Source organism: Pandoraea sp. NPDC090278, assembly GCF_044772185.1.
GTDB lineage: Bacteria > Pseudomonadota > Gammaproteobacteria > Burkholderiales > Burkholderiaceae > Pandoraea.
Genome location: NZ_JBIVYJ010000003.1, coordinates 342,838 through 400,508, shown reverse-complemented (window position 1 = coordinate 400,508; position 57,671 = coordinate 342,838). Strand labels below are relative to the sequence as shown.

At 61.9% G+C, this 57,671-nt stretch carries 39 protein-coding genes and 1 pseudogene (2 of these 40 only partly in view); 9 read left to right on the top strand and 31 right to left on the bottom strand.

Features of this window, described 5'->3' with window-relative positions; all coding sequences use genetic code 11:
* The 4 genes in view from ACIQWO_RS14080 to ACIQWO_RS14065 are tightly spaced (at most 11 nt apart) and all read right to left on the bottom strand, a layout consistent with a single transcriptional unit that may run on beyond the window.
* Positions 1 to 245: the 5' end (the start) of an iron chelate uptake ABC transporter family permease subunit gene (locus ACIQWO_RS14080; protein ID WP_402824779.1), read on the bottom strand. Its footprint begins 724 nt before the window's first position; only the first 245 of its 969 coding nucleotides appear in the window; the start codon lies at positions 243 to 245; its stop codon lies beyond the left edge, outside the window.
* Complete coding sequence (locus ACIQWO_RS14075; protein WP_402824776.1) at positions 242 to 1,183, bottom strand: ABC transporter permease; 942 nt, start codon at positions 1,181 to 1,183, stop codon at positions 242 to 244. The genes ACIQWO_RS14080 and ACIQWO_RS14075 overlap by 4 nt, the downstream gene beginning before the upstream one ends.
* An 11-nt stretch (positions 1,184 to 1,194) precedes the next feature.
* Positions 1,195 to 2,979: an ABC transporter ATP-binding protein gene (locus ACIQWO_RS14070; protein ID WP_402825384.1), complete on the bottom strand. Its 1,785-nt coding sequence runs from the start codon at positions 2,977 to 2,979 to the stop codon at positions 1,195 to 1,197.
* 2 nt (positions 2,980 to 2,981) lie between these two features.
* Positions 2,982 to 4,805, bottom strand: coding sequence for an ABC transporter ATP-binding protein (locus tag ACIQWO_RS14065; protein ID WP_402824773.1), 1,824 nt, complete (start codon positions 4,803 to 4,805; stop codon positions 2,982 to 2,984).
* Positions 4,806 to 5,033: 228 nt separating this feature from the next.
* Here ACIQWO_RS14065 and ACIQWO_RS14060 point away from each other — a divergent pair, with 228 nt between their 5' ends.
* The gene (locus tag ACIQWO_RS14060; RefSeq protein ID WP_402824770.1) at positions 5,034 to 5,675 is read left to right on the top strand and encodes a TetR/AcrR family transcriptional regulator; all 642 of its coding nucleotides are present in this window, start codon (positions 5,034 to 5,036) and stop codon (positions 5,673 to 5,675) included.
* Positions 5,676 to 5,679: 4 nt separating this feature from the next.
* Here ACIQWO_RS14060 and ppx read toward each other — a convergent pair whose 3' ends face one another.
* Positions 5,680 to 7,221, bottom strand: coding sequence for an exopolyphosphatase (gene ppx / locus ACIQWO_RS14055; RefSeq protein ID WP_402824767.1), 1,542 nt, complete (start codon positions 7,219 to 7,221; stop codon positions 5,680 to 5,682).
* A gap of 152 nt (positions 7,222 to 7,373) precedes the next feature.
* On the opposite strand from ppx, the gene ppk1 reads away from it, so the two are divergent.
* Positions 7,374 to 9,488, top strand: coding sequence for a polyphosphate kinase 1 (ppk1, locus tag ACIQWO_RS14050; RefSeq protein WP_402824764.1), 2,115 nt, complete (start codon positions 7,374 to 7,376; stop codon positions 9,486 to 9,488).
* A 75-nt stretch (positions 9,489 to 9,563) separates the two neighbouring features.
* On the opposite strand, the gene phoR is transcribed toward ppk1, so the two are convergent.
* From phoR to ACIQWO_RS13995, 11 genes are all read right to left on the bottom strand, one after another.
* On the bottom strand, positions 9,564 to 10,904 hold the full coding sequence (gene phoR / locus ACIQWO_RS14045) for a phosphate regulon sensor histidine kinase PhoR (RefSeq protein WP_402824761.1): 1,341 nt from the start codon (positions 10,902 to 10,904) through the stop codon (positions 9,564 to 9,566).
* 99 nt (positions 10,905 to 11,003) lie between these two features.
* Positions 11,004 to 11,705 (bottom strand): phosphate regulon transcriptional regulator PhoB, encoded by a 702-nt coding sequence (gene phoB, locus ACIQWO_RS14040; protein ID WP_010805263.1) that lies wholly within the window; start codon positions 11,703 to 11,705, stop codon positions 11,004 to 11,006.
* A gap of 54 nt (positions 11,706 to 11,759) precedes the next feature.
* On the bottom strand, positions 11,760 to 12,467 hold the full coding sequence (gene phoU, locus ACIQWO_RS14035; protein WP_039397160.1) for a phosphate signaling complex protein PhoU: 708 nt from the start codon (positions 12,465 to 12,467) through the stop codon (positions 11,760 to 11,762).
* A gap of 21 nt (positions 12,468 to 12,488) precedes the next feature.
* Positions 12,489 to 13,271 (bottom strand): phosphate ABC transporter ATP-binding protein PstB, encoded by a 783-nt coding sequence (gene pstB, locus ACIQWO_RS14030; protein ID WP_039397158.1) that lies wholly within the window; start codon positions 13,269 to 13,271, stop codon positions 12,489 to 12,491.
* Between the two features lie 71 nt (positions 13,272 to 13,342).
* Positions 13,343 to 14,239, bottom strand: a complete 897-nt coding sequence (gene pstA, locus ACIQWO_RS14025) for a phosphate ABC transporter permease PstA (RefSeq protein WP_039402682.1) — start codon at positions 14,237 to 14,239, stop codon at positions 13,343 to 13,345.
* 2 nt (positions 14,240 to 14,241) lie between these two features.
* Positions 14,242 to 15,216, bottom strand: coding sequence for a phosphate ABC transporter permease PstC (pstC, locus tag ACIQWO_RS14020; protein WP_150578125.1), 975 nt, complete (start codon positions 15,214 to 15,216; stop codon positions 14,242 to 14,244).
* Between the two features lie 139 nt (positions 15,217 to 15,355).
* Entirely contained in the window at positions 15,356 to 16,390 is a 1,035-nt protein-coding gene (gene pstS, locus ACIQWO_RS14015) for a phosphate ABC transporter substrate-binding protein PstS (protein ID WP_402824754.1), read from the bottom strand.
* A 460-nt stretch (positions 16,391 to 16,850) separates the two neighbouring features.
* Positions 16,851 to 18,194 carry a phosphoglucosamine mutase gene (gene glmM, locus ACIQWO_RS14010; protein ID WP_402824751.1) on the bottom strand — a complete coding sequence of 448 codons (1,344 nt, stop codon included), beginning with the start codon at positions 18,192 to 18,194 and terminating at the stop codon, positions 16,851 to 16,853.
* A gap of 104 nt (positions 18,195 to 18,298) precedes the next feature.
* Positions 18,299 to 19,078, bottom strand: a complete 780-nt coding sequence (gene folP / locus ACIQWO_RS14005; protein WP_402825380.1) for a dihydropteroate synthase — start codon at positions 19,076 to 19,078, stop codon at positions 18,299 to 18,301.
* 482 nt (positions 19,079 to 19,560) lie between these two features.
* Entirely contained in the window at positions 19,561 to 21,435 is a 1,875-nt protein-coding gene (ftsH, locus tag ACIQWO_RS14000) for an ATP-dependent zinc metalloprotease FtsH (RefSeq protein WP_039397150.1), read from the bottom strand.
* 119 nt (positions 21,436 to 21,554) lie between these two features.
* A complete protein-coding gene (locus ACIQWO_RS13995) occupies positions 21,555 to 22,205 on the bottom strand; it encodes an RlmE family RNA methyltransferase (RefSeq protein ID WP_402824747.1) in 651 nt (216 codons plus the stop codon).
* Positions 22,206 to 22,360: 155 nt separating this feature from the next.
* On the opposite strand from ACIQWO_RS13995, the gene yhbY reads away from it, so the two are divergent.
* A complete protein-coding gene (gene yhbY, locus ACIQWO_RS13990) occupies positions 22,361 to 22,867 on the top strand; it encodes a ribosome assembly RNA-binding protein YhbY (RefSeq protein ID WP_402824744.1) in 507 nt (168 codons plus the stop codon).
* A gap of 145 nt (positions 22,868 to 23,012) precedes the next feature.
* Here yhbY and ACIQWO_RS13985 read toward each other — a convergent pair whose 3' ends face one another.
* The 8 genes from ACIQWO_RS13985 to ACIQWO_RS13950 form a co-directional block, all read right to left on the bottom strand.
* Positions 23,013 to 23,528 carry a DUF4149 domain-containing protein gene (locus tag ACIQWO_RS13985; RefSeq protein WP_402824741.1) on the bottom strand — a complete coding sequence of 172 codons (516 nt, stop codon included), beginning with the start codon at positions 23,526 to 23,528 and terminating at the stop codon, positions 23,013 to 23,015.
* Positions 23,512 to 23,988 carry a transcription elongation factor GreA gene (gene greA / locus ACIQWO_RS13980; RefSeq protein WP_402824738.1) on the bottom strand — a complete coding sequence of 159 codons (477 nt, stop codon included), beginning with the start codon at positions 23,986 to 23,988 and terminating at the stop codon, positions 23,512 to 23,514. The genes ACIQWO_RS13985 and greA overlap by 17 nt, the downstream gene beginning before the upstream one ends.
* Before the next feature lie 305 nt (positions 23,989 to 24,293).
* Positions 24,294 to 27,536 carry a carbamoyl-phosphate synthase large subunit gene (gene carB / locus ACIQWO_RS13975; protein ID WP_402824735.1) on the bottom strand — a complete coding sequence of 1,081 codons (3,243 nt, stop codon included), beginning with the start codon at positions 27,534 to 27,536 and terminating at the stop codon, positions 24,294 to 24,296.
* 18 nt (positions 27,537 to 27,554) lie between these two features.
* The gene (leuE, locus tag ACIQWO_RS13970) at positions 27,555 to 28,235 is read right to left on the bottom strand and encodes a leucine efflux protein LeuE (RefSeq protein ID WP_402824732.1); all 681 of its coding nucleotides are present in this window, start codon (positions 28,233 to 28,235) and stop codon (positions 27,555 to 27,557) included.
* Positions 28,236 to 28,266: 31 nt separating this feature from the next.
* Positions 28,267 to 29,412 (bottom strand): glutamine-hydrolyzing carbamoyl-phosphate synthase small subunit, encoded by a 1,146-nt coding sequence (carA, locus tag ACIQWO_RS13965; protein WP_402824729.1) that lies wholly within the window; start codon positions 29,410 to 29,412, stop codon positions 28,267 to 28,269.
* A 195-nt stretch (positions 29,413 to 29,607) separates the two neighbouring features.
* Positions 29,608 to 30,369, bottom strand: a complete 762-nt coding sequence (locus ACIQWO_RS13960; protein WP_402824726.1) for a FadR/GntR family transcriptional regulator — start codon at positions 30,367 to 30,369, stop codon at positions 29,608 to 29,610.
* A gap of 160 nt (positions 30,370 to 30,529) precedes the next feature.
* Positions 30,530 to 32,140 (bottom strand): alpha,alpha-trehalase TreF, encoded by a 1,611-nt coding sequence (gene treF / locus ACIQWO_RS13955; protein ID WP_402824724.1) that lies wholly within the window; start codon positions 32,138 to 32,140, stop codon positions 30,530 to 30,532.
* A gap of 2 nt (positions 32,141 to 32,142) precedes the next feature.
* Positions 32,143 to 32,910, bottom strand: coding sequence for an SDR family NAD(P)-dependent oxidoreductase (locus ACIQWO_RS13950; RefSeq protein ID WP_402824722.1), 768 nt, complete (start codon positions 32,908 to 32,910; stop codon positions 32,143 to 32,145).
* 483 nt (positions 32,911 to 33,393) lie between these two features.
* Between ACIQWO_RS13950 and ACIQWO_RS13945 the strand changes: the two genes are divergently transcribed.
* From ACIQWO_RS13945 to ACIQWO_RS13935, 3 genes are all read left to right on the top strand, one after another.
* Positions 33,394 to 34,719, top strand: a complete 1,326-nt coding sequence (locus tag ACIQWO_RS13945) for a C4-dicarboxylate transporter DctA (RefSeq protein ID WP_402824719.1) — start codon at positions 33,394 to 33,396, stop codon at positions 34,717 to 34,719.
* Positions 34,720 to 34,838: 119 nt separating this feature from the next.
* Positions 34,839 to 35,864 (top strand): allantoicase, encoded by a 1,026-nt coding sequence (gene alc / locus ACIQWO_RS13940; protein WP_150663413.1) that lies wholly within the window; start codon positions 34,839 to 34,841, stop codon positions 35,862 to 35,864.
* A gap of 1 nt (position 35,865) precedes the next feature.
* Complete coding sequence (locus ACIQWO_RS13935; protein WP_402824714.1) at positions 35,866 to 36,399, top strand: ureidoglycolate lyase; 534 nt, start codon at positions 35,866 to 35,868, stop codon at positions 36,397 to 36,399.
* A 390-nt stretch (positions 36,400 to 36,789) separates the two neighbouring features.
* Here ACIQWO_RS13935 and ACIQWO_RS13930 read toward each other — a convergent pair whose 3' ends face one another.
* From ACIQWO_RS13930 to ACIQWO_RS13900, 7 genes are all read right to left on the bottom strand, one after another.
* Complete coding sequence (locus ACIQWO_RS13930) at positions 36,790 to 37,197, bottom strand: RidA family protein (RefSeq protein ID WP_150577275.1); 408 nt, start codon at positions 37,195 to 37,197, stop codon at positions 36,790 to 36,792.
* A gap of 2 nt (positions 37,198 to 37,199) precedes the next feature.
* Entirely contained in the window at positions 37,200 to 37,673 is a 474-nt protein-coding gene (locus ACIQWO_RS13925) for an acyl-CoA thioesterase (RefSeq protein WP_402824711.1), read from the bottom strand.
* A 65-nt stretch (positions 37,674 to 37,738) separates the two neighbouring features.
* Positions 37,739 to 39,382, bottom strand: coding sequence for an AMP-binding protein (locus tag ACIQWO_RS13920; RefSeq protein WP_402824708.1), 1,644 nt, complete (start codon positions 39,380 to 39,382; stop codon positions 37,739 to 37,741).
* A 202-nt stretch (positions 39,383 to 39,584) separates the two neighbouring features.
* Complete coding sequence (locus tag ACIQWO_RS13915) at positions 39,585 to 40,769, bottom strand: acyl-CoA dehydrogenase family protein (protein ID WP_402824705.1); 1,185 nt, start codon at positions 40,767 to 40,769, stop codon at positions 39,585 to 39,587.
* 3 nt (positions 40,770 to 40,772) lie between these two features.
* On the bottom strand, positions 40,773 to 41,636 hold the full coding sequence (locus ACIQWO_RS13910; RefSeq protein ID WP_150661506.1) for an enoyl-CoA hydratase family protein: 864 nt from the start codon (positions 41,634 to 41,636) through the stop codon (positions 40,773 to 40,775).
* A 141-nt stretch (positions 41,637 to 41,777) separates the two neighbouring features.
* A complete protein-coding gene (locus ACIQWO_RS13905; protein ID WP_402825375.1) occupies positions 41,778 to 42,569 on the bottom strand; it encodes an SDR family NAD(P)-dependent oxidoreductase in 792 nt (263 codons plus the stop codon).
* Positions 42,570 to 42,608: 39 nt separating this feature from the next.
* A complete protein-coding gene (locus tag ACIQWO_RS13900; RefSeq protein ID WP_402824701.1) occupies positions 42,609 to 44,951 on the bottom strand; it encodes a bifunctional salicylyl-CoA 5-hydroxylase/oxidoreductase in 2,343 nt (780 codons plus the stop codon).
* Between the two features lie 454 nt (positions 44,952 to 45,405).
* Here ACIQWO_RS13900 and ACIQWO_RS13895 point away from each other — a divergent pair, with 454 nt between their 5' ends.
* From ACIQWO_RS13895 to ACIQWO_RS13885, 3 genes and pseudogenes are all read left to right on the top strand, one after another.
* Complete coding sequence (locus ACIQWO_RS13895) at positions 45,406 to 47,238, top strand: ShlB/FhaC/HecB family hemolysin secretion/activation protein (RefSeq protein WP_402824698.1); 1,833 nt, start codon at positions 45,406 to 45,408, stop codon at positions 47,236 to 47,238.
* 9 nt (positions 47,239 to 47,247) lie between these two features.
* Positions 47,248 to 47,364, top strand: a pseudogene (locus ACIQWO_RS13890) (ESPR domain-containing protein); the annotation flags it as partial.
* Positions 47,365 to 47,448: 84 nt separating this feature from the next.
* Positions 47,449 to 57,671 carry the 5' portion of a hemagglutinin repeat-containing protein gene (locus ACIQWO_RS13885; protein ID WP_402825373.1) on the top strand. 64 nt of this gene lie beyond the right edge of the window, so 10,223 of the gene's 10,287 nt are visible here — the first part of the coding sequence; it begins with the start codon at positions 47,449 to 47,451; its stop codon lies off the right edge, out of view.

The window sequence follows — 57,671 nt, the reverse complement described above, 5'->3', positions numbered from 1 at the left end:
TGCAGGAGCAGATAGACGGCCTCGTATCCCATGATCGCGGGCGTCAGAATCCGGTTGCCGGTGAGCGTCTGAAAGACGATGGACGACCACGCGACGCAGACACCGCCGATCAGCATCGCCACCAGACGGCCGAAGCGTTTAGGCACCACGTAATCGAAGTCGAAGCCGGAGCGATAGAACAGGAACGTCAGCGCCAACGCCGTCACCCCGATCCAGACTGCATGCCGGATTGCCATGCGCTTCATCGCTGCCTCCTGACGATCAGCATCAGGAACAGCACGCCACCCACGCAGCCCGCGCTCAGTCCTACCGGGACTTCGAACGGGTAGATCAGCACACGTCCGAGAATGTCGCAGGCAAGCAGCAACGTCGCGCCACCCAGCGCGACCACCGGCAGCGTGCGGCCAAGGTGATCGCCGTAATACAGCGCGACGAGATTGGGAACGACCAGCCCCACGAAAGGAATCGCGCCCACGGTAATCGTCGTGGCCGACACCGTCACTGCGACGAGAACTAGCCCGAGCGTCACCGTAGCGCGGTAGTTCAGCCCGAGGCTCATCGCCATCCCCTCGCCCATGCCCAGCACGGTGAAGCGATGGGCGTACAGATAGGTCAGCACGACGATCGGCAGGATCAGATAGACGATCTCGTAGTGCCCCTGAACGATCTTGGAGAAGTCACCGAGCAGCCAGCCCTGCATGCTTTGCAGGATGTTGTGGCGATAGGCGTAGAACTCGGCGACAGCGCTCAGCACGCCGCCGTACATCAGACCGATCACCGGCACCAGCATCGCGCTCTTGAACGGAATGCGTCGCACGATGGCGACGAAGACGAGACTCGACGCCAGACAGAACACCATCGCGAACAGCATGCGACTGAGCGTGCCCGCAGCAGGCACGGCCGTCATCGCGACGAGAATGCCCAGCTTGGCGGCGTCAAGCCCGCCCGTGGTGGCTGGCTCGACGAACCGGTTGCGCACGATGTGCTGAAGAATCACGCCACACACCGCCAGCCCGGCCCCGGTAAGCACCAGCGCCGCCAGTCTCGGCAGACGGCTCGCCGTCAGCGTCAGCCAGGCGTCGCCGGATAGCCCGAGCACGTCCGACCACGCCACTTGCTGCGCGCCGACGAACAGCGAAGCAACACACAGCGCGGCGAACACGCCGAAAAGTCCCGCATGCATCCCACGCATCGTCAGTGCACTCCACCCGATGCGCCGGACGCCTTCTGCCCCATTCTCCAGCCCTTGGCCACACGGCGCTGATTCAGGAATGCGGCGTAGCGGCCGTCACGCGCGAGCAACTGCGCCGGGGTGCCCGCCTCGACAATCTCGCCTGCCTCCAGCACGACGATCTTGTCAGCCATCGCAACCGTCGACAGCTGATGCGCAATCACCACCAGCGTGCAGCGTCCGCGCAGACGCGCCAGCGCCTCGGCGATCACGGTCTGGTTTTCCGCGTCGAGTGCGGCTGTGGCTTCGTCCACCAGCAGGATCGGCGCATCCTTGATCAGCGCACGCGCGATGGCGATACGCTGACGCTCGCCGCCCGACAGCCGCGCCCCGCCCTCGCCAACCGGCGCGTTCAGCCCTTGCGGCAGGCGTTCGACGATCTCCATGACACCGGCCTCACGCGCGGCGTCCATCACCTCGGCATCGCTGGCCTCCGGCTTACCAATGCGGATGTTCTCGGCGATGCTGCCTGCAAAGAGATAGGTCTCCTGGAAGATCTGACTGATCTGTCCCGCCAGTTGTGCGCCGGACATCTGCCGCACGTCCACGCCACCGATCTGCACGCTGCCGTGCGACACGTCGAAGAAGCGCGCAACCAGCCGCGTCAACGTGCTTTTGCCGGAGCCGGACTCACCGATCAGTGCCGTCATGCTGCCCGGTTCGATGCGCAATGTGACGCCGCGCAGCACATCGGACTCGTCCGGCGCGTAGCGGAAACGCACCTCGTGCAGATCGATGGCGCTATCGCGCGGCGCTTGCAATGCCTGTGACGCTGCGGGAACGGGCAACGGTTCGACGGCGAAGAGCTTACGGATGGCGTCGAGCTGACCGCGAGCGCTGCTCAGCACTTCGCTGTAACCCGCCACTTCCAGCAGTGAATCAATGAAGCGGCTGACCAGCAGCAACGAGACGATGAGCGCGATGACTGCAACCGTCTGCACGCCGCCTTGCAGCGCGTCGTTCGCCCAAAGCGCCGCCGCGATCAGCATGGCAGCAAACACCGCGTGGACGGCCCACGCGTTAAGCACCGCCGCGCTCGTCGACAACCAGATCAACTTCGACGCCGATTGACGTTGCTGCTCCAGCGATTGCTCCAGCAGACGCATCGCGCCACCCCTGCCGTTGAAGGCGCGCAGCACCGACTGTGCCTGTGCGAACTCGACCACGCGCTGACTTGCGTCGGCAAAGCGCTGTTGGAAAGCCTCGTCCGCAGCACGCGAGAGTTTGGCGGAAAGGGCAAGCACTCCGGCCAGCAACGGCAGCGAAACCAGTGCAATCAGCCCGAGTGGCCAGTGCAGCGCGAACAGCGCCACGATGAGCACCAGCGGCGTGACCACGCCCGCGATGACCGGGGTGAACACATGCGCTGGCAACTGCGCGACGGACATCATGCCCTGCGTGACGATGTGACTCAGACGCGCCGTATGCGCCGCCGTAAACCATCCGACGGGCAAGCCCGCCACGTGGTCGCCAAGCCGGTGACGCGCGCCCTGCAAGATCGCAACGCCCACGCGAACGCCCGCGCGCTCCACGTACCTGCGCAAGATCCAGCAGACGACGAGTCCGATCAGCAGTGCCGCGAGCCACGGGGCGACTAATTGCACTTCACCGAGCAACAAGTGAGTGAGGACGGGGACGAGTGTGGTGATCGTCAGGCCGCATAGCACGCCATAGACGACGGTCATCCGCACATAGCGACGCAAGAGGCCGACATCATCCCCCAGCAACTGGACAAAGGTCTTCAGCATGTTCAGCACGATGCGACCTCCGAAACATCCGCCCCGGGAAGCGCTTCGTAACCGCCCTTCTCCCACAATCGCGCGTAACTGCCGCGACGCGCCAGCAGTTGCGCATGCGTGCCCTGCTCCGTGATCACGCCGCCTTCGAGCACGACGATGCGATCGGCGTGCATCACCGTATCGAGCCGGTGAGCGATGACCATCACCGTGCGTCCCTTCACCATGCGCGACAGTGCGCTCTGGATCCCGATTTCGTGCCCCGCGTCGACCGCCGCCGTGGCTTCGTCGAGCACCAGTACGGGAGCGTCGAGCAGCACGGCGCGCGCGATGCTCACCCGCTGCGCTTCGCCGCCCGAGAGTTGCGCATCGACGCCTACGACCGAATCGTAGCCACGTGGCAGCGTCAGAATGCGCTCGTGGATGCTGGCGGCCCGCGCGGCATCCTCGATCTCCTGACGGCTCGCGGACGGTCGGCCCAGCGCGATGTTCTCGCTCACGCTCGCCCGAATCAGGCGGACGTCCTGCAACACGAAACCGATGCTGCGATAGAGATGAGACGTCGGGATCTGGCGCAGATCGACACCGCCGAGCGTCACGCGTCCCTGAGACGGATCGAAGAAGCGCAGCAACGTGCGGGCGAGCGTCGATTTGCCCGATCCGGAGGGGCCGACGACTGCCGTGACCGTACCGGGAGCCAGCGTCAGATCGATGTTCGACAGCGCTTCATATCCATCGCCATAGGCATAGCCGACGTTCTCGAAGCGCACTTCGTGATGTCCGGGAAATTGCGGTTGTCCGGCGTACGGTTCCAGCACAGGCGTTTTCAGCAACGCCGATACGCGCTGCGCCGCGCCCGTGGCACTGCCCAGATCGTGCAACAGCGTGTGCAACAGCAGCAGCGGCGCGCAGATGCCCGGCGCAACCAGCGCGAACGGCAACACCTCCACCGGCGTCATCCAGCCGACGCTCACGAACAACGCACCGAAGGCCAGCACCACGCCAAGCACCGTTACCGGCGCAATCATCGCGTGCGCGTGGGACATGGCTGAAACGAGCGGGCGGGTGAAGCGCACGAACGCCTCGGCGAAACCGTCGACGGCGTCGCGATAACTGTCGTGCGCCCGACCCGACGTCCCGAACGCCTTGAGGATGGGAATGCCGTTCACGAACTCGACGGTGGCGCTATTGATGCGTCCAAGCCGCGTCACGAAATCCTGCATGTTCGCGCCGCCCGCCTTCATGGCGTGGCGCAGGAACACGAAAAACCCGGGGAATGGCAGCAGCGCGACGATGGCCATGCGCCAGTCCATCGCGAACAGGTAGACAACCGAAATCAGAATCGCGCCCGCAGCGCGGCCGACCGACGGGTAGAAGTGCGCGCTCAGGCTGTGCAGTGTGGCGACGTCGTCTTGCATCGCCTGCTTGACCTCGCCCGCCGCACGGTCAGTGAACCAGCCCAGCGGCACCTGAGACAGCCGCTGTGCGGCCGACATGCGCAGGTCCAGCGTGAGACGGTTGTCAGCCAGATGCGCGGTCAGCTCACCCGCCGAGATCAATGCCATACCGACGAACACGCTCGCGAGGCTGACGACTACCGTCCACGCGATGTCAGTGCGCATCGTCGCGGTCGAGGACATCGAACCGCCTGCTCGCCCCACGGCGTCGAGCACGATCCCGGCAATATGCGCAATCCCGGCCAGCGGCACCAGCGTCAGCATGCTGCCAAGCGCCGCCAGCATGGCAGCGGCGATCAGGCGACCGCGAATCGGGGCCAACACCTGACGAAGCGGACCTGGCGCTTTCGCTTCCTCTACCGCCTTGTTAGTAGTACTCATCAAAGAAGACATCCGAATACGCAAAAGGGCCGATGCATCGGGTCGTCGACCCTCGCTTGCCCGTCCTGCCATGCCACACGCCACCCCGCTCGTCGCACTTTTCTAAATGCAGACGAGAATTAATTGCATCACTATAAACTAAATCGGGAATTAGTTGCACCCCCTAAACTAAAACATGGGAACGGGGTAAAGTGACGGCTAGCCGCCGCCATATCCCCTGGAGCAGACATGAAATCGCCAGCGCAGCCCGCCACGCGGGGACGTCCCCGCACCATCACCCGAGAGCGGATTGCCGACGCCGGTATTGAAATCGGATTGCCGAACATTACGTTCGTCGGGGTGGCGACGGCGCTCGGCGTCAGCCATATGGCGCTTTACAAGCACGTGCCGAGTCTGAGCGAGCTCAAGCGGATGGTCGCGGCGGAAATCTTCAGCCGGTGGCAGATTCCGCAGTCTTCCGGTGGACCACGGGAAGGACTGAAGGAATACCTCGTCGTGTTTGCGACGTCGGTGCGCGACTTCGTGAAAGCGCATCCCGGCGTGACGCCCTACGTCATTCGCCGACTGGCTGCGACGGAGCCGATGATCGCGAAGATCGTCGGGCACCAGCGACACATCGCCGAGGCTTACGGCATTTCAACGGAACAGGCGAGATGGTTGCTGGCGACCGTGGCGTTTCACTGCATGGCGGTCGCCGATACGGTGTACTCGGTCGCCGGGCAAGAGCCGGTGGTCGGTGCCGAGCGAGCGGCAGAAGAGGCGGAAATGGAGATAGAACTGGACCAGGGCATCCAGGCGCTGATCGTCGGCGTGCTGGCCATGATGGACGACGGGACGCACCTTTGCGCGGCAGCGCCCCCGTCCGCTTGACCGCTCAGGCGTAGACCACCTTGTAACGCATCCCGATCTTCTCCCACTCCTGCGCTTCGCGTTGCAGGCTGTAATCGGTCAGCGGATTGGACTCGATCCACGCGCGCGGCACAGAAACCTGGAAACCGTCGTCGAGACGCTCGACATCGATACTCTCCGGCAGCGCATCGGTACGGCGGCGACAGAACAGCACCGCGAGACGCAGGCAGAACAGCAACTGCCAGTCGACCTGCTGCGCCTGCGAGGCCAGCTTGCCCAGCTTGCCGACGTGCCCCAGCAGCAGCTCGGCGAGCCGCGCCTGATCCGGGCGGGAGAAGCCGGGCATGTCGGCGTTGCTGCCGATGTAGGCCGAATGCTTGTGATAGGCGCTGTGCGAGATCGACAGCCCCATCTCGTGCAGCGACGACGCCCAGTTGAGCAGCGCTTCGCCTTCCTCCCGGCCTTCGTCCTGCGCATCATCGGACGCGTCGTCATCGACGACATCGAAATCGACCGGCAACTGACGATACAGCGACACGGCCAGACGCCCCACCCGCTCCGCCTGCGCACGGTCCACGCCGTAACGGCGCACGAACTGCTCGACGGTCACGGCGCGCATGTCCTGATGCTGCGTACGGCCCAGCAAGTCGTACATCACGCCCAGACGCAGCGCGGCGTCCGTCGTCTCCATATGGTCGACTTCGAGTTCGTTGAAAACGGACAGCATGATGGACAGGCCGCCCGGCAGCACCGGAATGCGATCCTGCTTGAGGCCCGCCAGCTTGAGACGGTTGGCGTTCTCGGCCTTGATCAGCGCGCGTTTGAGCCGTTCGAGACCGCCCCGCGTGAGGCCATGCACACCGCCGTCGTTAAAGCCATTGGCTTCGAGCAACTCGGCCAGCGCCCGCGCCGTGCCCGACGATCCGATGGCCTGCGACCAGCCAGCTTCGCGGAAAGCCGACGAAATGATCTGGATTTCGCGACGAGCGGCCAGTTCGGCCTGCTTCATCGCATACTCGTCGACGTTGCCGCTGGGGAAGAACTGACGGCTGTGGCTCACACAACCGATATAGAGACTCTCCATAATCAGCGGCTCGTAATCCTGGCCGATGATGAATTCGGTCGAGCCACCGCCAATATCCACCACGAGACGATTGCCCGGGCACGTCGGCACCGAGTGCGCCGCGCCCGCGTAGATCAGACGCGCTTCTTCGCGTCCGGCAATCACTTCGATGGGGAATCCGAGCGCGCGCTGCGCTTCGCCCAGAAAGTCCTGCGCGTTCTTGGCGACGCGCAACGTGTTGGTGGCAACCGCACGCACCTGATCGGGATGAAAACCCCGCAGGCGCTCGCCAAAGCGCTTGAGCACGTCCCAGCCGCGTTGCTGCGACGGGTGATCGAGATACTTTTCAGCGTTCAGGCCAGCGGCGAGTCGCACCGGCTCGCGCAGCGCATCGACCTGATAGATCTGGGTGCCGGCGGAAGTCTCCTCCACGCGGCCGATGATCAGGCGAAAACTGTTCGAGCCGAGATCGACGGCCGCTAACAAGGGCGATGGGGTACTCATGTGGGGGTGCGCCTGAGCGAAGGATGTCGTAATGTTCGATGCTTAACTTTAAAAGCATGACGAGCACTCGACAAAAAAATGACGAATAAGTTACAAATCGAATATGACACGTCGTTGACAAATGTGAATGTCATATAACTGTAACAATACGGATGAAGAATTCACGCCAATCCCATGTCTTTCGCACGTTCAATATGAATTACCCGCTGCTCAACCGAGAGCTGGGCATTCTCGCGTTCAACGAACGCGTGCTTGCCCAGGCGGCCGATCCGGCCACGCCACTGCTCGAGCGCCTGCGCTTTGTCTGTATCGTGAGTAGCAATCTGGATGAATTCTTCGAAATCCGCGTCGCCGGACTGAAGGAGCAGATGCGCGAGAATCCGGGCATGCTCACGCCGGACGGCATGACGTTTCAGCAAGTTTACACGCAAGTCTGCGCCCGGGCACAGGCACTCGTCGAAAAGCAGTACGCCATGTTCGACAGCATCCTGCCCCTGCTCGAAGCCGAAGGCGTCGCGTTCCACCCGTCCGGCCAGTGGAACGATGCGCAGGTCGAATGGGCCCGCGACTACTTCATGCGTGAACTCGTGCCGGTGCTCACGCCCATCGGACTGGACCCGGCCCACCCGTTCCCGCGTGTACTGAATAAGAGCCTGAACTTCGCCGTCGAACTCGAAGGCAAGGACGCCTTCGGTCGCGACGCCGAGCTCGCCATCGTCCAGGCCCCGCGCGCCTTGCCGCGTCTCGTGCCGATGCCGCCCGCGCTCGCTCCGCTGCCCAACAGCTTCGTGCTGCTCAGCTCGCTCATGCTGCGCTTCGCCAGCGAACTGTTCCCGGGCCTTACCGCCAAAGGCTGCCACCAGTTCCGGGTCACGCGTAACAGCGACCTGTTCGTCGACGAAGACGAAATTACCAACCTGCGCACCGCGCTTCAGGGCGAACTCCCGGCCCGTCACCTCGGCGACGCCGTTCGCCTTGAAGTCGACGCTGGCGCCCCTGCCCGCCTCGTGCGCCGTCTTCAGACGGAATGCGGGCTGGCCGATTCGGATTGCTACCGCGTGAAGGGCCCCGTCAATCTCGTGCGGCTGATGCCGCTACCCGAGATGGTCGACCGCCCGGATCTGAAGTTCGTGCCGTTCGTGCCTGCCCTGCCCAAGCGCATGAGCAGCTCGCCCGCCATGTTCGATCTCATCGATCAGGGCGATCTGCTGCTGCATCATCCGTACGACAGCTTCCAGCCCGTGCTCGAACTGCTGCTGCAAGCCGCACGCGATCCCGACGTGGTCGCCATCAAGCAGACGATCTATCGCACCGGCAACGAATCGTCGCTGATGGACGCGCTCATGGAAGCGGCCCGCAACGGCAAGGAAGTGACGGTCGTCGTGGAACTGCTGGCGCGCTTCGACGAAGAGACGAACATCAACTGGGCCGCACGGCTCGAAGCGGTGGGCGCGCACGTCGTCTACGGCGTGGTCGGCCACAAGTGCCACGCGAAGATGCTGCTCGTGGTGCGTCGCACGCGTCAGGGCAAGAAGACGTTCCTCAAGCGCTACGTCCACCTCGGGACCGGCAACTATCACCCGCGTACCGCGCGTCTGTACACGGACTTCGGTCTGATGACGGCTGACGAAGCGCTGTGCGCCGACGTGCACGTCGTCTTCCAGCAACTGACCGGCATCGGCCGTCAAACGCAGCTGAACGGACTCTGGCAATCACCGTTCACCATGCACACGCATTTGCTCGAAGCGATCCGTCGCGAGACGGAAGCAGCCGCTGCAGGCAAGAAGGCACGCATCATCGCGAAGATGAACGCGTTGCTGGAACCGACCATCATCGCCGAGCTTTACAAGGCGTCTCGTGCAGGCGTGAAGATCGATCTGATCGTGCGTGGTGTGTGTTCGCTGCGCGCCGGTGTGAAGGGGTTGTCCGAGAACATCACCGTACGCTCGATTGTCGGACGCTTCCTCGAACACCATCGCATCTATTACTTCTATGCGAACGGCGACGAACACGTCATGCTGTCCAGCGCCGACTGGATGGAGCGCAACTTCTTCCGTCGCGTGGAAGTAGCGTTCCCGGTGCGCGACAAGCGCCTGAAGGCCCGCGTAATTCGCGAGGGGCTGATGGTGCATCTTCGCGACAACGTACTGTCGTGGCTGATGCGTCCGGACGGCAGCTACCTGCGCCGCCGTGCGGGCAAGACGCCGTACAACAGCCAGATGGTGCTGATGCAGGAGATCGCACAGCACGTGCAGACGGGTAACTAAGCCGACGGGCTTTGCGCTCGCCATTGAAAAAGGGGCTGACAAAGCCCCTTTTTCATTTCAGCGACAGGTCACACGTCAACCATTCACCGACACATCCGACGGCGTATCGACTGGCGCGCGATGCACCACACGCGTCGGCGGGAAATGGATGGCGAACGTACTGCCGCGCCCTTCCTCGCTCGTCACGCGCAGATCGGCCTGATGGCGTGTGAGCACGTGCTTGACGATGGCCAGCCCGAGACCGGTGCCGCCGGTATCGCGCGAACGGCTGCGGTCGATACGATAGAAACGCTCGGTCAGACGCGGAATGTGCTCGGCCGGAATGCCCAGCCCGGAGTCGATCACCGTGAAGCGAGCGCCGCCGTCGTCCGTCGCCCCCCATTCGATGCGGATCTTGCCGCCCTGCGGCGTATATCGCACAGCATTGCTCACGAGGTTACTGAACGCGCTGTGCAACTCGCCTTCCGCACCGCGCAGATCGAGGCCTTCGGCCCCCGTCACTTCGATCACGTGCTGACCTTGCGACAGTCCTTCGGCGTCGCCACGCAGCGACCGCATCTGCATGCCCATGTCGATGCGGTCGTCCGACGGCGGCTTGCCGCTGCCTTCGAGCTTCGCCAGCGTGAGCAGATCGTTCACGATGTTCTGCATGCGACCGGCCTGCTGACGCATGATTTCCACGTACCGCTGGATCTCGTCCGGGGACAGCGGCAGTTCGCCCACCGTCTCGAGAAAGCCGGAGAGCACCGTGAGCGGCGTCTTCAGTTCGTGTGAGACGTTGGCCACGAAGTCGCGGCGCATCGCGTCGGTACGCTCAAGGTCGGTGACGTCGAGCGAGATGATCAGCTTGCGGTTGTCGCCGTACGGAAACACCTGCATCGAGAGCACGTTGCTGCGCTTCTCGCCCATGTGATGCATGAGCAGCGCTTCGTCGTAGCGTTCGGACGACAGGTAATGCACAAAGGCCGGGGTGCGCAGGAGATGGGTGATCTGTTGACGCAGATCGCGCTTGGCGTCGATGCCGAAGTGCATCTCGGCAATCGCATTGCACCACTCGATCTGATTGTGCTCGTCGAGCATGATCACGCCGTTGGGCGATGCCTGGATCGCCTGAATGAAGCGTGCGTGCTGTTGTTCCACCTGCTTGACCTGGTTATGCCAGCGCTTGGCCAGCTTGTGCAGCCGGTAATAGATTTCGCCCCACAACCCGAGAGCGCTCGGCACTTCCCCGTAGACCGGGGCATCGAGCAGACGCCAGAGGCGCTGGGCGTGATAGACGTTGAAGAAGAGCTGAATCACCAGCAGGGCGATTGCGGTGACGTAGCCCGCGCTTGCGCCAAAGAGCCAGCCGACGGCCACCGAAATGGCCGCTTGCAGGATCAGGAACGCCAGCGCACGGGCCCAGATGATATTCATAGACGATGCACAGGAATTTTGCCGCCCTCACCCTGAGGAGTGGCATGGGCACGGCAGCTTTCGACAAGGTCGACCGGGAGGCCCGGTCCACCCATCGCGTCAGACCGACTTCGTAAGTCGGTAGCCGCTGCCGCGTACGGTCTCGATCATAGCATCGTGGCCGGCCGGCTTGAGTGCAGCGCGAAGGCGCTTGATATGCACGTCCACCGTACGTTCTTCGACGAACACGTGATCGCCCCACACCTGGTCGAGCAACTGCGAGCGGCTGTGCACGCGCTCCGGATGCGTCATGAAGAAGTGCAGCAGACGGAATTCCGTCGGGCCGAGGTCCAGCTTGATGTCGCCGCTCGACTGGTGGCTCGTCACGCGATGCGTGGCCGGGTCCAGCTTCAGGCCGTTCACGCTCACCACGTCTTCGGTCAGCTGCGGCGCACGGCGACGCAGCACCGCCTTGATACGGGCCATCAGTTCCTTCGGCGAGAACGGCTTGGTGACGTAGTCGTCCGCACCGATCTCAAGCCCCATCACCTTGTCCTGCTCTTCGCTGCGCGCGGTGAGCATGATGATCGGCACGTGCTTGGTGCGCTCGTTCGCACGCAGCTCACGCGCGAACGTCACGCCCGACTTGCCAGGCAGCATCCAGTCGAGCAGAACGAGATCCGGCAGGACGTCACTGATCAACGTGAGCGCCTGCTCAGCGTTGTACGCCCGAATCGGATAGTGACCCGCGTGTTGCAAGTTAACGGAGATCAGCTCGGAAATTGCCGGCTCGTCTTCCACGATCAGAATGCTGCTAGGCATCGGTTCCTCTCAAACCTTCAGTAATGTCGGGCGGTCTTATTCGCCTCAATCGCCTTATTCGCCTTGCACTTTGCGCTGCAAATCTTCGCGCGAAATGTGGCGGACGTCGGTGCCCTTGACAATGTAAATGATGAATTCGGCGATATTCTTCGCGTGATCGCCGATACGCTCGATTGCCTTGGCGATGAACAGGAAGTCCAGACCGGCGGAGATGGTCCGCGGATCTTCCATCATGTACGTCACCAATTTTCGCACGAAGCCACGGAATTCATTGTCGATGGCTTTGTCGTCGCGCACGATCTCGGCGGCCGCCACGATGTCCAGACGAGCGAACGCGTCCAGCGTGCGACGCAGCAGTTGCGCGGCCATCTCGCCCGAGAGCTTGATTTCGGCGAAATTCACGCTTTGCGCCGCGCCGTCTTCCAGGAGATGACGGGTGCGCTTGGCGATCTTCTCGGCCTCGTCGCCTGCGCGCTCGAGGTTGGTGATCGTCTTCGAAATCGACAGCAGCAGACGCAGGTCACGCGCGGTCGGCTGACGACGGGCGATGATCTTGCTGCACTCTTCGTCGATCTCGACTTCCAGAGTGTTCAGACGATGCTCGTTCGAGATCACTTCGTCGACCAGCGTGCGGTCGAACGTGTTCAGGCCCTGCATCGCCGTGACGATCTGGGATTCGACCAGGCCGCCCATTTCGAGGACGCGCGAGCAAACCTGATTCAGGTCGGTATCGAACTGGCTGGAAAGGTGTTTATCGTTCATGTCGCGGGTTTCCTCGTGGCATCAACCGAAACGGCCGGTGATGTAGTCTTCGGTCTCTTTGCGGTCCGGCTTGATGAAGATCTTCTCGGTCTCGCCGAATTCGATCAGCTCGCCCAGGTACATATACGCCGTGAAGTCCGAGCAACGTGCAGCCTGCTGCATGTTGTGGGTCACGATCACGACCGTGTAGTCGTCCTTGAGCTCAGCGATCAGTTCTTCGATGCGGCCCGTGGAAATCGGGTCGAGTGCCGAGCACGGTTCGTCGAGCAGCAGCACTTCCGGACGAATCGCGATACCGCGTGCGATACACAGACGCTGTTGCTGACCACCCGACAGGCCGTAGCCCGACTGCTGCAGCTTGTCCTTCACTTCGCTCCACAGCGCGGCCTTCGTCAGCGCCCACTCCACGCGGTCGTCCATTTCCGAGCGCGAGAGCTTTTCGAACAGACGCACACCGAACGCGATGTTGTCGTAGATCGACATCGGGAACGGCGTCGGCTTCTGGAACACCATGCCGACCTTGGCGCGCAGCAGCGCGATGTCTTGCTTGGCGGTCAGCAGGTTCTCGCCGTCCATGTTGATTTCGCCCTCGGCGCGTTGCTCCGGGTACAGGGCGTACATCTTGTTGAACGTGCGCAGCAGCGTCGACTTGCCGCAACCCGACGGGCCGATGAAGGCCGTCACCTTACGGTCGGGAATGCGCAGGTTGATGTTCTTGAGCGCGTGGTACTTGTCGTAGAAGAAGTTCAGGTTCTTGACTTCGATCTTCGAGGGCAGCTTGATTTCTTGGGTCGGGTTCGTCATGGTCTGTCTCAACCGTCAGGTATGCGTTGGTCGTCGCGTTATGGTCGCGTGATGTCGTTCGAAGTTGCCGATTACTTCTTGGCGAACAACGTACGCGCCAGAATGTTCAGGAACAGCACCCCAAGGGTGATGATGAATACGCCCGCCCAGGCAAGCGATTGCCACTCGGCAAACGGGCTCATGGCAAATTTGAAGATGGTGACCGGCAGGTTCGCCATCGGCTGGTTCAGGTTCAGCGACCAGAACTGGTTCGACAGGGCCGTGAACAGCAGCGGTGCCGTCTCGCCAGCGATACGCGCCACGGCCAGTAACACGCCCGTCACGATACCGGCGATGGACGCCTTCAGCGTGATCTTCACGATGATTCGCCACTTCGGCGTGCCCAGTGCGAAGGCCGCTTCACGCAGGTTGTTCGGCACCAGCTTGAGCATGTTCTCCGTGGTACGGATCACGATCGGAATCTGCAACAGCGCGAGCGAGATGATGCCTGCCCAGGCCGAGAAGTGGCCCATCTGCGCGACCACCAGTGCGTAGACGAACAGACCGATCACGATCGACGGGGCCGACAGCAGAATGTCGTTGATGAAGCGCGTGATGCTCGCGAGCCACGACTTCTGACCGTACTCCGCCAGATACACACCGGCGAGAATGCCCAGCGGCGTGCCGACCAGCGTTGCAACCCCGACCATCACCAGACTACCGGCGATGGCGTTGGCGAGACCGCCACCGGCCGTGTTCGGCGGGGGCGTCATTTCGGTGAACAACGACAGCGACAGGCCGCCGATGCCGAGCGAGAGCGTGGTGTAGAGGATCCACAGCAGCCAGATCAGACCGAAGGCCATGGCCGCGAGCGACATGGCGATCGCGAACATGTTCTTGCGGCGGCGATAGGCTTGCAGACGCACGCGGGTAAAGGCGTCGGTGGGCTTCACGGCTGGCGTTTCCAATTCGAGCGCTTGTTGGGTCATCATTATTTACCTTCGCCTTTCTCGAGGCGCAGCAGCATCAGCTTGGACAGCGCCAGCACCACAAAGGTGATGAAGAACAGGATCAGACCGAGTTCCATCAGCGCGGACGTGTGCAGGCCCGGGCCAGCTTCGGCGAACTCGTTGGCGAGCGCCGAAGTAATACTGTTACCCGGCGAGAACAGCGAAATGTTGTCGAGCAGGTTCGTGTTACCGATCACGAACGTGACCGCCATCGTCTCGCCGAGCGCGCGGCCGAGACCCAGCATCACGCCACCGATCACACCCGTCTTCGTGAAGGGCAGCACGACGCGCCACATCACTTCCCAGGTCGTGCAACCGATACCGTAAGCCGATTCCTTGAGCAGCACGGGCGTGACTTCGAACACGTCGCGCATGACCGAGGCGATGTACGGAATGATCATGATCGCGAGAATCACGCCGGCGGGCAGAATACCGATACCGAGCGGCGGGCCCTGGAACAGTGCGCCGATGATCGGCACACCGCCGAGCAGCGCGCCCAGCGGCTTCTGGAAGTACTGGCTGAAGATCGGGGCGAAGACCAGCAGGCCCCACATCCCGTAGACGATACTCGGGATCGCAGCCAGCAGCTCGATGGCGGTGCCCAGCGGGCGACGCAGCCACACGGGCGAGAGTTCAGTCAAAAACAGGGCAATGCCGAAGCTGACCGGCACCGCAATAATCAGGGCGATGACCGACGTGATGATCGTGCCGTAGATGGGCACGAGCGCGCCGAATTGTTCTGCGGGAGGATCCCATTCCTTCGTCCACAGAAAGGCGAAGCCAAATTTCTCGATCGACGGCAGTGCGCTGACGATCAGCGACACGATGATGCCACCGAGCAGGAGCAGCGTAATGAGGGCGGCGGCGCGGGTGAGCAGCGCGAAGAGAAAGTCGCCCAGGGAAGACGGAGCGCGCTGCGCGCCCGATGATGCGAGGGGGCTGGTGGCTTCTGCCATGATGTCGTCTCAGCGTGAGCGCGCCGCCAGCCGTTGCCAGATATCGATTCGGGCTTCGGAACAGGCGGCGCGGATATTGCCGGTTTCGAGGTGCCGGGCAACGCTACAGTGCATCGCCCGGTGCCTCATGCAAAGCGTTTTAGACGCCAGCCTTGGAGGCCGACTCGGCAACCTTCGCCTTCCAGCCAGCACGGATTTGCTTCAGGACGTCTTCCGGCAGCGAGATGTAGTCGAGTTCCTGAGCCGTCTGGGCGCCGTTCTTGAATGCCCAGTCGAAGAACTTCAGCACGTCGGCGCTTTGCACTTCCTTGCCAGCGTCAGCCTTCTGGTGAACCAGCACGAACGTAGCAGCCACGATCGGCCACGAATCCGCACCCTTTTCGTTCGTCAGGATCTGGTAGAACGTCTTCGACCATTCGGCCTTGCCAGCGGCAGCGGCGAACGTCTTGGCGGTCGGCTCGACCGTCTTGCCGTCGGCGTTCGTCAGCGCCGTGTACGTCAGCTTGTTCTGCTTGGCGTAGGCCGATTCCACGTAGCCGATAGCGCCCGGCAGACGTTGCACGAAGGCAGCGACGCCGTCGTTACCCTTGCCGCCCGTACCCGTCGGCCAGTTGACCGTGGTGCCTTCGCCGACCTTGCTCTTCCACTCGGCGTTGACCTTCGACAGGTAGTTCGTGAACACGAAGCTGGTGCCCGAACCGTCGGCGCGGCGAACCACGGCGATGTCGGTATCCGGCAGCTTGGCCTTCGGGTTCAGCTTGGCGATGGCCGGATCGTTCCACTTCTTGATCTTGCCCAGGTAGATGTCGCCCAGCACTTCGCCCGACAGGACGAGTTCGCCCGGCTTCACGCCCGGAACGTTGATCACCGGCACGATGCCGCCGACAACCGTCGGGAACTGGAACAGGCCTTGCTTGGCGAGATCTTCATCGGACAGCGGGGCGTCCGAACCGGCGAAATCGACGGTCTTGGCCTGGATCTGCTTGATGCCGCCCGACGAACCGATGCCCTGGTAGTTGACCTTGTTCTGGGTCGACTTCTGATAGGCGTCAGCCCACTTGGTGTAGATCGGTGCGGCAAACGTGCTGCCTGCGCCCGTAATCTCGCCCGCAATCGCGCCTGCGGCGAACAGAACGCCAGCGAGGCCGGCAATCGCAGTCTTCATCAGCTTCATGGATCTCTCCGAGTTGGTGTGGTACAGCGTGTGGATGGCTCGAAGAATAGATTCCGAATGTGACAGTAATGTGTCATTTTCGAAAGCTCACAATACCAATGTCACGGAGTCGCCTCGGAACCGTCATATTGCATGCGGATTCCGGCGTTCGTGACATTTTTACGAAGATCGTGGATTGGCGCGGGTTTCGGAGGATTCCCAATGAAAATCAAGGGATCGGCATCCCTCATTTTCAGCCTGTGTCAGCACCGTGACAGTGACGGATCAGTGTCGGAAATGGTCTGACGAATCTCAGGCAGTTGTCACAAATGTGAACGTCAACCGCTCAGATTGCCATGATGGGAAGGGGCTGCGGAGGGAGTCTGGGGGAGGTGCGCAGTACGTTCACGCGGGGGGACTTCGGAAGGTTGGCGACGCCGCAGGGGGCGTCGCCTGAGGGCAATTACGGCACTTAAATCAATTACGCGGCCGCTTTGACCACGTTCGCCAGTTGCTGAGCGAAGCCGGACGCCTGCGACTCGTCGCGTGCTTCGACCATCACCCGCAGCACCGGTTCGGTACCCGAGGCGCGGATAAGCACACGCCCCGCATCGCCCAGCGTTGCCTCGATGGCCTCACGCTCGGCGGTTAGACGGGCATCGGCCTGCCAGTCGTAACCGGCCGACGTACGCACGTTGATCATGTGCTGCGGGAATAGACGCACGCCTTCGAGCAACTTGGCCAGCGGCTTGTTGTCCGCGCGGCGAATCGCAGCGAGCACCTGAAGCGCCGAGACGATGCCGTCGCCCGTGGTGTGCTTATCCAGACACAGAATGTGTCCCGAGCCCTCTGCGCCGATCTGCCAGCCGTGCTTGTACAACTGCTCCAGCACGTAGCGGTCACCCACCTTCGCGCGCACGAACGGCACACCCAGCCCCTTGAGCGCCACTTCGACCGCCATATTGGTCATGAGCGTGCCGACCGCACCGGCGACGCCGCCGTTCTCCAGCCGGTCCTTGACGAGCAGATACAGCAGTTCGTCGCCGTTGAAAAGACGCCCTGCACTGTCGACGATCTGAAGACGGTCCGCGTCACCGTCGAGCGCCACACCAAGATCGGCGTGATTGGCCCGCACGGCGCGCATGAGCGCATCCGGCGCGGTCGCACCGCAGTCTTCGTTGATGTTGAAGCCGTTCGGCTGATTGCCGATGGCAATGACCTCCGCGCCCAGTTCGTGGAACACGTGCGGGGCGATGTGATACGCCGCGCCATTGGCGCAGTCGACCACGATCTTCATGCCACGCAGGTCGAAGTCGTTCGGGAACGTGCTCTTGCAGAACTCGATGTAGCGGCCTGCAGCGTCATCCAGACGGCGCGCCTTGCCGAGCTGTTCGGAGCGCACGCAGGTCATCGGATTATCGAGTTCGGCTTCGATGGACAGTTCGGTCTGATCCGGCAGCTTGTTGCCGTCTGCGGAGAAGAACTTGATGCCGTTGTCGTGATACGGATTGTGCGACGCGCTGATCACCACGCCCGCGGCCAGACGCAGCGCGCGCGTGAGATAAGCGACGGCAGGCGTGGGCATCGGCCCGGCCAGCATGGTGTCGACGCCTGCAGCGGCAAAACCGGCTTCAAGCGCCGCTTCGAGCATGTAACCCGAGACACGCGTGTCCTTGCCGATCAATACCGTGGGGCGGCCTGTGGACTGATTTCCGGCGAGCACGCGTCCGGCGGCATAGCCCAGGCGCAGCACGAACTCCGGCGTAATCGGGCTCTCACCTACCGTGCCGCGAATCCCATCGGTCCCAAAATAGCGTCGTTTCATCGTTGCATCGTTCCCAGTTGACGCGTCGCGCCGGTTGACTGTTCCGGCGTGCGCGTCATTCGTTATTTGTAGCGGCCTTTTTGCTGCTTATACGGTTTGCAGACTTACTCGGCGTCGCGTACGGCCTGCCAGACCTTGAGGGCATCGACCGTCTCGGCGACGTCGTGCACGCGCACGATCGCTGCCCCCCGCTGCGCCGCGCAGATCGCCGCCGCAACGCTCGCTATGCGGCGTTCCTGCGGTGTCTGACGTCCCGTGATTTCACCCAGCATCCGCTTGCGCGACATCCCGACGAGCAAGGGCAAACCGTCGCGCGACAGTACGCGCAAGTGTTTGAGCAAGGCGAGATTATGGGCGAGATTCTTGCCAAAACCGAATCCCGGATCCAGATACAGACGCGTCGGCGCAACACCGGCCGCGAGCATCGCATCGACACGCCCGTCCAGGAAGGCCGCAACCTCGGTCACCACGTCCGTATAGATCGGGGCGTCCTGCATGGTCTTCGGGTCGTGCAGCATGTGCATGATGCACAGGGCGGCGTCGCTGTCGCGCACGGCCTCGACCGCGCCCGGCTGCTGGAAACCCCAGATATCGTTGATCATGTCCGCCCCGGCAGCCAGGACCGCGCGCATCACGCCGGGCTTGTAGGTGTCGATGGACAGCGGCACACCACAGTCGCGCAACGCTTCGACGATCGGCACCACGCGCTCAAGCTCTGCGTCTTCCGGCAACGCTTCTGCGCCCGGACGGGTGGATTCGCCACCGATATCGATAATGTCGACGCCGTCGGCAATCAGTTGCTCAGCGTGGCGCAGTGCGGCGTCGCGCGCCACGAACTTGCCCCCATCGGAGAACGAGTCGGGCGTGACGTTCAGGATGCCCATGACGTGAACGCGGCGCGCGTCGAGCCGGAAGCGCGGCCCCAACGCCAGCGTGTCGGGCTTGACGGGCGCGTCGGACGCGCTCGCCGGAAGGACGATGTCGTCGGTGACGCCTTGGGTCTCAGGAGCGCCCGTGTGCGCTGCCTGCGCGGACGAAGAAAGGGATTGCGACTGCTCGGTGGACATTCGGAAGCTCGTAGCTCAATAAAACCCATATCGCGGCCCGTACTACTGAGGTGCGGGTCGGGCCGAAGCGCCCGGTGTACCGGACGCTCCTTATGGCCGTAATGTTACCGGATTCAACTGTCACATCGACGACGGAAACACTCGGTAACAACGAAATCCATCTTCGTGAAAATCTTGAGAAATGCCGCCCGAGACGTTGCTCGTCGCCCAACGCCTGCGGTTTTCGCGCCACAAATGCAAAAAGGCCGGCGAAGTGCCGGCCTTTCTGGGAGACAGTCTTTCGACTGTCGGGGCGTCCGTCAGACGGTCGCCGGGGTGTTGCTAGGCTTGAGCGGCGGGTTGCCACCCGAAGCACCGCCGTTCGACTGACCACCCTTCGGCGGACGCGGCGGACGGTCTTCCATGATGTCGCCGATCTGCTCGCCGTCGATCGTTTCCCATTCCATCAGGGCTTCGGTCATCGCTTCGACCTTCGAGCGGTTGTCTTCCAGCAGCTTCTTCGCCAGCGCGTATTGCTCGTCCAGAATGCGGCGAACTTCCGTGTCGACCTTCTGTTGCGTCGCTTCGGACACCGACTTGGCGGACATCCGGCCGAACATCGAATCCTGTTCGGTATCGACATAGACCATCGGGCCCAGGGCGTCCGACATACCGTAGCGGGTCACCATGTCACGCGCCAGCTTGGTCGCACGCTCGAAGTCGTTCGAAGCGCCCGTCGACATCTTGTTGATGAACACTTCTTCCGCTGCACGGCCACCAAACAGAATGGCGATCTGCGTCAGCATCGTGTCGCGGTACTCCGAATACTTGTCGTGCTCCGGCAACTGCATCGTCAGGCCCAGCGCCCAGCCACGCGGAATGATCGTGACCTTGTGCACCGGATCGGCGCCCGGCAGCAGCATGGCGACCACAGCGTGACCCGACTCATGGTAAGCCGTGGCACGGCGCTCTTCGTCGCGCATCACAGCCGACTTGCGCTCCGGACCCATGAAGATCTTGTCCTTCGCGTCTTCGAAGTCCAGCATCTCGACGATGCGCTTGTTACGGCGCGCGGCGAACAGTGCGGCTTCGTTCACGAGGTTGGCCAGATCGGCACCCGACATACCCGGCGTACCGCGGGCGATCACCGATGCGTCGACGTCGTTCGCGATCGGCACCTTGCGCAGGTGCACCTTCAGGATCTGCTCGCGGCCGCGGATATCCGGCAGACCGACGTAGACCTGACGGTCGAAACGGCCTGGACGCAGCAGCGCCTTGTCCAGCACGTCCGAACGGTTCGTCGCAGCGATCACGATCACGCCCGAATTCGCTTCGAAGCCGTCCATCTCGACCAGCATCTGGTTCAGCGTCTGTTCGCGTTCGTCGTTACCGCCGCCCATACCGGCGCCACGATGGCGACCGACCGCGTCGATTTCGTCGATGAACACGATACAGGGCGATTGCTTCTTCGCGTTTTCGAACATGTCACGGACACGGGCAGCGCCCACGCCGACAAACATTTCCACGAAGTCCGAGCCCGAGATGCTGAAGAACGGCACCTTGGCTTCGCCAGCGATAGCACGAGCCAACAGCGTCTTACCGGTTCCCGGCGGGCCGACCAGCAGCACACCGCGCGGAATACGGCCGCCTAGTTTCTGGAACTTTTGGGGATCTTTCAGGAAGTCGACCAGTTCGCCGACTTCGTACTTGGCTTCGTCGCAGCCTGCGACGTCGGCAAAGGTGACCGGATTGGCATTCTCGTCGATGAGGCGCGCGCGGGATTTGCCGAAGGAGAAGGCACCGCCCTTACCCCCGCCCTGCATCTGTCGCATCATGTAGAACCAGAAGCCGATGATCAGCAAGGTCGGTCCGAGGTAGTACAGCGCGGACATGAGCACGTTCGGTTCGTCGTCGGCCTTACCCGAGACCTGAACGCCGTACTTCATGAGATCGCCGACCATCCAGATGTCGCCGGGCGACACGATGGTGTACTTCTGGCCGTCGCTAGGCGTGACCTGAAGGCTGCGCCCCTGCACCACCACGTTCTTGATCTTGCCATTCTTGGCATCGTCCATGAACTGGGAGTACGTCACGCCCTCCTGGACGTGCGGCTTGTCGAACTGTTTAAAAACAGTAAACAAGACCAGCGCGATGACTAACCACACCGCCGCTTTGGAAAACATATTATTGTTCAAAGCGTTGCTCCTTCATGAAATCGCTTCGCGCCAGGAATTCATTCTAATCCACTCGCAGGCGCACCGCTATAGTGATTCTCTACCGCCACCATAGCGCCAGTGCGCTGTTTTGACGGGCATCAAGCCGGATTTTTCAAACCCCGACCCAGAATGAACGTTTCGGAAGATTTGTCTCGCGACGCCTTTGGCTTGCGCGGCGCCACGGTTTTGAACTGGTGTTTGAATTTTTCGACAATCTGGCTATAGCCGCTGCCGTGAAAACATTTGACCAGTAACGCCCCTTCCGGTTTCAGGTGTCGCTGTGCAAAATCCAGCGCCAGATCGCACAAATGCTCGATCCGCGCTGCATCGGCCGACGCCACACCGGACAAGTTGGGGGCCATATCGGAAACTACAAGGTCGACTTTGCGTCCGGCGACGATTTCTTCGAGCTGCGCCAGCACGCTGTCCTCGCGGAAGTCGCCCTGCAGGAAGTGGACGTCGGCGATCGGGTCCATCGGCAGGATGTCGAGCGCAATGATCGTCCCGTCGATGCCGCCTTCGACGCGCTTGCCGCCCGCCAGCTTGTTACGGGCGTACTGACTCCAGCTGCCCGGCGTCGAGCCGAGGTCGACGATGACCTGGCCCGGCTTGATCAGCCGGTCCTGCTCGTCGATTTCCTTGAGTTTGTAGGCGGCACGGGCACGGTAACCCTCGCGCTGCGCCATTTTGACGTAGGGATCGTTGATGTGATCGTGCAACCACGCGTGGTTGAAACGGTTTTTTGCCATATTTCTTCAAAAACACTGCGAATTTGCAGGATAATACGCCCTTGCGCGCCCAAAATCTTTTAGCCCGCCGGCAGCCTTCATCGGCCGCTAACGGTGTTCAGGCCACGATTTGCGGGCGCATCCTAACTCGTTGTCTCGTCTGTCTTCAGTCTTTTATGCCCGCTTTGACCCTCACCCCGGCGCAACGCGCCGACATGCGCTCTGCCGCTCACGCGCTGAATCCCGTCGTTCTGATCGGCGCCGATGGCTTGACGCCTGCGGTGCTCAAGGAAATCGACGGCGCACTGAAAGCCCACGAACTGATCAAGGTGCGTGTGTTCGGTGACGAACGCGACACGCGCGTGGCCATTTACGAATCCATCTGCGACCAGTTGGGCGCAGCGCCGGTGCAACACATCGGCAAGCTGCTCGTTCTGTATCGCCCGACGCCGGACGAAACGGCCATGCCCATGCCGACTCGCGGCAAGTCCGGCGGCACCGGTACCACGGTCAAGGGTCGCGCACCGCGCACCGTGACCGTCGTCAAGTCCAGCACCAACGCGGGTCGTCGCCCGACCGTCAAGAAAGTGACGGTTGCAGGTAACGAACGCATGACTGCCGGTGGTATCGTCAAGCGCGCCAAGAAGCGCCAGACTAGCGTCAAGCGCCAGCGCAACGACTAAGTCCCCGACGGCGGCGGACGCTGCAACCTGCAACTTCCGCCAGCCCTCAAAAGAACGCGCCCTGACATTGTCGGGCGCGTTTTTTATGCGTGACACCATTGGACGGGACTGAAGACGATTTCCGTCTCACCCGGCCCTGCGGCAATTAGCCGCGCACCGGCTGACGCCAGATCAGCGCAATTGCCAGCAAGCTTTGCAGCAGATAAAGGCCGCTCGAAATTCCGTGAAGCATGCCAAAGCGCGAGGCAAAGGCCGATTGGCCAATGTCGACGCCCGACGCTTCTGCCTGTGCGCGCAAATCGGCCATCAACGGTTGCAGGCCGAACGAGCTGATCAGCACACATACCATCATCGCCACCGCGAGCCAGCGAAGGCCACGATAGCTGCGCGCTGCCTGTGCATCGGCCGTACGCGCAATCAGCGCGGTGGCCAGCCAGACCAGCAACACGCCGCACACCAGACTGAGCCAGGCTTGCGTGTGAAACAGTCGACCGGCAACCGTTCCGGCCACCATGCGCGACTCCAGCACAGCGAACAGCGTGGGGGCGACGATATAGCCGATCGCCCACTGGCTGCCGCACCAGACGGTGGCGATCAGGCAGAACAGTCGTTCCAGCCGTGGCGCACCGTTGGCAAATGTCACATCAGACGTAGCGGACATCGATGATCTCGTACTCGCGCACGCCGCTCGGGGCCTGCACTTCGGCCACATCGCCTGCGTACTTACCGATCAATGCACGGGCAATCGGCGAGCTCACCGAAATCTTGCCGTGCTCCAAGTCAGCTTCGTCGTCGCCGACGATCTGATACAGCACCGTGCCGCCGCTCTCGAGGTCTTCGAGTTCGACGGTGGCGGCGAAGACCACACGACCTTCGGCATCCAGCACCGACGGGTCGATGATCTGCGCAGCCGAAAGCTTCGATTCGAGATCGGCAATGCGACCTTCGATGAAGCCCTGCTTTTCTTTAGCAGCGTCGTATTCCGCGTTTTCCGACAGATCGCCCTGCGCACGGGCTTCAGCAATCGCGGTGATCACTTGCGGACGTTCGACGGTCTTCAGGCGGTGCAGCTCGTCCTTGAGCAGTTCAGCGCCCCGCTTGGTCAGAGGAATGGTACTCATGCGCGTTGTTCCGAAAGACAAAAAAATTGCCGCAGCGAAGCCGCATTCGCACTTTTTGCGAACGCCGCTCGACCGCGGCTGTGACACCTATGTTGCATTAGTGTAGCAGAGTTGCCGACGCTGCCAACCGGAGGACCGGTCGCGCAGCACGTCGCCACACTGCAAGCACATCTAAAGCATTTGGCGCGTCCGGCGGAGATCAGTTCCCCAACGAACGCGCCATTGTTTTGCGACTTTGCCCGACGCGGTCGACTCACCCTACCAAGCCGACCACCCCGGACGTACCCGCGTCACCTGCCAGACACTCAGGCCGGCAGTTGCGCGTGCAAGCCCTGGAGATCATAGACCTCAAGGTTTTGCAGATACTTCAGGCCTTCCACCGCAGCACGGGCACCCGAGATCGTCGTGTAATACGTGACCTTGTGTGCCTGCGCCGACATACGGATCGAGCGCGAATCGGCAATCGCCGTGCGGGTTTCGTCCACCGTGGTGAACACCAGTGCGATCTCGCCGTTCTTGATCATGTCGACAATGTGCGGACGGCCGTCCTTCACCTTGTTGACCACGCGCACCGGAATCCCGGCGGCTTCGATGGCCGCCGCCGTGCCACGCGTGGCGACGATCGGGTAGCCCAGCGAGTGCAGCATGCGCGCCACTTCGACCGCGCGCGGCTTGTCGGCGTCCTTCACCGTCAGCAGCACCGTGCCCGAAGCAGGCAGACGCGAACCGGCCGCCAGTTGCGACTTGAAGAGTGCTTCACCGAACGTGCGACCCACACCCATCACTTCACCCGTCGAGCGCATTTCCGGTCCGAGCACCGGGTCGACGCCCGGGAACTTCACAAACGGGAACACGGCTTCCTTGACGCTGTAATACGGCGGCACGACTTCGCTCGTGATGCCTTGCGACGTGAGCGACTGACCGGCCATCGCACGGGCGGCGATCTTGGCCAGTTGGCGGCCCGTGGCCTTCGAGACGTACGGCACCGTACGCGACGCACGCGGGTTCACTTCCAGCACGTAGATCGTATCGACGCCGTTGCCCTGCTGAATCGCGAACTGCACGTTCATCAGGCCGATCACGTTCAGCGCCTTGGCCATTTCAGCCGTCTGACGCTTGAGTTCGGCAATCGTTTCGGCCGACAGCGAGTACGGCGGCAGCGAGCAAGCCGAGTCGCCCGAGTGGACGCCTGCCTGTTCGATGTGTTCCATCACGCCGCCGATGTAGACGTCCTTACCGTCCGAGATGCAATCGACGTCGCACTCGATGGCGTCGTCGAGGAAGCGGTCGAGCAGCACCGGGCTGTCGTGGCTCACCTTGACGGCTTCGCGCATGTAGCGTTCGAGGTCACGCGGCTCGTGGACGATTTCCATCGCACGACCACCCAGCACGTACGACGGACGCACCACCAGCGGGTAGCCGATTTCGGCAGCCAGCTTGAGCGCTTCGTCTTCTGCGCGAGCCGTACGGTTCGGCGGCTGACGCAGGCCGAGCTTATGCAGCAGCTTCTGGAAACGCTCGCGGTCTTCGGCGGCATCGATCATGTCCGGACTCGTGCCGATGATGGGCACGCCGTTCGCTTCGAGATCCAGTGCGAGCTTGAGCGGGGTTTGACCGCCATACTGCACGATCACGCCGACCGGCTTTTCGAGGTCGACGATTTCCAGCACGTCTTCCAGCGTCACCGGCTCGAAGTACAGACGATCCGACGTGTCATAGTCCGTCGACACCGTTTCCGGGTTGCAGTTGACCATGATGGTCTCGTAGCCGTCTTCGCGCATGGCGAGCGCGGCGTGCACGCAGCAGTAGTCGAACTCGATACCCTGACCGATACGGTTCGGGCCGCCGCCGAGCACCATGATCTTCTTCTTGTCGGTCGGCTGGGCTTCGCACTCTTCCTCGTACGTCGAGTACATATAAGCCGTGTTGGTCGAGAATTCGGCAGCGCAGGTGTCCACGCGCTTGTAGACCGGGCGCACCTTCTGCGCGATACGGGCTTTACGCACAGCGGTCTGATCGGTGCCGAGCAGCTTGGCCAGACGGCGATCCGAGAAGCCGCTTTGCTTCAGGAAGCGCAGTTCTTCGGTCGTGAGGCTTGCCAGCGTGCGGCCCGAAAGCGCCTTTTCCTTCTTGACGATGGCTTCGAGCTGGGCGAGGAACCACGGGTCGATCGCGGTCTCGGCGTACACCTCTTCGAGGCTCATGCCCAGACGGAACGCGTCGCCCACATACCAGATACGGTCCGGGCCCGGCTCGCCGATCTCGGCCACGATCTCGTCGCGGTCGGTCGACTTTTCGTCCAGACCGTCCACACCGACTTCCAGACCGCGCATGGCCTTCTGGAACGATTCCTGGAACGTGCGGCCCATGGCCATCACTTCACCGACCGACTTCATCTGCGTGGTCAGGCGGGCGTCGGCTTCGCGGAACTTCTCGAAGGCGAAACGCGGCACCTTGGTGACGACGTAGTCGATGGTCGGCTCGAACGAAGCCGGCGTTGCGCCGCCGGTGATTTCGTTGCGCAGCTCGTCGAGCGTGTAACCGACGGCCAGCTTCGCGGCGACCTTGGCGATCGGGAAGCCGGTGGCCTTCGAGGCCAGCGCCGACGAGCGCGACACGCGCGGGTTCATTTCGATGACGACCATGCGGCCGTCCTTCGGGTTGATCGAGAACTGGACGTTCGAGCCGCCCGTCTCCACACCGATCTCGCGCAGCACGGCGAGCGATGCGTTACGCAGCAGTTGGTATTCCTTGTCGGTCAGCGTCTGTGCGGGTGCCACCGTGATCGAGTCGCCGGTGTGCACGCCCATCGGGTCGAGGTTTTCGATCGAGCAGACGATGATGCAGTTATCGGCGCGGTCGCGCACGACTTCCATCTCGAATTCCTTCCAGCCGAGCAGCGACTCTTCGATGAGCAGTTCGCGCGTGGGCGAGAGGTCGAGACCGCGCTTGCAGATCTCTTCGAACTCTTCGCGGTTGTAGGCGATACCACCGCCCGATCCGCCGAGCGTGAACGACGGGCGGATCACCATCGGGTAACCGCTGCCGCCGATCTCGGCCATGATCTGCGCCTGCACGACGAGGGCTTCTTCCATCGAGTGGGCGATGCCCGACTTGGCCGAACCGAGACCGATCTTGGTCATCGCGTCCTTGAACTTCTGACGGTCTTCGGCCTTATCGATGGCTTCCGGCGATGCGCCGATCAGCTCTACCTTGTACTTGTCGAGCACGCCGTGACGATGCAGGTCGAGCGCGCAGTTCAGCGCGGTCTGGCCGCCCATCGTCGGGAGAATCGCATCCGGGCGTTCCTTGGCGATGATGCGCTCGACGACTTCCCAGGTGATCGGTTCGATGTAGGTGACATCGGCCGTGTCCGGGTCGGTCATGATCGTGGCAGGGTTGCTGTTGATCAGGATGACCTTATAGCCTTCCTCGCGCAGTGCCTTGCAGGCCTGTGCGCCGGAATAATCGAACTCGCATGCCTGACCGATGATGATCGGGCCGGCGCCGATGATGAGGATGCTCTTGATGTCTGTGCGCTTTGGCATAACGTTCTCAACAAAAATTTAACTCAGCGTCGCGGTCGCGAGCTTCACACCGAAGCCGACGAACAACGCGCCCACGCCGCCGGTTGCCCCGGCGCTCAACCGGCGACGTTGCCGGAAGTGCTCGGCCAGGCGGTAACCGGCCAGGATCAGCGTGCTCAGATACAGGAAACTGCAGGTCTGTACGATGACGCCCAGCACCGCAAACGACACGGCCGGGTAGGCGTAGCCCGGATCGACGAACTGGATGAAAAACGACACGCAGAACAGGATCGCTTTCGGATTCAGCAGGCTGATGAACAGCGCACGCTTGAACGGGTGATCGGCGTCGACCTGTTTCGGTGCGACGACCGTCGTGTCCGCCGCCGTTGCCGATTTCTGACGTGCCGCCCGCGCATTGGCGATGGCCCCGCGCAGCATGTTCAGGCCCATCCAGCAGAGATACGCCGCGCCGAGGTACTTCACCACGAAGAACAGTGCCGGTTGCGTGTGCAGCAGCGACGCTACACCGGCGGCTGCCAGCGTCATGAGTACCGTGTCGCCCAGAAACACGCCGCAAGCGGCTGCATACCCCTGGCGAACCCCACGCTGTGCGGCCACGGCCAGCACGTAGAGCGAGTTCGGCCCCGGCAGCAGAATGACGACCACGACCCCGGCGAGATACGTCCAGAGGTTGAGGATGCCGATCGAGTTTCCGAGCATGGTGCGTGTTTCCCTATCTTGCTTATTTCGCTTACGCGGGCTGCTTGGCGTCGGCCATCGACTGCACGAAGCGGTCGAACAGGTAGCCGATGTCATGCGGGCCGGGCGACGCTTCCGGGTGGCCCTGGAAGCAGAATGCCGGGCGGTCCGTCAGCTCGAAGCCTTGCAGCGTGCCGTCGAACAGCGACACGTGCGTGACACGTGCATTGTCCGGGAGGCTGTTCGCGTCCACGGCGAAACCGTGGTTTTGCGACGTGATGACGACGCGGCCCGTATCCAGATCCTTCACCGGGTGGTTGGCACCGTGGTGACCGGTCTTCATCTTGAGCGTCTTCGCACCGACGGCCAGCCCCATGATCTGGTGGCCGAGGCAGATGCCGAAGGTCGGGAAGCGGCGTTCCAGGAACGTCTTCGTCGCAGCGATAGCGTAGTCGCACGGTTCCGGGTCGCCGGGGCCGTTCGAGAGGAACACGCCGTCCGGGTTCAAAGCGAACACGTCGTCGGCCGAGCTTTGGGCGGGCAGCACCGTGACCTTGCAGCCGCGCTGGGCGAGCATGCGCAGGATGTTGCGCTTCACGCCGTAGTCGAGGGCGACCACGTGGAACTTCGGATCCTTCTGCTCGCCGTAGCCTTCCTCCAGCGTCCATTCCGTTTCCGTCCACGAATACTGCTCGGTGGTGGAGACGACCTTGGCGAGGTCCATACCGGCGAGACCGGGGAACGATTGTGCGAGGGCGATGGCCTTGGCTTCGTCGGCTTCTTCACCGGCGAGGATGCAGCCGTTCTGAGCGCCCTTGTCGCGCAGGATACGGGTCAGACGTCGCGTGTCGATACCGGCGATGGCGACCACACCTTCGTCCTTCAGGTACTGCGACAGCGTCTTGTTGGCGCGGAAATTCGAGTCGAGGATCGGCAGATCCTTGATGATCAGGCCGGCGGCATGGACTTTCGTGGCTTCTACGTCTTCACCGTTGACGCCCGTGTTGCCGATGTGCGGATACGTCAGCGTGACGATCTGGCGCGCATAGCTGGGGTCGGTGAGGATTTCCTGATAGCCGGTAATGGCCGTATTGAAGACCACTTCACCGATGGTGTGACCGGCAGCGCCGATGGCGTACCCACGAAAGACCGTGCCGTCAGCGAGCGCGAGGATGGCGGGTGAGAATGACGGCAGCACGGGAAACTCCTGGAGGGTTCACCCCTGCTGCCAGCCTCACCGTCCGCTAGCGATGACATCAGCGCGGGCACCGGAATTGCGCGGAATATGCGCACAGCGGATGCTCGGGCGGCGGACGAGATGTCGGGCGGGTAGGCGCTAGGGTGAGGGTTAAATGACTAAAACCTTCAAAGTATAGCGCAAATCCGGATCTTCTCAAAGCTGAACGTGTGATGCACCAGTACGCTCTGCGGACTCCCGGGAGGCAACCCCTTCGGGTGACGGATACGCAGAGGGGATAGGGAAGTGAATCCCGGCCCGCTGGGCCGCCAGCACGATATGGCGCTCCATCGAAGCGCCTGCGGCGGCGCCGTCACGGCGGCGCAGTGCGTCGAGGATCTCCAGATGTTCATGATAGGTGGAGAGCACCAGTTCTCGCTGATAAAACGGCAGACGCTGGCTTTCCATGACGATTTCCGTGCTGCCGCGCAGGATATCGGCGATGGCCGCGTTCCCTGCGAGGCCGACGATACGCAGATGGAAAGCGAAGTCCAGTTGCGCGGCGGTGTCGACGTCGCCCTCGATCAGCGCGCCCTTCATCGACTCGACGTTATCGGTGAGCCAATCGATCTCGGTCGCGCTCGCTGCGAGCGCGGCGAGCCGGGCGGAGAAGCCTTCCAGTGCGTAGCGCAGTTGATAAGTGTCGGCGAGTGAAATCTGGTCGGCGAAGCGCCACGCGACACCGAGACGGGCGGAGGCGTCGTTAACATAGACGCCCTTGCCCGGGCGGATAGCGACCATACCGAGCGCTTCGAGCGTGGAGAGGGCTTCGCGCAGCGAGGCGCGGCTGATGGCCAGTTCCTCGGCGAGTTGACGTTGCGAGGGCAGCATCGCACCGGCGGGATAGACCTGACGTTCGATGCGCTCGCGGATCGTGGCGACGGCGGCGTCGGTTACGGCATGCGCCGAATGCTTCATGGGTCCTCACAAGGCGTGTGGGTAAGCGTATGGCGCATTGTACGACGCCAAATTTCTCCTCACGCGAACCTCCCCCCACCGGCCGGGAAACCCCGACCACAGGGGCTTCCGGTTTGCGCCATCCCTGCCCTGCCCGCTGCCCCACTGCCCCGCTATGCGCTTACGCCGCCTTCACGTGATGCGCGTGATGTTCCGGGTGATCGCCGAGCAGACGCCGCACCACACCGTTCGTCCAGCCGAAGCCGTCCTGAAGCGGGTATTCGCCACCGCCACCGCCGCTGGCGCTCATGGCGTCGCTCGTGTGCAGCGAGTACTTTTCGACGAGTTTGCTCTCGCGTGCGTAGAGCGAGCCGACGGTGGAGAGCCAGCGATGGGCAATGTCCCCTGCAAGCCGGTTCTCCCCGTACTTGCGCAGGCCGTGAATGCCAATCCACTGGAGCGGTGCCCAGCCGTTGGGCGGGTCCCACTGCTGAAGACTCGACGTCTCCGTCGTTCGCAACCCTCCCGCTGCCAGCAGACGCTCAGCCATCGCGAGCGCCGAGCCGTGCGCCTGTTCGCGCGTGGCGAGGCCGACGAACATCGGTGCGGCGAGCGCCGCCGACAATTGCAGCCGTTGCTCGCCGAGTTGCCAGTCGTAGTCGACAAACGCGCCTTCGGTGTCCGACCACAGATGTCGCGTCATCGCATCCTGACGCGCCTGCGCCCGCTTCGCAAAGGCCAGCGCCGCATCGACATCTCCCGCCGCCTCGCTGAGACGAGCGATATGCCGCTCAGTAGCGAAGAGAAAGCTATTCAGGTCGACGGGCAGAATCGATGTGGTGCGAATCGACGAAAGGTCGTTCGCGTCGCCCAGCCAGCGGGAGCTGAAGTCCCAGCCCGAGGCCGCACCGGCGCGCAGGTCGCGGTACACCTCACCAGGGGGACGTTGCGGCGCATCGCGTGCGGTCGTCACGTCTTCCAGATAGCCCTCTTCACGCGGCGTGTCGCGTTCGTCCCAATAGCGGTTAAGGAGCGCGCCGTCGGATAGACGAACGAGATGCCGATAGGCTTCGCCCGGCCGCAGCGACGCTTCGCCGTCCATCCAATAGTCGTATTCGCGGCGCAGATGCGGCAGATACCGGATGGCGCGCGCCACGCCATGCGACTCGAACAGCTCCACCATCAGACCGTACATGGGCGGCTGCGAGCGGCTCAGGTAATAGGTACGGTTACCGTTCGGAATGTGGCCATACGTATCGATGAGAAATGAAAAATTATCGGCCATGCTCACGAGCAGATCGTGGCGACCGCTGTTAGCGAGGCCGAGCATCGTGAAATAGGAGTCCCAATAATAGAGCTCGTGAAAGCGTCCACCGGGCACGACGTACGCGCGCGGCAGCGGGAGCAGCGAGCTGTAGGCGGGGTGCGCTTCCGGCGCGCGCGTGAGTACGTCCCAGAGATCGTCGATATGCGCGACAAGCCCCTGCCCGGGATCGGACACATATTCACTGGGCGGCGTGCGCTCCAGCGTGAAATACGTCCCCACGAAGCGTGACAGATCGAAGCCGGGTTTGTCGGCGTCTTCGCGATAGCGGCGGAGAATCTCTTCGGGTGCGAGCGACGGCGCGCAGTCTACGAACGTCTTGCTGTCGGCAAAAATGCGTTGCGTCTGCACGGCAACGAAAAGCTCCTGATAGCGGTCGTCCGGCGTGAGGATGTCCGACGGTGCGCAGTGGGCGACGTCCGGCGTCATGCCACCCATCGCAAGCGTGCGTTGTGCGGTGTCTGTCATCGTTATTGCTCCGCGTAATTCCAGAGCAGGCCACCGTCGACGAACAGCGTCGTCCCCGTCACATAACTGGCTTCGGGCGAAGCGAGGAACAGCACGGCGTTCGCCACTTCGCTGGGGTTCGCGAGGCGGCCGAGCGGAATGTTCGCGACGAGCGCTTCGAGCTGCGCCTTGTTCGCGAGCAATTGCTGATTGATGGGCGTGCCGACGGCGCCGGGCGCGACATTGTTCACCGTGATGCCGAGCGGTGCGAGTTCGATGGCGAGATTGCGCATCATCATCTTCATGCCGCCCTTGCTTGCGCAATAGCTGGTGAAGTGAGGAAACGGCAACTCCTCGTGCACCGAGCTGACGTTCACGATGCGTCCGCCGCGTTGCGTATCACGCAGGTGCTTCACAAAGGTTTGCGTGAGAAAGAACGCCCCTTTGAGATTGACGTTCATGACGAGGTCGTAATCGGCTTCCGTCACGTCGAGAAATGGGGCGCGGCGTTCGACGCCCGCGTTGTTGACCAGCACATCGAGGCGTCCCATTTTGGCGACGGCTTGCTCGATGACGGCGCGGTCGTCCTCCACGCGCCCGACGTCTCCGGCGATCACACAGCCGTCGCTACCGGCGGCGCGAACCGAGTCGAGCGTCTGCTCGGCCATCGCGTTGTCCTGCCGGTCTTCCACCACGATGCGCGCGCCTTCCTGGGCGAGACGGATCGCGATGGCGCGTCCGATCCCCTGAGCACTGCCGGTGACAAGTACCACCGTGTCCTTCATTCGCATGTCGCCTCCCTGATGAGCAAGAAGTGGGATCTGTGCGCGCTGCCCGGCGTCCTCGCGGCGGAAGCCGAAACTGCGCACCAGATGCCAGTGCGACCGCAGGCCGGAAAGCGAAGTTCACACAAATTTTGCCCGATTCGACCAGTAAAACCAACGACTTACGAACGACTGCGAGCGATTCCCCCTACCCACACCGGCCAACGCCGCGGCATGCCGTCGTCCTAGGGAATCCCCTCAAACGACAGTCCTTGACCTCACTATATTGGTTTTCTAATATTCCCCATAACACCACTGGTCAGACCGGTATGACTTGTCGATTTACACTGACGAAATCTGGTGTTGGCGGCGAATGAAGACGTCGCGCGTGACCTGAATTGAGACGTACAGCGGTAAAGAATCAGCCCCCGAGAGCAGTCCGTTCAAGCCCGTTGAAATCGAGATTGCGAAATCCTAGAGAGTGATTTGCGCAGGCAGAGGAGACAAACCATGCCCAAGCTGTTTCGTTCGTTGTTTGGCCGAGTCTTTATTGCATTGATAGTGGGTGTGGCGTTAGGCATCTGGTTTCCGCAGTTGGGAGAGTCGTTGCGTCCGTTGGGCGATGGCTTTCTGAAGCTGATCAAGATGGTGATTGGCCCGATCGTTTTCTGCGTTGTCGTGAGCGGCATGGCGAGCGCGGGCGACTTGCGCAAGGTAGGCCGGGTGGGCGTCAAGGCCATCTTGTACTTCGAGATCATCACCACCTTCGCGTTGGTCATTGGCGCGGTGCTGGCGTGGGTAACGCGTCCTGGCGCGGGCATGAACATCGACATCCGCAGTCTGGACGCCGGTTCGATGGCGGCTTACACCGAGCATGCCAAGAGCCTGAAAGACACGGCGGGCTTCTTGCTGAAGATCATCCCCGACACCATTACCGACGCCTTTGCCAAGGGCGACATCCTGCAAATCCTCGTCTTCTCCGTCATGTTCGGTTGTGCGTTGGCGGCGTTGGGCGAGCGTGGGCGTCCGGTGGCGCGATTCATCGAAGATCTGAGCCACGTCTTCTTCCGCGTGATGGCGTTCATCATCCGGCTCGCGCCGCTGGGCGTGCTGGGCGCGGTGGCGTTCACCACGGGCAAGTACGGTGCATCGTCACTCAAGCAACTGGGTTTGCTCGTGCTCGTGTTCTATGCGAGCTGCTTCGTGTTCGTGACGGTGGTGCTGGGCGGCGTGTTGCGTCTGGCGGGCTTCAACATCTTCAAGTTCATCAAGTACTTCCGTGAAGAGTTGTCGATCGTGTTGGGCACGGCGTCGTCCGATGCGGTGTTGCCCGCGATCATGCGCAAGCTCGAATGGATGGGGATCAAGAAATCGACGGTGGGTCTGGTCGTACCGACGGGATACTCGTTCAACCTCGACGGCTTCTCCATCTACCTGACGTTGGCGGTCATCTTCATTGCGCAGGCGACGAATACACCGTTGTCGATGCACGACCTGATTCTGGTGGTGTTGGTATCGCTGCTGACGTCCAAGGGCGCGCATGGAATTCCGGGCTCGGCGATTGTGATTCTGGCGGCGACGCTGGCGGCCATTCCGGCCATCCCCGTGATTGGCCTTGTGCTGATTCTGCCGGTCGACTGGTTCGTGGGTATTGCGCGAGCCATCACCAACTTGTTGGGCAACTGCGTAGCAACGCTCGTTGTGGCCGCATGGGAAAAAGACGTCGACTTCGCGAGAGCGCACAGAGTACTCAATGGCGAGTTGCCGTACGAGCCGATTGCGACGTCTGAAGACGGCATTGAAGGCGCACCGGCAAATGCCGCACTGACACGCTGACGCACTGAGTAAGGCATGCGAGGGTCGCAGCGGATGCAGCGGCCCTCGGAGCAACCAAGCAATTTCTGCGGACGTCTGAAACAAAGGCGTCGGCATCATCATCTGGAGTAGATAGCAACATGGCCCTCGTCCCGCAAGACCCGAACGCACCGGACTTCGTGCGCCGTTATGTAAATTTGGCCGACCCGCGTCTGGGTGCCGAAGCGCTCGTCGCCACCGACGAATTCTTCGCGGCCAAAGAGCGCATGCTCAACCCGGAACCGGCTGTGTTCATCCCGGGCAAGTACGACGAGAACGGCAAGTGGATGGATGGTTGGGAGACGCGTCGTAAGCGTGTGAACGGTTATGACTGGTGCATCGTCAAGCTGGCGCGCCCGGGCGTGTTGTTCGGCGTCGATCTGGACACGAGCCACTTCACGGGTAACTTCCCCCCGGCGGCGTCGCTTGAGGGTTGCTACAGCCCGGACGGCGCACCGAACGAGTCGGCCGAATGGTTCGAACTACTGCCGTCGACCACATTGCAGGGCAACTCGCACCACTACCACGCCATCACACAGCAGCGAGCAGCGACGCACGTGCGCGTGAACCTGTACCCGGATGGCGGTCTCGCACGTCTGCGTCTGTATGGGTTGCCGCAGAGTGACTGGGCGGGCCGTTCGCGAGATGAGCTGATCGACCTGATCGCGATGGAAAACGGCGGTTACGTCGTGGCGGCAAACAACCAGCACTTTGGTTTGGCGTCGAACTTGTTGATGCCGGGCCGTGGCGTGAACATGGGGGATGGGTGGGAAACGCGTCGTCGTCGTGAGCCGGGTAATGACTGGGCGATTATTGCGTTGGCGCAGCCGGGTGAGATTGGCAAGATCGAAGTGGATACGGCGCACTTCAAGGGCAACTTCCCGGACCGCTGCTCCATCCAGGCGGCGTACGTTACGGGTGGCACCGAGCAGTCACTGATTACGCAATCGATGTTCTGGCCGGTGTTGTTGCCGGAGCAGAAGTTGGCGATGGACAAGCAGTTCTACTTCGAAGAGCAGGTGCAGAAATTGGGGGCTATCACGCACATCCGTTTCAACATCATTCCGGATGGTGGTGTGTCGCGTCTGCGCCTGTGGGGCCGGTTGAGTGAAAAAAAGGGGGCGTGATATGGCAGGACCGACGTTGAAGATCGAGCGGTTGACGCGAGAGGCGTTTGCGCCGTTTGGCGATGTGATCGAGTTGGAGGGTGCGAAGCATTTCGCGATCAACGGCGGGACGACCGAGCGTTTCCATGATTTGGCGACGGTGGATCTGGGCCCGGAGGGCGGACGCACGTTGGTGAACGTCTTCCGTGGTCAGCCGAGACAGTTGCCGTATGAAGTGAAGATGTTGGAGCGTCACCCGTTGGGCAGTCAGGCGTTCATCCCGTTGAAGACGACGCCGTACCTGGTGGTTGTGGCTCCGGCGGGCGAGTTGGACGTGAGCAAGATGCGTGCATTCGTCTCGGATGGCTGGCAGGGCGTGAACTATGCGAAGGGCGTGTGGCATCACCCGTTGTTGGCGTTGGATGAGGTGAGCGACTTTGTGGTGGTGGATCGTGGTGGAGACGGACACAACTGCGATGAGTTGGACTTGCCGGGTGTGTATCTGCTGACGCAGGCAGCGTTGGATGCGGCACAAGGTGCGCAGAAAGCTGCGTGAGTAGAGAGAAGGAAGCGGTAACAAGAGACGCCGGGCGATGCTCGGCGTTTTTTATTGGGCCAAAGAAAACGAAGTGAGGCGCTGAGGAAAGCGGTGAGGCGAGTAGAGGGACAGGAAACGTGAGGGCGACGACACGGCCGTCCCGCAGCAGTTGCGGAGCACGTGCGGGGCGGGTGTGGCGTCGCGATGGCGCTGGAGTAGAGCGGTGTCGACGGAACCGAGCGCTTCGGTCAAGGAAGCGGGAATGGGGAAAGCGGGCGGTGTCGGTTGAGGCACCGGGTGCTTCGAGGGAGACGGACCGGGGCCCCTTTCTGCAGCGAGTTGGGTTTATGTCTGAGAGGCGGAAAGGGGCCCCGGTCCGTTAGAGGGGAGGTTTTAAGAGATAGAAAATCAGCCAGCAGGCACAACAGCCGTCACTTCGATTTCGACCTTAGCTTCGTCTTCAACGAGATCGGCGACTTCCACGGCGGTCATCGCGGGGAAGTGGCGTCCGATGACGGCGCGATAGTGTTCCCCGATAGCCGGATAGTTGGCGACGTATTCGCGCTTGTTCTTCACGTACCAGGTCATACGGACGATGTGCTCGGGCTTAGCGTTACCTTGCGCGAGGATCGCGACGATGTTCTCGAGCGTTTGACGCACCTGAAGTGCGAAATCATCCGTCTCGAAGCGTTGCTGCCCATTCCAGCCGATCTGACCGCCGACGAAGATGATGCGGCTGCCTGCCGTCATTTCGAAGGCCATGCCGTTGGCGTAGCCGCGCGGTTTTGCCCATTCGGGCGGTTGGAGAACTTGCAGCATCAGGACACTCCTTCAATCACAGAATCGGGTGAAGCAAAGCGGACAATCGCGTCGCGTTGGGCTGGGGGTACAGCGATCGGGGCGGGTCTGCCGCCCTCGCCTTTTGCGACCCAGACCAGCACGAGCGTGGCTTGCAGGCGGGTCTCGTCGTTAGCGCCAGCGAAGCGGATACGCAGCGTCATCGACGAGCGACCGAGACGGGTCACTTCCAGCGAGCGTTGCAGCGTGTCGCCTAGAAAACTCGGGGCGCTGAAACGGCATTCGATGTTTGCCGTGGGCACGCCCATACCATCGCGCAGGTGCATATCGCCGAACGAGAGCCCGAGGCCTTCGGCGCACCAGTCTTCGACGAGATCGTTGATCATTTCGAAGTAGCGCGGATAAAACACGATGCCTGCCGGGTCGCAGTGTTTAAAGCGCACCAGAAGCGGTTTCACGAAAGCGTGTTCCGCGACATCGGTTTTCGTAGTCATTCCGTCCTCCCCTGCCAAAGTCAGTGGGCGCCCACTGGAGCACCCTGAGCTTTGTAGTTATCGTATTACTGCGCCATCTGACGCAGCTTGAAGCGTTGCAGCTTGCCGGTCTCCGTGCGTGGCAGCGCGTCGACAAACTCAATCGCTCGCGGGTACTTATACGGCGCGATGTTAGCCTTCACATACTCCTGAAGCGTCTTCACCATCGCGTCGTCGCGGGCCTGCCCGGACTTGAGCACCACGTAAGCCTTCACGATCTGACCGCGCGCCTCGTCGTCGGCACCGACCACCCCGCACTCCGCGACCTCCGGGTGCTGCAACAGCGCCGACTCCACTTCCGGACCCGCGATGTTATAGCCCGCCGAGACGATCATGTCGTCCGAGCGCGCCTGATAGTAGTAATTGCCCGCTTCGTCGCACATGAACGTGTCGCCCGGCAGATTCCAGCCGTTCTTCACGTAATTCGTCTGACGCGAGTCGGCGAGGTAACGGCACCCCGTCGGCCCCTTCACGGCGAGCTTGCCCACCTGCCCCGGGGGCAGCGGTTGCATGTTCTCGTCCACGATCATCGCGATGTAACCGGGCACCGGCTTACCGATTGCACCCGGCACCACATCGCCATTCGCTGCCGAGATAAAGATGTGGATCATCTCCGTGCCGCCGATGCCGTCGATCATCTCGATGCCCGACGCCTGCTTCCACAACTGACGCGTCGCATCCGGCAACGCCTCACCGGCGGACACCGTCTTCTTCAGACTCGAAAGTTCGTACTTACCCACAAGCCCCGCCATCTGACGATAAAACGTCGGTGCCGTAAAACAGATCGTCGCGCGGTAGTCGGCGATGGCTTGCAACAGACTGTCCGGCGTGAGCTTCTCCAGTAACACCGTTGCAGCGCCAACGCGCAACGGGAACGTCAGCAAGCCGCCCGTACCGAAAGTGAACGCTAACGGGGGAGTGCCGCAGAAGATGTCGTCCGGCCCCGGCTTCAGCACATGACGCGGAAACAGATCGCACATCGCAAGCACGTCACGATGGAAGTGCATCGTGCCCTTCGGCTGGCCCGTCGTACCGCTGGTGAAAGCGATCAGACAGACGTCGTCCACGGCCGTGTCGCAGGCGTCGAAGCTCGCTGGCTGACGGGCCATGCGGGCCTCCAGTGAGTCCTCACCAACGTCGTGGAAATACACCACCTTCGACAGCACCGGACAGAAGTACTCATGCCCCGCCTGACGATTGAATTCCAGCTCTTCCTTCAACCGACCGTCACACAACGCCGCCGTCACCTCAGCCTTGTCGACGATCTGCTTGAGTTCCTTCGCGCGCAGCAGCGGCATCGTCGGCACACCGACCAGCCCGGCCTTGATCACCGCGAGCCATGCCGCCGCCATGAACAGATTGTTCGGGCCGCGCAACAACACGCGATTGCCCGGCACCAGCGCCATATCGTTGCGCAACACATGGGCGATGCGGTCCACCATCTCGCGCAGGCCGAGATACGTCGTGACCGTCGGCTGACCATTCTCCACCGAGTAAATCGCAGGCGCGTCGCCTCGTCTCTGCGCAATCGTGCGGTCCAGCAAATCGGCAGCGCAGTTCAAGCGCGCCGGATACGCCACGTCCGGATTGTCCAGCAGAAAATCGGGCCACTGATCCGCGGGCGGCAGATTGTCGCGCGCGAAAGTGTCGAGATGTCCAGATCGTTCCATGTGCTTCTCCTTGCCCCCGGTAATCAAGCATGACGCCGACGCTTCGCGCCCGACGTAGTCCTAGTGCTTCCAAGTGTTATTGCAAGACGCCATGCCATCCCTGTCTCCGTGGGTTGCCACTGCGCACATCCCAAGTCCTGCCGTGTTACCGCCATGAACTTGTCAAAGCATGTCCCGCGCGTCGACTGCCGAATGCGGACGATCAACCGTCCTTGAGCAGTTCGCGCGCGATGATCAGTTTCTGTACTTCCGTCGCCCCTTCGTAAATCCGCAGCGACCGGATCTCGCGATACATACGTTCCACCACTGCGCCCGACACCACGCCCGCGCCGCCGAACATCTGCAACGCGCGATCGATCACTTGCTGCGCCGATTCCGTCGAGAACATCTTTGCCATCGCGGCCTCGCGCGTCGTGCGCTGCCCCAGAACGTCGCGCTGCCATGCGGCGCGGTACGTCAGTAGGGCCGCAGCGTCCACCGACGTCGCCATGTCACCCAGCGCAGCCTGCGTCAGTTGGAAGTCCGCGAGCGTCTGACCGAACATCTCGCGCGACTTCGCGCGCGCCAGCCCTTCATCCAATGCGCGACGCGCAAAACCCAACGCGGCAGCCGCCACAGATGCGCGGAAAATATCCAGCGTCATCATCGCGACCTTGAAGCCCTGCCCTGCATCGCCCAGACGCTGCGACGCCGGTACCCGGCAGTTCTCGAACTTCAGACGCGCCAGCGGATGCGGTGCGCTCACATCGATGCGCTCAGCAATCGTCAGGCCCGGCGTGTCGGCGTCCACCACGAATGCGCTGATGCCGCGTGCGCCCGGTGCTTCGCCCGTGCGAACGAACACGCAGTAAAAGTCTGCAATGCCGCCGTTGGAGATCCAGGTCTTCTCGCCGTTAAGCACATAGTGGTCGCCGTCCGGCGTGGCCGAGCAGGCCATCGCCGCCACATCCGAACCGGCATCCGGCTCCGACAGCGCGAATGCCGCAATCGCCTCGCCCGACGCCACGCGCGGCAGATAACGCTGCTTGAGCGCGTCGCTGCCCGCGAGCGTGATCGCACCGCTGCCGAGCCCCTGCATCGCAAAGGCGAAATCGGCGAGACCGTCGTGACGCGCCAACGTCTCGCGCAGCACACACAGCGCGCGCGAGTCCAACTGATCCAGCGCACCGCCGTGGCTCGCCGGGACGCAGTACTTCAACCACCCCGCGCGACCCAACTGACGCACCAGCGAGACACACGTCGCATCCGTATCCGCGTGATGGTCGACCTTCAGCTCGCGCGTGCACCAGTCGTCGAGTTCCGTCCCGAGACGGCGATGTGCGTCGTCGAAAAACGGCCAAGCCAGAAAGTCGGCATTACGCGCGTTGTGAGGCGTGATATCGCTCATAGGTCAGTCGCCCTTGAACACCGGCTTTTGCTTCGCGACGAAGGCGTCGTAAGCGCGGCGGAAATCCTTCGTCTGCATGCAGATGGCTTGCGCTTCGGCTTCGGCCTCGATGGCTTCGTCCACGCCCATATTCCATTCCTGATGCAGCAACTTCTTCGTCACACCGTGCGCGAAGGTCGGTCCGCAGGCGATCTGATCGGCCAGCGTCTGTGCTGCCGAGAGAACCGCACCGCCATCGTGCAACGCGTTGAAGAAGCCCCACTGCTGGCCCTCTTCCGCCGTCATCACGCGGCCGGTGTAAAGCAGTTCGGACGCCCGACCTTGCCCGATCATGCGCGGCAGCAGCGTGCAGGCGCCCATGTCGGCACCGGCCAGCCCCACACGCACGAACAGGAATGCCGTCTTCGTCTGCGGCGTACCCAGACGCATGTCCGAAGCCAGCGCCACCATCGCGCCTGCACCGGCACAGATGCCGTCAATCGCGCTGATGATCGGCTGCGGACAAGCACGCATTGCCTTGACCAGGTCCCCCGTCATGCGCGTGAAATCCAGCAGTTCCGGCATGCTCATCTGCGTGAGCGGGCCGATGATCTCGTGGACATCGCCACCCGAGCAGAAATTGCCGCCTGCGCCCGTCACGACAACCGTCTTGATGTCCGTTGCGTAGACCAATCCGCGAAACAAATCGCGAAGCTCGGCGTACGAGTCGAACGTCAGTGGATTCTTCTTGTCGGGACGGTTCAACGTGATCGTGCCGATGCTCGGACGCCCTTGCGCGTCGTTCGACACCGACCACAGAAAGTGCTTGGCTTCATAGTTCGCGAACGGGCGCTTGTGATGCGCCATCGTCAGTTTCACGTCACTCATTGGCCGATCTCCTTTGCCATCGTCGAGCCGCTTCGGGCCGATGTTCCCCGCCCATGAAGCCCGACGATCCTGCTAGTTGGAATGACGTTGCGCGGTCATCCGACTGCGCAACGCCCTGAGTATTTGTCACACCCACAACACCTAACCGACGGTCACTTCCCCGCCAGCTACCGCAATCGACTGCCCCGTCACCGCGCCCGCGCCCGGCTGGCACAGCCACAGCACCGTATCGGCGACCTCCTGCGGCTGCACGAGGCGTCCCTGCGGATTACGCTTCGACAGCTCGGCGCGCGCTTCGTCTTCGCTGCGCCCCGTCTTGGCGACGATGTTCGCGACCGCGTCGCGCACGATGTCCGTTTCGGTATAGCCCGGGCAGACGGCGTTCACCGTCACGCCCTTCTTCGCGACTTCCAGCGCCAGCGCACGCGTCAGACCGACCACGCCGTGCTTGGCGGCGCAATACGCGGTGACGTACGGATAGCCGATGAGACCGGCCGTGCTGGCGACATTGACGATGCGTCCCCAGCCAGCGCTCAGCATGCCGGGCAGCGCGGCCGAGATGCAGTGATACGTGCCCGTCAGGTTGACGTCGATCATCTGCTGCCAGAGCGCGGCGTCTGTCTTGCCGAAGGGCGCGCTCACGGCCTGACCTGCGTTGTTGACGAGCACCTGCACCGGACCGAAACGCTCTGCCGCGCGGGCGAAAGCGGCCTCGACGGCGGCGGCGTCAGAAATATCTGCCGCCACCCATGCCACCTCACCGAACGCGGCCAACGCCTGCACGCCTTGCGCGAGCTTCGCTTCGCTACGACCGAGCAGCGTCACGCGCGCGCCCTGCCCGAGTAGCGAGCGGGCCACCGCCTCGCCAATGCCGCGCGCGCCGCCCGTCACGAGCGCATGCACGCCCGCGAGCGACGTCGGTGTCGTACCGATGGCGTGGGTGGAGGTTGTCGTCGACGTCATGAACTGTCCTTATTTACCGATCTGTTGAGCGTAGGCGGCAGCACGCTCCAGATTGGTCTCGTACTGACGTTTGCCCGCATAGTACTGCGGCGGCCACGGCAGATCCTTGTAGCCGATCTTCGCGGCTTCGTGCAGCGTCCAGAACGGATCGGCCAGATGCGGACGGGCCAGTGCGCACAGATCGGCGCGACCCGACGCGATGATGCTGTTCACGTGATCCGCCTCGAAGATGGCACCGACAGCAATCGTCGGCACACCGGCCTCGTTGCGCACGCGATCGGCGAACGGCGTCTGGAACATGCGGCCGTAGACCGGCTTCTCTTCCTTGCTGACCTGACCCGACGAGCAATCGATGAGATCCGCCCCGGCGTCCTTGAAAGCAATGGCGATGGCGACCGCGTCGTCCGGCGTGATCCCGCCTTCGACCCAATCGTGCGCAGAGATACGCACCGACATCGGCTTGGCGGCGGGCCACACGTCGCGTACCGCGTGGAACACTTCCAGCGGATAGCGCAGACGGTTCTCCAGCGAACCGCCGTACTCATCCTGACGCTGGTTAGTCAGCGGCGAAATGAAGCTCGACAGCAGATAGCCGTGCGCACAGTGCAATTCGAGCCAGTCGAAACCGGCTTCGGCCGCACGACGGGCAGCTTGCACGAAGTCATCCTTGACGCGGTCCATGTCGGCGCGCGTCATTTCGCGCGGCGTCTGCGACACGCCGTCGATGTACGGCATCGGCGAGGCCGAGATCAGCGGCCAGTTGCCGTCGTTCAACGGCTGATCGATGCCGTCCCAGGCCAGACGCGTCGAGCCCTTGCGGCCTGCGTGCCCGATCTGCATGGCGATCTTGGCGTCGCTGCCCGAATGCACGAAGTCAACGATGCGCTTCCATGCGTCGCGTTGATCGTCGTTCCACAAACCGGGGCACCCCGGCGTGATGCGCGCATCCGGCGACACGCAGGTCATTTCCGCGACGATCATGCCCGCGCCGCCCAGCGCACGGCTGCCAAGGTGGACCATGTGGAAGTCGCCGGGCACGCCGTCGACCGCCGAGTACATCGCCATTGGCGACATCACGATGCGGTTCTTGAGCGTGAGCTCACGTGCGCGGAACGGCGTGAACATCGGCGGAATCGCATGCTGACCGGCAGCGCGCTTCACGCCCGCGTGTTCGGCAAGCCAGTCTTCATAGCCTTCGACATAACCGGCGTCGCGCACGCGCAGGTTCTCGTGCGAGATGCGCTGCGAACGCGTGAGCAACGAGTAAGCAAACTGTTCGGGGGCAAAACGGGCGTAACGATCGACGGTTTCGAACCACTCCGTCGAGTTGCGTGCCGCATTCTGAATCTTGAGCACTTCGATGCTGCGGGCGGCTTCGTAGTCGTTGAGCACGTGCGGCAAGGCGTCGATGCCCTGCGTGCCGAGACCGTCGGCCAGCGCGATGGAGTCTTCGAGTGCAAGCTTGGTGCCCGAGCCGATGGAGAAGTGCGCCGTGTGTGCGGCGTCGCCCATGAGCACGACCGGCACGCGCTTGCCGTCGACATCGGTCCAGTGCACCCAGCGTTCGCAGATTACGCGCGGGAACTGAATCCAGATGGCGGAGCCGCGCAGGTGCTTGGCGTTGCTCATCAGCTCGTGACCGCCGAGATACTTCGAAAAGAGGTTTTCGCAGAACTTCACGCCCTCTTCCTGACTCATCTGGTCGATGCCGTGGGCACGCCAGACCGATTCAGGCGTCTCGACGATGAACGTCGACGTGTCGGCGTCGAACTGATACGCGTGCGCCTGGAACCAGCCGTGTTCTGTCTTTTCGAAGGCGAACGTGAAGGCGTCGAAACGTTGATGCGTGCCGAGCCAGACGAAGCGGTTCTGACGCGTGTCGATGTCGGGGCGGTAGGTGTCGGCGTAGCGGGTACGGATGCGGCTGTTCAGGCCGTCGGAGGCGATCACCAGATCGGCGTTGTAACGGCGGGCGATTTCCTGATCGTCGCTCACGTCCGTCTCGAACACGAGTTCGACGCCGAGGGCTTCGCAGCGCGCTTGCAGAATGTTCAGCAGCTTCTTGCGGCCGATGCCGATGAAGCCGTGACCGCCCGAGGTGATCGTGCGGCCTTCGAAGTGGATGTCGATGTCGTCCCAGTGGTTGAACGCGGCATTGATCTCTGCCGCGCTGACCGGGTCGGCTTCCTGGAGGTTGTCCATGGTGGCGTCGGAGAACACCACGCCCCAGCCGAAGGTGTCGTAAGGCCGGTTGCGCTCAACCACCACGACACGATGGGAAGGATCGCGCAGCTTCATCAACAGCCCGAAATACAGACCTGCGGGACCGCCACCGATACAGACGATATTCATCTCCAGCCTCCGGATTCACAGATCGCGTCGCGCTAGCCGAGCGGTCGACCTTTGTTAAATCATAAATAGTTTATGCCTAAAATACTAGCGAAAAAAATTGACGGCGGCAAGACCGTCGAGGGGGTGAAAACCGGGGGGAGGGAAAGTCCTTAGACGAAGGCACTTCCCCAAGTTCCACTCAGACGATTCCGAAATTGCACAAGTTGGTTCAATTTCGAAATACGTGTCACCGCCCCTCTGCCAGAATCGCCTCCGTCTTGTCACTTTCGATCCATCCACTCTCTGGCTAGACGCCAGGGTGTAAGCCCCCCCGGCTATCGCACGTCGACCGTGCTCGCTGTTGCGCCCTTCTACGCACTCGTTATTGCGTTCGCGCCCGGAACCGCTCTTGTGGTGTTCGTCGTGAGCGCGTCGCGGTGCATTGATTCGACCAAAAGTAAGGGCAGCGTAATTCGTGGCATATCCAGATCTTCCGCATCACTCGGCAGTCGTCTCACACGGCACTTGCATTCGTTTTATCTCTCAAGCCTTGGCGATCGCCTGCTTCGGCGCGCTCATCGGTGGCCTGGCACTTCATTCCGAAACGGCGGTGGCGCAGACCCCGCCGCAGATCGTCCCGGACTCCGTTCGGCAAGGGATCCAGGACGAGCGACTGGAGCGACAACGAAGAGAGGCGCAGGAACGCCAACATAGAGCCGACGCACCCGACGTCCATTTGTCGGCCCCTGCCGACGGCACCGAATCCCCGATCGACACCACGCAACTGCCAACGGAAGCGCCCTGTGTTCCGCTAACCGACATCACGATTACCGGCCCGGATGGCGATGCCTTACCGAGTCGGTTCGCCCCCATCGCGACTGCCCTGAGTCGGTTTGTCGGCCAGTGCGCAGGCACGAAAGGCATTGCGTTGATTGCATCGCTGGCGACCGACGCGGTGTTGGCTAACGGCTGGGTCACAACCCGCGTTTCAGTCCCGGAACAGGACTTGGCCGGTGGTCGCCTGACACTGCACCTCATCGTCGGCCGGATTTCGAGCATCCGATTTGCCGATGACGGCGTGAGAGGCAGTTGGCGATCCGCCTTTCCCCTGGGCGAAAGCGACATCCTTTCGATACAGGGGCTCGAACAAGGATTGGAGCAGCTAAAGCGCATGCCCAGTCAGGACGCAGACATCCGTATCGAGCCCGGCAAGGGACTCGGGACCAGCGATGTTCTGATCGACGTGCAACGTCGACGTCCCTGGCGACTGCTGGCCTCCGTGGACAACAGTGGCACCCGCGACACAGGCCGCCTGCAGGGGCAACTGGCCATCGGCATCGACAACCCGCTAGGACTAAACGATCTTCTCGACCTTTCCGCGCAGCACGACTTGTCGACCGGCGACGATCGCTTCGGCACGAAAGGCGGCACCGTCAGCTATTCAGCACCTTGGGGTTACAGCACGGTTTCGGTCTTTGGGAGCACGCGCACCTACTTCCAGCGTATCGCGGGTGCTAATGAAACCTTCGTGTCCAGTGGACGAAACCAGACAGCCGAACTAAGGGTGGAACGCGTCGTGCATAGGGACAGCCGAAGCAAGACGACTGCGGAAGCGCGAATCGGCCGCCGGTTCGGCAAGAGCTTCATCGAAGACTTCGAGATTTCCCAGCAATACAGGAACAACACGTATCTCCAACTCGGGATTGCCCGAAGGCGGTATCTGGGTGCGGCGCAAGCGGACCTTGCATTGAGCTATCGGCAAGGCATGCCGTGGTTCGGCGCACAAGACGATCTGCGCGACCCGGTGACGCACCAGCCGACGCCACAAACGTATCGCTACCGCATGTTTCTCGCCGACGTGCAGTGGTCTGCCCCAATTCGACTCGGCGGCGTCCCGTTAAGACTCACCGGCACGTTTCACGGCCAGACCACGGCCAATGCACTCTGGGCCGTCGACCAGATGGCAATCGGCGGTCGATACAGCGTACGAGGCTTCACGGGCGATCAAACACTCAGCGCAGCACGCGGCTTCTTTCTCCGTCACGACATCCACGTGCCTCTCGCAATGAGCGCTCACGCCGTCTATGTGGGTATGGACTACGGGCGAGTGTTCGGCCCCGGTACCCGCCATCTTCCGGGCACGCAGTTGGCCGGCGTTGCACTTGGACTCAGCGGCCAGATCGGCGCATACGGCGGCCCCTGGGGCAACGCCAACTACGACGTTTTCGTCGCGAAGCCCATTCTCTATCCGTCCGGATTTCCTGTGAACACCGCCGTCGCAGGTCTCTCCCTCGCCGTTCGCTACTGAGCTCAGCCCATGAATACACATTGCTATCGACTGATATTCAGTCACGTTCAACATCAATGGGTCGCTGTCGGCGAAAACGTCAGGCGCGGCAGGACACCCGGAAGCGATCGGAGCGCTAAGCGCCGCACGGCCATTCACAGGCAATCGCCGTGCTCGCCGTCAGGCCTCGCGCATGTGCTGCGGATATCGTTAATCCCTGCACTGCTAGCCATGGCGCATCCGGTGACGACTTTTGCTCAAATCGTCGCGGCCCCGGGCCCGCATGCACCGGGCGTCAGCACGACGCCCAACGGCCTGCCGCTGGTGAATATCACATCGCCCACCGCGGCTGGCGTCTCTCAAAATCAATACCACCAGTTCGACGTCCCCACCCAAGGCGCCATTCTCAACAACTCGCGCACTATCGTGCAGACGCAAACCGGAGGGCTCGTTCCGGGCAACCCCAATCTCGCGGGCGATCCGGCGCGAATTATCGTCAACCAGGTCACGAGCACGTTGCCATCGAACGTTGCCGGCTATTTGGAGGTCGCAGGTCAACGGGCGGAAGTCATCATTAGCAACCCCAATGGCCTGACCTGCAACGGCTGCGGCTTCATCAACGTACCGCGTGGCGTCCTGACAACCGGGTTGCCTGTATTCGGCGGCAGTGGGTCGCTTGAGGCCTTTCGCGTCACCGGCGGTCTGCTAAAGATCACCGGGAACGGTTTGAATGGCAGCAACCTTGAGAACACCGCTTTGCTTGCACGTGCAGTGGAGATCAATGCCGCCGTTCACGCGCAGCGACTGGACGTGATCACCGGGCTGAACGACGTCGACGCGGCAACGTTCGAAGTTCGTCACTCGACACAAGCCGAAGGAGGACGGCCAACGTTCGCCCTGGACGTTTCGCGACTTGGTGGCATGTACGCGGGAAAAATCCGACTGATAGGCACGGAGGCCGGTGTCGGCGTCAATATGGACGGACACGTGGCCGCCAGTCGTGGCACCGTAGTGCTCAACAATGCTGGGCAAGTTCAGATTGCCGGTAAGTTGCACGCGAGCGAGGACATTCACGCTCGGGCAGATGGAAGTCTCTCCGTCAGCGGAGAGATGATCTCCGACGGAGCACTCGATCTGGCGTCAGCACGCGAGCTTATCAGCGCTGGCACCTTGCGCAGTCGTCACGACATGACGCTGGGTAGTGGCGGCACCTGGCGACATACGGGAGTCGCCTCGACCGGGGGACACTTCAGCGCACGAGCCGGTGCCCTCGCCTCGGCCGGCATGATCGCCTCAGGAGCCAATCCCGATGGAACAAGCGGCAGTCCGGGAGACGTATCGGTCTCGGCCTCAGGCTTACTGCAATCGAGCGGGACGTTCTCGTCGACGGGAAATCTCGAACTATCAGGCGACGCAATCGACCTGTCAGACGCGTCTCTGACGGCACTGCATGGCATGCGAGTCCATGCCCGCATCGGCGACATTTCGATGGTACGGGCTACGACGACCGTGGGTGACGCGATTCACATGGCGGCGGCAAAAACGATCGACCACGACTCGGCCACACTCAAGTCGGCCGCTCTGTTCATGGAGGCCGTTGCGTTGAGCAACCGCCGGGGCACTGTCTCTCAATGGGGCAAGTCTCCTGTCCAGATCAAACTCTCGGGGTTGCTGAACAATCGCGATGGTCGAATACAAATCAATGGCCTCGATCTCTCGCTGACGGCGGCACACGTCGACAACATCTCGGGGAGGATCGAACATGCCGGTACCGGTGAACTTCACGTGCGCGCCGCATCCATTGATAACGGGCAAGGCACCATTGCCACGAACGGCGACCTATCTGCGGTAACCGACGCCTGGCGAAACACGAGCGGCTCCATATCCGCCAAACGATCGTTGTCTGCGTCGATTCAAGAGGAATTTCGCAACGATGCAGGTCTGATCCAGTCCGGGTCGAAGTTCTCTCTGAGCGCCGACATCGTCGAGAATCGTGGCGGCCGAATGCTCGCCCTTGGTGACGACCTTCATCTTCGTGCGCGCGATCGAATTCATAACGCCGCGCTCAACGACACAAAGGGAGAGATTGCGGGGAACGCGAATGTCTTCATTACGACTGTCGACCTCTCCAATTCCGACGCACTCGCGGCGCAGAACTCACTCATCATCGACGTTGCGCGTCGCCTTCTGAACCTTGGCGGCACGATCACTGCACAGCACGACGTCACCCTTTCGGTCCGGAACGCGCTCGACAATAGCGACGGATCGATACTGGCTGGCGATAAGTTGGCCTTGCGCGCCGATCAGGTCGTCAACGCCCGTGGGCAACTGGAAGCACGCTCGCTGTTCGTCGATGCCCGGCAACTCGACAACCGGTCCGGCGCCGTTCGCCAAACAGCGAACCGTCCACATGACGCCTCATCGCTACGCGTCGGACAATCGCTCGACAATCGTGGGGGCACGATCCACTTCGGGGCGCACAACGCCAATATCGACGCAGTGGAGCTGGACACCAACGATGGCGACATTGCGCATGCCGGATCTGGAACGATCACCATCACAGGAGCGACGATAGCCAATCGCGGCGGACGTATTCGAACCAACGGCGATTTACAGCTGGATGGCGGCGAGATTGCGAACGGCCGGGGGCATCTCAGTTCACGTGGAAGCATGACAGTGAACACCGCTCACGGGCTGGATAACACCTCCGGTCTGATAGCGGGGAAACGTCTCTCGCTTAACGTCGGCGGGGCGCTCAACAATCACACCGGTCTCATCGAGGCCAACGACGCCCTTTCACTCGACGCACAAGCATTCGACAACACGGCAGGCAGACTCCAGAACGCGGGACAGGAACTGACGAAAATCACCGTTCGCAACGCGTTGAAAAATACCGATGGTGGACGAGTCGCCGCAAACGCAGACATTGAACTTGGCGTTGGTACGTTCGACAACCGCGGCGGCCGACTGAGCGGGAACACGCTCGTACTGAAAGCGTCATCCGACGTCATCAACGATGCCGGACACGTGATCGCGCTGAAGGGTCTGAGCGCGATGGCCGGTCGTGGATTTTTCAACCATTCGGGCCTGGTGAGCGTCCACGACATGTTGACGCTCGCCGTCGAAGGCGACATCGACAACGGCTCGGGGCGTTTTGAGATCGGAGCGCCCAACGGCCGCATGCTGATGTCGGGACGACGTCTGGATAACGAAAACGGTAGCCTTCTGAATGCCGGTAATGGTGCTATCGACATCGTGCTTCGCGAGCGGCTACGAAACGTCGCATCCGCCCGAAGCGCAGCGAATCGGGGAGGCAATATCGCCGGTAACGGCGCAGTCAACGTACATGCAGGTGGCGTCGACAATCTAGATGGGGCACGCATCGAGGCCGGGACCGCATTGACCATTGCGTCGACAAAGGACATCAACAATCAACGGGGACAGTTACACGCCAACGAGGCGATAACGGCGTCTGCGGAGGGTGACTTCGGGAACGTCTCCGGGGAGGTCCACTCCGGCACCGCGCTGAAATTGACGACGCGCGGTGCGCTGAACAATACCGACGGAAGCCTTGAGATCGGCTCCGCCGCGGCCGATGCCTCCACGACTGCGAACAGCGTCGTTTCGATTACCGCGGCTAGCATCGATAACACCGATGGCCGAATTGTGAATGGCGGGCAAGGAGATCTGACCCTCGTGTCCGACTCACTTGCCAACGCCAGGACAAGCGACGCCGCCCGATCCCATTCCACAGGACTGATCGGCGGCAACGGACGTCTTTCCATCACGACCTATGCCCTGACAAACGGGCCGTCCGCACAAATCACGTCCGGCACAGGTCTGGCGTTAGCGATCAGAGATACGTTGACCAACGATGGCACGATCTTTTCCAACGAAGACCTCACCCTGTCCCGGGAAAACGGAGAGCAAGCGGGAAGTTTCACCAATGGCGGTGTAGTGCAGGCACGACGTGACGCGTCTCTCGCGGTCGAGCGACTGGAGCATAAAAGCGGCGAGATTTCCGTGAATCGGACGCTGGACCTTCGGACGAACCAGTTGTCAGGCACCGCCGGATTACGGGCGGGCGGCGATATGAACATCGCACTGCCCGGCGACTTCGTCTACGGCCCGAACCATATCTGGAAAGTTGGCGGAAATCTGACCCTCGGCGTAGGGGGCGCGTTAGGGATCCACGGCTTGCTGGAAGCCAACAAGGTACTGAAGGTCACGGCGACGCGGGTATTGAATTCGCAGGGCGGTCGCCTCCGGGCCAGTTCGGTGATTGTCGACGCTTCCGGTGATTTCATCAACGAAACACGTGTCGACGGTGACGACATCCGACTGCGTAGCACCGCGTTGCGCAATAGGGGATCCATCCTCGGCCATCGCATTCGGTTCGACGGCGCACGCGTTGAAAACACGGGTGAACCAGCGGTGATCGCTGCCACGCAGCAGTTGGACATCTTCGCGAGCGGTGAAGTCGTCAACCAAACCGGCGCCACGCTGTTCAGCCTTGGGCAGCTACGCATCGCGGCCGGTGACTCTATCGATGCCGAGGGCCTTCTCACCGAGCAAACCGCACGGCTCGTTAACCGCTCCGCAACTATCGAAGCCGGTGGCGACATCGATATCGCCACGCGCGATTTCATCAATGATCGTAGTTACATCAACGTCACTGAAGGCGAACACGAAAGCACGGTGCAGACCATTCGCGACGTCTGGATTGCGGGTTACATCGCCCTGCCCGACCCGAATAGCCGCGAGAGGTGTGCCGCACATACCGGCAGCGCATGCGAAGAATTGCCCACCGTTCATACGAGCCACAGCCTGAGCGTAGACGGTGAGCCTCCATTGATCGGGACACCACACATCGAAATCGATATCAACGGGCGCACGATCGAGACGACGAAGCTCATCCCGAATCCGCGGAATCAAAGCTTCACCCAATGGCGTTGGGGTCGCGAGGCGCGCGCGGCGCATTCGGCAGAAAAACTTCGGGCGGTCGGCGCGCCGATAAGTGTCACCATTCCGAAGCGTGGGCTGACTGCACTCGATACCGCGGGGAAGACGTTCTCCCTTGAAAAGCCAATCATCGAGGTATCGCTCCGACGCGGATCGTTCTCCGAATACGACACCCGAAACATCACACGCAGCGCGGTCCAGCATTTCGAGTCGATAACGGATGACGGCCACGGAAACTGGATTATCCAATTCTGGCCTGACTACGACCCTGCCAGACATATCTTGCCGACGGTCGTTGACCAGTCGGGCCAGGCGATCTCGGGCGCTCCGGACGAGGGGGTGCGAATCTTCCGGCGAGGACACGGCATAAGCGATGGCCGCGATACCAATGAGTACCGCCGCAGTCTCACCGTCCATAGCCGAACCGACGTATTGGGCGATGTGGCTGCCCCGGGCGTTATCACATCGCAAGGCACGATCCGACTGAACGTCGATAACGGTACCGCACTGAATCACGCGTCGACGATAAGCGCGGGCGGGGACCTGAAGGTCCGCGGAAACGACGGGCAAATTACGAGTCGCAGTGTCGGATTGAAGCGCGTCGAACGGATCGAGCAGGTGTCAGACCTTTACTGGCACGAAAAGAGCGGAAACAGCGACTCATGGTTCACCTCGGTCAGTCTTCCTGGCTTCGAGCGAACGACCATCGTCGGCGGGCTTTCGAGTCTTATATCGTCGAATCAGGCGACCCGACTTCGTGGTCGCGACATTACGATCGAGACAGCCGCCATCGACGGGACGGTCATTGGAAGCCGAAACACCGACAGCGGCGTGAACGCGTCATCGAGAGTCTCCGTGAATTCCAATGTTGAGTCCGTCTCCGCTTCCACTCGGGCGTCCGTTGATACGCTGAACGAAACTGCGATGCACCCAAAGGCCGTGGGTGCGATTCAGACGCTCGACGCCATTTCCGGCGGTATTCCGGGGATCACCCTGCCAAGAAGTGCGCTCTTTCAGGTGATCTCTGCGCCCGACCATCCTTACCTGATCGAGACCGATCCACGATTTACGGAGCGCGGCACGCTAGTCTCCAGCAACTACATGCTCGATCTGCTTGGCATTGACCCGTCGGCCGTGGAGCGGCGCATCGGGGATGGCTTCTACGAGGCTAAGCTGATCCGGGAGCAAATTCTCAAGCTCACCGGGCAAGCCACCAGTGGGAAAGACGACACGTTAATTCGGAATCTGTTGGCGCAAGGGGCTCGGGCTGGACGCGATCTGGAGCTTCGTATTGGCATTCGATTGACCGCCGAGCAAATGAAGGCGCTCACGGACGACATCGTCTGGCTTGTGCGGCAGACCGTCACGCTGCCAGACGGGACAACACAAGAGGTCCTTGTTCCTACGGTTTATCTCGCCCATGGAAAGCGCGTCACCATGCAGCCCGGGGGCGCATTGGTCGCAGGTAGCGACGTCCACATTGAGGCAACAAATCTAATCGACAACGCGGGTCAGATAGCCGGGCGCGCCAGCACCCGATTAACGGCCGACGACGTTCGGAATCTCGGCACGATCGGCGGTGCAGGGAACAAAGGAAAGGTGGAGGTCGTCGCCGCGCGCGACATAACCAATATTGGCGGCGATATTTCGGGACGGGACGTTGACGTCATCGCTGGGCGTGACGTCGTCTTCGAGAACGCCTTCAACACCTTCGAGTGGCGCAAAGGGTCTCAAGGCGGTGCGACGACGTCCATCGAATCTCTGGGCAACGTGTCCGCGACCCGATCCGTATCCGTTTCCGCAGGTCGAGACCTGACCGTCGTCGGGGCGGCCATCGATGCGGGCGAGGATCTGAAGCTGACAGCCGGGCGCGACATCTCATTGGGCGCGAGCGCGTTGCAACGAGACTTCGGCGGTGGCACGCAAGACAACCACAATCAGACGCGGATCAAAGAGCACGTGGCGTCGCAGATTACTGCTGGTGAACATGCGACGCTGATCGCAGGGCGCGACTTGACTGCATCGGGTGCACGCGTTGGTGTGGATGGAAATATCGCTATCGTCGCGGGCCGAGACGTCAAGGTCGATGCCGTCCTGGACAGCATTCAGGACGCCGGGCGCGTTCGCAGCAGTTCGTACTCCACCGAGGTAGATAGTTACGAAGAGACCGCCCGAGGAACGCAATTGTTGGCTGGCAAGGGAATCGGCATAGCCGCCGGGCAAGCCGCGGCGTTGAGTCGACTGCTGGAGCAACGAGGCGTGAGCGCCTACGTGTCGACGGACAAATCCGGCACGGGTGACGTCACCATACTCGGCGCCTACCTCAGCGCCGGTGGCGACGCGCTTGATCGGTCCACGACGAAACCGGTTCCGGGCCGCGCAGGCAAATCCGATATTCAAATCACGGCTACTGGGGACATCACCGTCGGGGGCGTTGCCGCGCAATACGACGACGTCCGCTGGACGCAACGAACGAGCAACGGTCTTCTGTCATCGACGACGGAGACCACGCATCGGGAGCGTGACGGAACACGCACGACGGGGAGTACGTTGTCCGGGGACGCCGTTTCCTTGGTGTCGGGACGGGATATCGCGATTGCGGGTAGTCACGTCATCGCTGACAACAACGTCGTATTGGGCGCGCGACGGAATATCGACATCTCCTCCACGGAAGACCGCGGGACTTCACTGTCCTCCTCCGAAAAAACGACCACCGGTGTTTTCGGCGGTGGCACGAGTTTCACGATTGGCAGCCGAACTGAAAAAGACAAACAACAACGTGAGCAAGTGAATCAAACGGGAAGCCTCGTTGGGGCGGTCAATGGCGACGTCATGGTTCGTGCGGGCAAGGATTTCCGGCAGGAAGGCAGCACGGTTCTCGCGCGCGACGGAAGCATCGAAATCGCCGCCAAGCGCGTTGCCATCGTCGAAAGCCAGGATTCGGAAAAGTCCGTTCACGAGCGGGAAGTCAAGCAATCTGGCCTCACAGTCGCCGTATCGAACCCCCTCCTGAGCGCCGCTGAAACGCTCGGCCAGATGGGCAAGGCCGTTGGCAAGGTGAACGATTCCCGCATGAAGGCTCTCGGTGTCGCCGCCGGGGGGCTTGCGATCAAGAACGCCGCAGACAGCGTCAAGAATCTACAGGACGCGGCCAACGTCAATATCTCCGTCACCGTCGGAGGATCGAAGCAACAGAGCCGCGAAACGAACGACAGCACGACGTCCACCGGCTCGACGGTGCGAGCGGGACGCAACATTGCCATCCACGCCACGGGCGACGGTAATCAATCGTCGATGCAGATTCGCGGAAGCACGATCGAGGCGGGAGACAACGTGACACTCGCTTCGGACGGCGCGCTCGACATTCTCGCGTCGACCGATACGGCCGAGCACCATCGAACGTCCAGCGGGGTATCTGGCGGCATAGGACTGGGCATCGCCCTGGGGACAAAAGGCTCGACCATTGGTGTAACGGCCAACGCAAGCCTGTCGCGCGGCAAAGCCGACGGCTCGGACGTGACGCATCGATCGAGTCACATCAAGGCGGGCAACGTGGCCGAAATCTCATCGGGAGGCGATACCAATATCCGCGGCGGGACGGTGAGCGGCGAGCGAGTTATCGCGAGGGTCGATGGCGATCTGAACATCGAGAGCCTTCAGGACACCAGCCGTTACCAGTCGAAAGACCAGTCGAAAGACCAGTCGATCAGCGGGAGCGGAACGGTGGGTTTCGGCGGGGCGTCCGGCAGCATCAACGTCAGCCATCAGCAAATCAACAGTGACTTCGCCAGCGTCGTGGACCAGGCGGGAATCAAGGCGGGAGATGCGGGGTTCGACGTGACGGTCAAGGGCAACACCGACCTGACGGGAGCGGTCATTGCATCCACGGAAAAAGCGGTCGACGCGAATAGGAACCGTCTGAAAACTGGGTCGTTGACGACCCGTGACATCGAGAACCACGCAGAGTACGACGCCTTCGGTATCAGCTTGGGCGGCGGCATCAGTACGGGCGGTGGCGACAACGCAAAAGTCGGGACCGATCAGAAGGGGGATGCTCAGACCGGCGCTAACGCGACGCCGGGGACCGAACTACCGAAAACTGGGCCTGTCAGCGTCGCGCCACCGATAGTTGTAGCGGCTGGCGACAGCGCCTCCAGCGTCACCCGAAGCGGAGTAAGCGGGGCTGAGATCGAGATTACGGACGAGGCAAGGCAACTCGACCTGACGGGTAAGACGGCGGAGGAAGCAATAGCGGATGTCAATCGTGACGTGTCGTCGGATCGGGATGGGAGCAATGCCCTCGCCAACAAGTTCGACAAGGAGCAGATCGAAGCAGGCTTCGAGATCGTGCGGGCGCTGCAGCGCGAAGTCGGGACGTTTGTGACCAACCGGGCGAAGGAATTCGAGGCGCTGAAAGAGGCGCGCAAGAAGGAAACGGATCCGGTGAAGATCGCGGCGTTGGACGGACAGATTCAAGACGCGGCGAAGTGGGCACCGGGCGGACGCTACCGTCAGATAGTCACGGTGATGGCAGCGGCAGCGGGTGGAAACGTCACGGCAGGGACTGGCGAATTCCTGCAACGGGCGGCCGTCGGCTATTTGCAGACGTTAGCGGTGGAACAGGTGAAACAGATCGCCGACAGCCTCGGGAGCGAATCTGCCCGAACAGCCCTGCACGGCATCGTCGGCTGCGCCGGTGGAGTGGCGGCGGGAGGCAACTGCGGCGCGGGTGCAATGGGCGGTGCGGCAAGCGTAGTACTTGGCAACTTGCTCAATCAGATAGCCGACACGCGCAATGACGAATTACCGCAGCAGGACAAGGAGGCCCGGATGAATCTCATTGAAAGCGTTGTGGCAGGCATCACCGCCGGGACGGGCAATGACGCCACGACAGCGAGCATCGCGTCTCGTCTGGAGTTGGAGAACAACCAATTCACGCTTCCACAAGGCGTAGTAAAAGCGGGTGCCGCTGCGGCCTCGCTGGGGGAATTCATGAGCCAGAACGGCGCATCTGCCAAGGAGATTCAGAAGGCACAAACCGATCTGCTCGAATGGGTCGGCACTGACGTACCGCAGCCAGCAACGCTGCTTCTAAAGAATTGGGCAATTTTGATGGGCAGTGCGCCAGCACTCGCGCCGGGTGCTGCTACTGCAACCGGCATGGCCGTAGGCGGCACGATCGGTGGAACCGCAAACCTACTCGTTCAGAAAGCGCTCAACGGCGAGCAAGAAATGAGTAAGGTCGATGTGCTTATTGCTATTGCGAACGGGGCGTTAACACAGGGACGAGGAATTATTGCGACAACGTCGATCAGTACTGCCGGTGCCGCCATAGGGGCAACAATCAAAGGAGATGCCATAGGAAATGCCTCCATGGGAGCGACAGTTGGCGCGGCAGTTGGTGGTCGTGTCGGCTCAGCAGCAAGTGACGCCGCACGCTCTGTCGCAACTCCAGCGGTAACGGACGCATTCGGTGCCATTGTTGGTGCAGT

What these genes read in the sequence shown, in the direction of transcription:
- ACIQWO_RS13935 (WP_402824714.1), top strand. Translation starts at nt 35,866, where the DNA reads ATGGCAGGACCGACGTTGAAGATCGAGCGGTTGACGCGAGAGGCGTTT.
- treF (WP_402824724.1), bottom strand. Translation starts at nt 32,140, where the DNA reads ATGACAGACACCGCACAACGCACGCTTGCGATGGGTGGCATGACGCCG.
- ACIQWO_RS14070 (WP_402825384.1), bottom strand. Translation starts at nt 2,979, where the DNA reads ATGCTGAAGACCTTTGTCCAGTTGCTGGGGGATGATGTCGGCCTCTTG.
- phoU (WP_039397160.1), bottom strand. Translation starts at nt 12,467, where the DNA reads ATGAACGATAAACACCTTTCCAGCCAGTTCGATACCGACCTGAATCAG.
- ACIQWO_RS13960 (WP_402824726.1), bottom strand. Translation starts at nt 30,369, where the DNA reads ATGAAGCATTCGGCGCATGCCGTAACCGACGCCGCCGTCGCCACGATC.
- ppx (WP_402824767.1), bottom strand. Translation starts at nt 7,221, where the DNA reads ATGAGTACCCCATCGCCCTTGTTAGCGGCCGTCGATCTCGGCTCGAAC.
- alc (WP_150663413.1), top strand. Translation starts at nt 34,839, where the DNA reads ATGGCCCTCGTCCCGCAAGACCCGAACGCACCGGACTTCGTGCGCCGT.
- pstA (WP_039402682.1), bottom strand. Translation starts at nt 14,239, where the DNA reads ATGACCCAACAAGCGCTCGAATTGGAAACGCCAGCCGTGAAGCCCACC.
- glmM (WP_402824751.1), bottom strand. Translation starts at nt 18,194, where the DNA reads ATGAAACGACGCTATTTTGGGACCGATGGGATTCGCGGCACGGTAGGT.
- carB (WP_402824735.1), bottom strand. Translation starts at nt 27,536, where the DNA reads ATGCCAAAGCGCACAGACATCAAGAGCATCCTCATCATCGGCGCCGGC.
- pstS (WP_402824754.1), bottom strand. Translation starts at nt 16,390, where the DNA reads ATGAAGCTGATGAAGACTGCGATTGCCGGCCTCGCTGGCGTTCTGTTC.
- ACIQWO_RS13910 (WP_150661506.1), bottom strand. Translation starts at nt 41,636, where the DNA reads ATGAGTGACGTGAAACTGACGATGGCGCATCACAAGCGCCCGTTCGCG.
- phoR (WP_402824761.1), bottom strand. Translation starts at nt 10,904, where the DNA reads ATGAATATCATCTGGGCCCGTGCGCTGGCGTTCCTGATCCTGCAAGCG.
- ACIQWO_RS14060 (WP_402824770.1), top strand. Translation starts at nt 5,034, where the DNA reads ATGAAATCGCCAGCGCAGCCCGCCACGCGGGGACGTCCCCGCACCATC.
- ACIQWO_RS13920 (WP_402824708.1), bottom strand. Translation starts at nt 39,382, where the DNA reads ATGGAACGATCTGGACATCTCGACACTTTCGCGCGCGACAATCTGCCG.
- leuE (WP_402824732.1), bottom strand. Translation starts at nt 28,235, where the DNA reads ATGCTCGGAAACTCGATCGGCATCCTCAACCTCTGGACGTATCTCGCC.
- folP (WP_402825380.1), bottom strand. Translation starts at nt 19,078, where the DNA reads ATGGGCATCCTGAACGTCACGCCCGACTCGTTCTCCGATGGGGGCAAG.
- pstB (WP_039397158.1), bottom strand. Translation starts at nt 13,271, where the DNA reads ATGACGAACCCGACCCAAGAAATCAAGCTGCCCTCGAAGATCGAAGTC.
- ACIQWO_RS13925 (WP_402824711.1), bottom strand. Translation starts at nt 37,673, where the DNA reads ATGACTACGAAAACCGATGTCGCGGAACACGCTTTCGTGAAACCGCTT.
- yhbY (WP_402824744.1), top strand. Translation starts at nt 22,361, where the DNA reads ATGCCCGCTTTGACCCTCACCCCGGCGCAACGCGCCGACATGCGCTCT.
- ACIQWO_RS13915 (WP_402824705.1), bottom strand. Translation starts at nt 40,769, where the DNA reads ATGAGCGATATCACGCCTCACAACGCGCGTAATGCCGACTTTCTGGCT.
- greA (WP_402824738.1), bottom strand. Translation starts at nt 23,988, where the DNA reads ATGAGTACCATTCCTCTGACCAAGCGGGGCGCTGAACTGCTCAAGGAC.
- ACIQWO_RS14065 (WP_402824773.1), bottom strand. Translation starts at nt 4,805, where the DNA reads ATGAGTACTACTAACAAGGCGGTAGAGGAAGCGAAAGCGCCAGGTCCG.
- ACIQWO_RS13950 (WP_402824722.1), bottom strand. Translation starts at nt 32,910, where the DNA reads ATGCGAATGAAGGACACGGTGGTACTTGTCACCGGCAGTGCTCAGGGG.
- pstC (WP_150578125.1), bottom strand. Translation starts at nt 15,216, where the DNA reads ATGGCAGAAGCCACCAGCCCCCTCGCATCATCGGGCGCGCAGCGCGCT.
- ACIQWO_RS13985 (WP_402824741.1), bottom strand. Translation starts at nt 23,528, where the DNA reads ATGTCCGCTACGTCTGATGTGACATTTGCCAACGGTGCGCCACGGCTG.
- ACIQWO_RS13900 (WP_402824701.1), bottom strand. Translation starts at nt 44,951, where the DNA reads ATGAATATCGTCTGTATCGGTGGCGGTCCCGCAGGTCTGTATTTCGGG.
- ACIQWO_RS14075 (WP_402824776.1), bottom strand. Translation starts at nt 1,183, where the DNA reads ATGCATGCGGGACTTTTCGGCGTGTTCGCCGCGCTGTGTGTTGCTTCG.
- ACIQWO_RS13995 (WP_402824747.1), bottom strand. Translation starts at nt 22,205, where the DNA reads ATGGCAAAAAACCGTTTCAACCACGCGTGGTTGCACGATCACATCAAC.
- ACIQWO_RS13945 (WP_402824719.1), top strand. Translation starts at nt 33,394, where the DNA reads ATGCCCAAGCTGTTTCGTTCGTTGTTTGGCCGAGTCTTTATTGCATTG.
- phoB (WP_010805263.1), bottom strand. Translation starts at nt 11,705, where the DNA reads ATGCCTAGCAGCATTCTGATCGTGGAAGACGAGCCGGCAATTTCCGAG.
- ppk1 (WP_402824764.1), top strand. Translation starts at nt 7,374, where the DNA reads ATGAAGAATTCACGCCAATCCCATGTCTTTCGCACGTTCAATATGAAT.